Source organism: Novosphingobium sp. LASN5T, from assembly GCF_003856955.1.
Classification (GTDB): Bacteria; Pseudomonadota; Alphaproteobacteria; order Sphingomonadales; family Sphingomonadaceae; genus Novosphingobium.
In genome coordinates this window covers 57,672-113,717 of the sequence record NZ_RQSI01000004.1, presented here as the reverse complement: position 1 = coordinate 113,717, position 56,046 = coordinate 57,672, and the positions used below count along the sequence as shown (strand labels likewise).

At 67.2% G+C, this 56,046-nt stretch carries 53 protein-coding genes (2 of these 53 running past the window's edge); 18 read left to right on the top strand and 35 right to left on the bottom strand.

The window, feature by feature from the left end; translation table 11 throughout:
- A protein-coding gene (locus tag EH199_RS04895) for a YggS family pyridoxal phosphate-dependent enzyme (RefSeq protein ID WP_124808151.1) crosses the window boundary here: on the top strand, window positions 1-187 show its end. Its footprint begins 473 nt before the window's first position; 187 of the gene's 660 nt are visible here — the last part of the coding sequence; its start codon lies off the left edge, out of view; its stop codon occupies window positions 185-187.
- A 37-nt stretch (window positions 188-224) separates the two neighbouring features.
- Here the strand turns inward: EH199_RS04895 and EH199_RS04890 are convergent, their stop codons facing one another.
- The 4 genes from EH199_RS04890 to secB all read right to left on the bottom strand — a co-directional run bounded on the left by EH199_RS04890 (window position 225) and on the right by secB (window position 4,308).
- Window positions 225-941, bottom strand: a complete 717-nt coding sequence (locus tag EH199_RS04890) for a DUF4136 domain-containing protein (protein ID WP_124808150.1) — start codon at window positions 939-941, stop codon at window positions 225-227.
- A 190-nt stretch (window positions 942-1,131) separates the two neighbouring features.
- On the bottom strand, window positions 1,132-2,148 hold the full coding sequence (trpS, locus tag EH199_RS04885) for a tryptophan--tRNA ligase (RefSeq protein ID WP_124808149.1): 1,017 nt from the start codon (window positions 2,146-2,148) through the stop codon (window positions 1,132-1,134).
- A 10-nt stretch (window positions 2,149-2,158) separates the two neighbouring features.
- On the bottom strand, window positions 2,159-3,730 hold the full coding sequence (gene murJ / locus EH199_RS04880) for a murein biosynthesis integral membrane protein MurJ (protein ID WP_124808148.1): 1,572 nt from the start codon (window positions 3,728-3,730) through the stop codon (window positions 2,159-2,161).
- 53 nt (window positions 3,731-3,783) lie between these two features.
- Window positions 3,784-4,308, bottom strand: a complete 525-nt coding sequence (gene secB, locus EH199_RS04875; protein ID WP_124808147.1) for a protein-export chaperone SecB — start codon at window positions 4,306-4,308, stop codon at window positions 3,784-3,786.
- A 270-nt stretch (window positions 4,309-4,578) separates the two neighbouring features.
- Here secB and EH199_RS04870 point away from each other — a divergent pair, with 270 nt between their 5' ends.
- The 3 genes from EH199_RS04870 to EH199_RS04860 are packed head-to-tail and all read left to right on the top strand — an operon-like array spanning window position 4,579 to window position 7,034.
- Window positions 4,579-5,259 (top strand): Tim44/TimA family putative adaptor protein, encoded by a 681-nt coding sequence (locus tag EH199_RS04870; RefSeq protein WP_148092131.1) that lies wholly within the window; start codon window positions 4,579-4,581, stop codon window positions 5,257-5,259.
- Window positions 5,260-5,265: 6 nt separating this feature from the next.
- The gene (locus tag EH199_RS04865) at window positions 5,266-6,444 is read left to right on the top strand and encodes a murein transglycosylase A (protein ID WP_190287134.1); all 1,179 of its coding nucleotides are present in this window, start codon (window positions 5,266-5,268) and stop codon (window positions 6,442-6,444) included.
- On the top strand, window positions 6,441-7,034 hold the full coding sequence (locus tag EH199_RS04860) for a Smr/MutS family protein (RefSeq protein WP_124808145.1): 594 nt from the start codon (window positions 6,441-6,443) through the stop codon (window positions 7,032-7,034). The genes EH199_RS04865 and EH199_RS04860 overlap by 4 nt, the downstream gene beginning before the upstream one ends.
- A gap of 25 nt (window positions 7,035-7,059) precedes the next feature.
- Here the strand turns inward: EH199_RS04860 and dapE are convergent, their stop codons facing one another.
- The 8 genes from dapE to rpmH form a co-directional block, all read right to left on the bottom strand.
- Window positions 7,060-8,184 (bottom strand): succinyl-diaminopimelate desuccinylase, encoded by a 1,125-nt coding sequence (dapE, locus tag EH199_RS04855; protein WP_124808144.1) that lies wholly within the window; start codon window positions 8,182-8,184, stop codon window positions 7,060-7,062.
- A gap of 54 nt (window positions 8,185-8,238) precedes the next feature.
- The gene (locus tag EH199_RS04850) at window positions 8,239-8,919 is read right to left on the bottom strand and encodes a glutathione S-transferase family protein (protein WP_124808143.1); all 681 of its coding nucleotides are present in this window, start codon (window positions 8,917-8,919) and stop codon (window positions 8,239-8,241) included.
- A 206-nt stretch (window positions 8,920-9,125) separates the two neighbouring features.
- Window positions 9,126-9,710 carry an outer membrane protein gene (locus EH199_RS04845; RefSeq protein ID WP_124808142.1) on the bottom strand — a complete coding sequence of 195 codons (585 nt, stop codon included), beginning with the start codon at window positions 9,708-9,710 and terminating at the stop codon, window positions 9,126-9,128.
- Between the two features lie 269 nt (window positions 9,711-9,979).
- Entirely contained in the window at window positions 9,980-10,663 is a 684-nt protein-coding gene (gene yihA / locus EH199_RS04840; RefSeq protein ID WP_124808141.1) for a ribosome biogenesis GTP-binding protein YihA/YsxC, read from the bottom strand.
- Entirely contained in the window at window positions 10,660-12,441 is a 1,782-nt protein-coding gene (yidC, locus tag EH199_RS04835) for a membrane protein insertase YidC (RefSeq protein WP_124808140.1), read from the bottom strand. The genes yihA and yidC overlap by 4 nt, the downstream gene beginning before the upstream one ends.
- 77 nt (window positions 12,442-12,518) lie before the next feature.
- Window positions 12,519-12,731, bottom strand: a complete 213-nt coding sequence (gene yidD, locus EH199_RS04830) for a membrane protein insertion efficiency factor YidD (RefSeq protein ID WP_124808139.1) — start codon at window positions 12,729-12,731, stop codon at window positions 12,519-12,521.
- Window positions 12,728-13,183, bottom strand: coding sequence for a ribonuclease P protein component (gene rnpA / locus EH199_RS04825; protein WP_370449661.1), 456 nt, complete (start codon window positions 13,181-13,183; stop codon window positions 12,728-12,730). Before rnpA ends, yidD begins: the two co-directional genes overlap by 4 nt.
- Before the next feature lie 38 nt (window positions 13,184-13,221).
- Window positions 13,222-13,356: a 50S ribosomal protein L34 gene (gene rpmH / locus EH199_RS04820; protein ID WP_018075531.1), complete on the bottom strand. Its 135-nt coding sequence runs from the start codon at window positions 13,354-13,356 to the stop codon at window positions 13,222-13,224.
- Window positions 13,357-13,561: 205 nt separating this feature from the next.
- On the opposite strand from rpmH, the gene EH199_RS04815 reads away from it, so the two are divergent.
- Window positions 13,562-14,911, top strand: a complete 1,350-nt coding sequence (locus EH199_RS04815; protein ID WP_124808138.1) for a sensor histidine kinase — start codon at window positions 13,562-13,564, stop codon at window positions 14,909-14,911.
- 40 nt (window positions 14,912-14,951) lie between these two features.
- On the opposite strand, the gene EH199_RS04810 is transcribed toward EH199_RS04815, so the two are convergent.
- The 3 genes from EH199_RS04810 to EH199_RS04800 all read right to left on the bottom strand — a co-directional run bounded on the left by EH199_RS04810 (window position 14,952) and on the right by EH199_RS04800 (window position 19,031).
- Complete coding sequence (locus tag EH199_RS04810; protein WP_124808137.1) at window positions 14,952-17,264, bottom strand: CDC48 family AAA ATPase; 2,313 nt, start codon at window positions 17,262-17,264, stop codon at window positions 14,952-14,954.
- Window positions 17,265-17,664: 400 nt separating this feature from the next.
- The gene (locus tag EH199_RS04805; RefSeq protein ID WP_124808136.1) at window positions 17,665-18,180 is read right to left on the bottom strand and encodes a COG3650 family protein; all 516 of its coding nucleotides are present in this window, start codon (window positions 18,178-18,180) and stop codon (window positions 17,665-17,667) included.
- Window positions 18,181-18,251: 71 nt separating this feature from the next.
- Window positions 18,252-19,031 (bottom strand): universal stress protein, encoded by a 780-nt coding sequence (locus EH199_RS04800; RefSeq protein ID WP_124808135.1) that lies wholly within the window; start codon window positions 19,029-19,031, stop codon window positions 18,252-18,254.
- Window positions 19,032-19,215: 184 nt separating this feature from the next.
- On the opposite strand from EH199_RS04800, the gene EH199_RS04795 reads away from it, so the two are divergent.
- The gene (locus EH199_RS04795) at window positions 19,216-19,863 is read left to right on the top strand and encodes an HAD-IA family hydrolase (RefSeq protein WP_124808134.1); all 648 of its coding nucleotides are present in this window, start codon (window positions 19,216-19,218) and stop codon (window positions 19,861-19,863) included.
- 6 nt (window positions 19,864-19,869) lie between these two features.
- Here the strand turns inward: EH199_RS04795 and EH199_RS04790 are convergent, their stop codons facing one another.
- The gene (locus EH199_RS04790; RefSeq protein ID WP_124808133.1) at window positions 19,870-20,742 is read right to left on the bottom strand and encodes a LysR family transcriptional regulator; all 873 of its coding nucleotides are present in this window, start codon (window positions 20,740-20,742) and stop codon (window positions 19,870-19,872) included.
- Window positions 20,743-20,833: 91 nt separating this feature from the next.
- On the opposite strand from EH199_RS04790, the gene EH199_RS04785 reads away from it, so the two are divergent.
- The 4 genes from EH199_RS04785 to EH199_RS04770 are packed head-to-tail and all read left to right on the top strand — an operon-like array spanning window position 20,834 to window position 23,437.
- Window positions 20,834-21,544: a CoA transferase subunit A gene (locus tag EH199_RS04785; protein ID WP_124808132.1), complete on the top strand. Its 711-nt coding sequence runs from the start codon at window positions 20,834-20,836 to the stop codon at window positions 21,542-21,544.
- A complete protein-coding gene (locus EH199_RS04780) occupies window positions 21,544-22,179 on the top strand; it encodes a CoA transferase subunit B (protein WP_124808131.1) in 636 nt (211 codons plus the stop codon). Before EH199_RS04785 ends, EH199_RS04780 begins: the two co-directional genes overlap by 1 nt.
- Window positions 22,180-22,191: 12 nt before the next feature.
- On the top strand, window positions 22,192-22,746 hold the full coding sequence (locus EH199_RS04775) for a glutathione peroxidase (RefSeq protein ID WP_124808130.1): 555 nt from the start codon (window positions 22,192-22,194) through the stop codon (window positions 22,744-22,746).
- Window positions 22,747-22,753: 7 nt separating this feature from the next.
- The gene (locus tag EH199_RS04770) at window positions 22,754-23,437 is read left to right on the top strand and encodes a glutathione S-transferase (RefSeq protein ID WP_124808129.1); all 684 of its coding nucleotides are present in this window, start codon (window positions 22,754-22,756) and stop codon (window positions 23,435-23,437) included.
- Window positions 23,438-23,440: 3 nt separating this feature from the next.
- On the opposite strand, the gene EH199_RS04765 is transcribed toward EH199_RS04770, so the two are convergent.
- Window positions 23,441-23,857 (bottom strand): DUF983 domain-containing protein, encoded by a 417-nt coding sequence (locus EH199_RS04765; protein ID WP_124808128.1) that lies wholly within the window; start codon window positions 23,855-23,857, stop codon window positions 23,441-23,443.
- A 194-nt stretch (window positions 23,858-24,051) separates the two neighbouring features.
- On the opposite strand from EH199_RS04765, the gene EH199_RS04760 reads away from it, so the two are divergent.
- On the top strand, window positions 24,052-24,732 hold the full coding sequence (locus EH199_RS04760) for a ferritin-like domain-containing protein (protein WP_124808127.1): 681 nt from the start codon (window positions 24,052-24,054) through the stop codon (window positions 24,730-24,732).
- Window positions 24,733-24,741: 9 nt separating this feature from the next.
- Here the strand turns inward: EH199_RS04760 and EH199_RS04755 are convergent, their stop codons facing one another.
- Genes EH199_RS04755 through EH199_RS04745 form a run of 3 tightly spaced genes read right to left on the bottom strand, consistent with a single transcriptional unit; the run spans window position 24,742 to window position 27,912 of the window.
- Window positions 24,742-26,307 carry an MDR family MFS transporter gene (locus EH199_RS04755; RefSeq protein WP_124808126.1) on the bottom strand — a complete coding sequence of 522 codons (1,566 nt, stop codon included), beginning with the start codon at window positions 26,305-26,307 and terminating at the stop codon, window positions 24,742-24,744.
- Window positions 26,307-27,404, bottom strand: a complete 1,098-nt coding sequence (locus EH199_RS04750; protein WP_124808125.1) for an HlyD family secretion protein — start codon at window positions 27,402-27,404, stop codon at window positions 26,307-26,309. Before EH199_RS04750 ends, EH199_RS04755 begins: the two co-directional genes overlap by 1 nt.
- Complete coding sequence (locus tag EH199_RS04745; protein WP_168196061.1) at window positions 27,397-27,912, bottom strand: MarR family winged helix-turn-helix transcriptional regulator; 516 nt, start codon at window positions 27,910-27,912, stop codon at window positions 27,397-27,399. The genes EH199_RS04750 and EH199_RS04745 overlap by 8 nt, the downstream gene beginning before the upstream one ends.
- Window positions 27,913-27,967: 55 nt before the next feature.
- Between EH199_RS04745 and EH199_RS04740 the strand changes: the two genes are divergently transcribed.
- Window positions 27,968-28,579 (top strand): lysophospholipid acyltransferase family protein, encoded by a 612-nt coding sequence (locus tag EH199_RS04740; RefSeq protein WP_124808124.1) that lies wholly within the window; start codon window positions 27,968-27,970, stop codon window positions 28,577-28,579.
- A 9-nt stretch (window positions 28,580-28,588) separates the two neighbouring features.
- On the opposite strand, the gene EH199_RS04735 is transcribed toward EH199_RS04740, so the two are convergent.
- Window positions 28,589-30,367, bottom strand: a complete 1,779-nt coding sequence (locus EH199_RS04735) for a bifunctional UDP-sugar hydrolase/5'-nucleotidase (RefSeq protein WP_124808123.1) — start codon at window positions 30,365-30,367, stop codon at window positions 28,589-28,591.
- A gap of 169 nt (window positions 30,368-30,536) precedes the next feature.
- On the opposite strand from EH199_RS04735, the gene EH199_RS04730 reads away from it, so the two are divergent.
- On the top strand, window positions 30,537-31,172 hold the full coding sequence (locus EH199_RS04730; RefSeq protein ID WP_124808122.1) for a TetR/AcrR family transcriptional regulator: 636 nt from the start codon (window positions 30,537-30,539) through the stop codon (window positions 31,170-31,172).
- A 3-nt stretch (window positions 31,173-31,175) separates the two neighbouring features.
- Here EH199_RS04730 and EH199_RS04725 read toward each other — a convergent pair whose 3' ends face one another.
- From EH199_RS04725 to gluQRS, 5 genes are all read right to left on the bottom strand, one after another.
- Window positions 31,176-31,523, bottom strand: coding sequence for a DMT family protein (locus tag EH199_RS04725; RefSeq protein WP_124808121.1), 348 nt, complete (start codon window positions 31,521-31,523; stop codon window positions 31,176-31,178).
- Between the two features lie 6 nt (window positions 31,524-31,529).
- The gene (locus EH199_RS04720; RefSeq protein ID WP_124808120.1) at window positions 31,530-32,399 is read right to left on the bottom strand and encodes a 3-hydroxyacyl-CoA dehydrogenase family protein; all 870 of its coding nucleotides are present in this window, start codon (window positions 32,397-32,399) and stop codon (window positions 31,530-31,532) included.
- 342 nt (window positions 32,400-32,741) lie between these two features.
- A complete protein-coding gene (locus EH199_RS04710) occupies window positions 32,742-33,305 on the bottom strand; it encodes a cob(I)yrinic acid a,c-diamide adenosyltransferase (protein ID WP_124808119.1) in 564 nt (187 codons plus the stop codon).
- A 36-nt stretch (window positions 33,306-33,341) separates the two neighbouring features.
- Window positions 33,342-33,572, bottom strand: coding sequence for an HIG1 domain-containing protein (locus EH199_RS04705; RefSeq protein ID WP_124808118.1), 231 nt, complete (start codon window positions 33,570-33,572; stop codon window positions 33,342-33,344).
- Window positions 33,569-34,429 carry a tRNA glutamyl-Q(34) synthetase GluQRS gene (gene gluQRS / locus EH199_RS04700; protein WP_124808117.1) on the bottom strand — a complete coding sequence of 287 codons (861 nt, stop codon included), beginning with the start codon at window positions 34,427-34,429 and terminating at the stop codon, window positions 33,569-33,571. Before gluQRS ends, EH199_RS04705 begins: the two co-directional genes overlap by 4 nt.
- A gap of 470 nt (window positions 34,430-34,899) precedes the next feature.
- On the opposite strand from gluQRS, the gene guaA reads away from it, so the two are divergent.
- Window positions 34,900-36,459: a glutamine-hydrolyzing GMP synthase gene (gene guaA / locus EH199_RS04695; protein ID WP_124808116.1), complete on the top strand. Its 1,560-nt coding sequence runs from the start codon at window positions 34,900-34,902 to the stop codon at window positions 36,457-36,459.
- Between the two features lie 7 nt (window positions 36,460-36,466).
- Window positions 36,467-36,892 (top strand): GNAT family acetyltransferase, encoded by a 426-nt coding sequence (locus EH199_RS04690; RefSeq protein ID WP_124808115.1) that lies wholly within the window; start codon window positions 36,467-36,469, stop codon window positions 36,890-36,892.
- A 4-nt stretch (window positions 36,893-36,896) separates the two neighbouring features.
- On the opposite strand, the gene EH199_RS04685 is transcribed toward EH199_RS04690, so the two are convergent.
- On the bottom strand, window positions 36,897-37,733 hold the full coding sequence (locus EH199_RS04685; RefSeq protein ID WP_124808114.1) for a class III extradiol ring-cleavage dioxygenase: 837 nt from the start codon (window positions 37,731-37,733) through the stop codon (window positions 36,897-36,899).
- 284 nt (window positions 37,734-38,017) lie between these two features.
- On the opposite strand from EH199_RS04685, the gene EH199_RS04680 reads away from it, so the two are divergent.
- Window positions 38,018-41,446 carry a glycosyltransferase gene (locus EH199_RS04680; RefSeq protein WP_124808113.1) on the top strand — a complete coding sequence of 1,143 codons (3,429 nt, stop codon included), beginning with the start codon at window positions 38,018-38,020 and terminating at the stop codon, window positions 41,444-41,446.
- Here EH199_RS04680 and EH199_RS04675 read toward each other — a convergent pair.
- Entirely contained in the window at window positions 41,402-42,715 is a 1,314-nt protein-coding gene (locus EH199_RS04675; protein WP_124808112.1) for an ATP-binding protein, read from the bottom strand. The genes EH199_RS04680 and EH199_RS04675 overlap by 45 nt on opposite strands.
- A gap of 39 nt (window positions 42,716-42,754) precedes the next feature.
- On the bottom strand, window positions 42,755-43,447 hold the full coding sequence (locus EH199_RS04670; protein WP_124808111.1) for a response regulator transcription factor: 693 nt from the start codon (window positions 43,445-43,447) through the stop codon (window positions 42,755-42,757).
- An 82-nt stretch (window positions 43,448-43,529) separates the two neighbouring features.
- On the opposite strand from EH199_RS04670, the gene EH199_RS04665 reads away from it, so the two are divergent.
- Window positions 43,530-44,255: an AcvB/VirJ family lysyl-phosphatidylglycerol hydrolase gene (locus EH199_RS04665; protein WP_124808110.1), complete on the top strand. Its 726-nt coding sequence runs from the start codon at window positions 43,530-43,532 to the stop codon at window positions 44,253-44,255.
- A gap of 23 nt (window positions 44,256-44,278) precedes the next feature.
- Here EH199_RS04665 and EH199_RS04660 read toward each other — a convergent pair whose 3' ends face one another.
- Together EH199_RS04660 and EH199_RS04655 are read right to left on the bottom strand one after the other, a co-directional pair.
- On the bottom strand, window positions 44,279-45,088 hold the full coding sequence (locus tag EH199_RS04660; RefSeq protein WP_124808109.1) for a hypothetical protein: 810 nt from the start codon (window positions 45,086-45,088) through the stop codon (window positions 44,279-44,281).
- Window positions 45,085-45,801, bottom strand: coding sequence for an RNA polymerase sigma factor (locus EH199_RS04655; RefSeq protein WP_124808108.1), 717 nt, complete (start codon window positions 45,799-45,801; stop codon window positions 45,085-45,087). The genes EH199_RS04660 and EH199_RS04655 overlap by 4 nt, the downstream gene beginning before the upstream one ends.
- A 280-nt stretch (window positions 45,802-46,081) precedes the next feature.
- Here EH199_RS04655 and EH199_RS04650 point away from each other — a divergent pair, with 280 nt between their 5' ends.
- Entirely contained in the window at window positions 46,082-49,225 is a 3,144-nt protein-coding gene (locus EH199_RS04650; protein ID WP_124808107.1) for an autotransporter outer membrane beta-barrel domain-containing protein, read from the top strand.
- A gap of 75 nt (window positions 49,226-49,300) precedes the next feature.
- On the opposite strand, the gene EH199_RS04645 is transcribed toward EH199_RS04650, so the two are convergent.
- The 4 genes from EH199_RS04645 to EH199_RS04630 form a co-directional block, all read right to left on the bottom strand.
- Complete coding sequence (locus tag EH199_RS04645; RefSeq protein ID WP_124808106.1) at window positions 49,301-50,407, bottom strand: NADH:flavin oxidoreductase/NADH oxidase; 1,107 nt, start codon at window positions 50,405-50,407, stop codon at window positions 49,301-49,303.
- Window positions 50,408-50,553: 146 nt separating this feature from the next.
- Window positions 50,554-51,435, bottom strand: a complete 882-nt coding sequence (locus EH199_RS04640; protein WP_124808105.1) for a transglutaminase family protein — start codon at window positions 51,433-51,435, stop codon at window positions 50,554-50,556.
- Window positions 51,436-51,445: 10 nt separating this feature from the next.
- Complete coding sequence (locus EH199_RS04635; RefSeq protein ID WP_124808104.1) at window positions 51,446-53,935, bottom strand: circularly permuted type 2 ATP-grasp protein; 2,490 nt, start codon at window positions 53,933-53,935, stop codon at window positions 51,446-51,448.
- On the bottom strand, window positions 53,935-56,046 hold the 3' portion of the coding sequence (locus tag EH199_RS04630) for a DUF2126 domain-containing protein (RefSeq protein ID WP_124808103.1). It continues 1,305 nt past the right edge of the window; 2,112 of the gene's 3,417 nt are visible here — the last part of the coding sequence; the start codon falls outside the window, past its right edge — the gene reads right to left on this strand; the stop codon is at window positions 53,935-53,937. Before EH199_RS04630 ends, EH199_RS04635 begins: the two co-directional genes overlap by 1 nt.

Here is a 56,046-nt window from a genome sequence, read left to right as displayed (position 1 = left end):
GGCGGGGCTGATGTGCGTGCCGCCGGCGGGGATCGAACCCGCGCCGTTCTTCGCGCTGCTCGACAAGCTGGCGGAAGACAACGGCCTTCCCGGCCGCTCGATGGGCATGAGCGACGATTTCGAGACCGCGATCATGCTGGGCGCGACGCACGTGCGCATCGGCAGCGCGCTGTTCGGCGCGCGATAGGGCGGCCCTCCCCGCGTGGGCGGGAAGGGCCGGCCGGTTACTTGACCTGCTTGACCGTCTTCTTCTCGGGCGCGACCGAGATGCGCAGCGTTTCGCCGTTGTGGCCGGGGAAATCGGTGAACATCGCTTCGACCAGGTTCGGCACCAGATAGGGCAGACGGTTCGATTGCGAGGCTGCCTCGGCCTTGCCCTCGAACAGGCGCTTGCCATCGGCGCGGCTGTCGATCTTGAGGTCGATCCCGCTGGTATAGACGGTCACCACATCGACAGAGTTGTAGCCGCCGCCCCAGAAGAACGGATCGTACCAGCCGTAACCCCAGCCGCGACGACCATAGAAACCGCCGCCACCGTAAAAGCCGCCACGGCCCCAGAAGCCCGGGCCATAGCCGCCGTACCACGGCCCCCAGAACGGATCCGGGCCGACGCCGGTGGTGCGCACGCGATCGCGCCCCTGGTCGACGCCATAGTCGAAGTGGACGATCAGGTCGGCATTGTCGGGGCTGGCGGCAGGCACGTAGCCCACCTTCTGCAACTGCGCCGCGACCAGCGAGGCGTATTGCGAAAACTCCAGACCGCCTTGGTTGCGCGGGTTTTCGGCAACGATCGCGAACGTCTGTCCGGCCGGGGCGGGCAACTGGCTCTGGAAACGGGAGACCTTGGCGTCAAAGGTCGATGCGCAGCCTCCCAGACTGGCGAGAAGCAGCGGCACGGCAACCAAGGCAAGTCCGCGATTCCGCTTGGTATTCTTGTTCATTCAACGCGACTCCTGTGAGCGGCCCGGCTGCCCCCGTTCAGGCGGACGCACCTGTCTTAGCACGACATCCCGATAGCCGGGAGGTGCTGAATGCGCGTTGAATGGCGCCGAAACATTTCGTGACCGGCGGGAAACTTATGGTCCGAACCGGGGGCTGTTCCACCACGGGACAGCCCCCGGTTCGCACCCGTCAGCGTACCAGCCCCAGCGCCGCGTAAGCCGCGTCCAGCGTCGGCACCGCCAGCGCCCGCGCCTTTTCCGCGCCCTTGCGCAGGATGGCGTCGAGCGCCGCGCGATCCTCGCGCAGTTCGCGGTAGCGGGCCGCCATCGGCGCCAGCTTCTCGACCAGCAGTTCGCCCAGCGCCGGCTTGAACGCGCCGAAGCCCTGCCCCGCGAAATCGCGCAGGACATCGGCGGCAGTGACGCCGGCCATCGTCGCGTAGATGCCCACGAGGTTCGCCGCCTCGGCGCGCCCGGCCAGCCCTTCGACCTCGCCGGGCAGCGGTTCCGGGTCGGTCCGGGCCTTCTTCACCTTCTGCATGATCGCGTCGGCGTCATCGGTCAGGTTGATGCGGCTCATGTCCGAAGGATCGGACTTGGACATCTTGGCCGAACCATCGCGCAGGCTCATGATCCGCGCCGCTTCGGGCGGGATGATCGGTTCGGGCAGGGTGAACACCGGCGCTTCTTCCGATGCGAAGTCGTTGTTGAACTTCTGCGCCACGTCGCGCGCCAGTTCGAGGTGCTGCTTCTGGTCTTCGCCCACGGGGACGTGAGTCGCCTGGTAGAGCAGCACGTCCGCCGCCTGCAGCACCGGATAGGTGAACAGCGCCACCGACGCGCCTTCGCGGTTCTTGCCGGCCTTGTCCTTCCACTGCGTCATGCGGTTCAGCCAGCCCATGCGCGCGGTGCCGTTCAGCAGCCATTGCAGTTCGGCATGCTGGGGCACCTGCGCCTGGTTGAACAGGATCGACCGGTCCGGATCGATCCCGCAGGAAACCAGCGCGGCCACCATCTCGCGCGTGTTGGAAGCGAGTTCCGCCGGGGTGTGCGGCATGGAAATGGCGTGGAGGTCGGCCAGGAAATAGAGGCAGGTCGCGCCCTTGGCGGTCCATTCGTCCTGCATCCGCACCCAGTTCCGGATCGCACCCAGGTAATTGCCGAGGTGAAGATTGCCCGTGGGCTGGATACCGGAAACGATACGCATGGAACGTGCCTTATGTGGTGCGCCTGCGCCGCAGGAGAAGCCGCAGGTCGTCCTTCGAGAATGCCCCGAGCAGGACGGTGGCGAGCCCATAGACGACGCCGCCCGCCGAAACCAGTGCGGCCAGCGCCAGGCAGCGCACCATCCACGTCCCGTGGACGTAGGGCGTCAGCGCATCCTGCGTCAGCCACAGCACCACGCCCATCGCCAGCGCCGCCAGCGCCAGCCGGGGCGCCCGCCGCCGCAGGCGCGCGTCGGCGGCGAAATGCCCGCGCGCGACCAGCGTGCGATAGAGCAGCCAGACGTTCACGGTGGACGCCAGCGCCGTCGCCAGCGGCGGCCCGATGTGCTTGAGCGGCACGATCAGCAGCAGGTTGCCAACCAGGTTCACCACCATCGACAGCGTGGCATAGCGCACCGGCGTCTTCGTATCCTGCCGGGCATAGAAGCCGGGCGTCAGCACCTTGACCAGGATGTAGCTCGGCAGGCCGATCGAGAAGGCCGCCAGCGCCTGCGCGGTGAAGTGCGTGTCCTCTGCCGTATAGCGGCCATAGCCGAACAGCGCGGCCGCGATCGGCTCGCCGCTGACCACCAGCGCGACCGTAGCCGGCAGCGTCAGCAGCAGCGCCAGCTCCATGCCCCGGTTCTGCGTTTCCATCGCCTCCGCCTCCACGCCCGCGCCAAGCTGGCGCGAAATGGTGGGCAGCAGCACGGTGCCGAGGCCGATGCCGATCAGACCCAGCGGCAACTGGTTCAGCCGGTCCGCCATGTAGATATAAGTGACGGACCCGTGGGCAAGCAGCGAGGCGGCCAGCGCGGTCGAGATGACGAGGTTGATCTGCACCGCGCCCGCCCCGGCGGCGGCTGGCCAGATCAGCGCCATCAGCCGCTTCACGTCCGGGTTCAGGCGCGGCAGGCGCAATCGCAGGCTGACGCCGTTCTGGCGGCAGGCCCACGCGAGCCACAGCAGCTGGAGCAGGCCCGAAACCGAAACCGCGATCGCCTGGTTGCGCGCGGTCACCAGCGGATCGTGCGAATGGAACAGCAGCAGCGCGGCGATCAGCGTCAGGTTCAGCAGGATCGGCGCGGCGGCGTTGACCCAGAACTTGTGCAGCGAATTGAGAATGCCGCCGAACAAAGACACCAGGCTTATCAGCATCAGGTAGGGGATCGTGATCCGCGAAAGCTGCACCGCGAAGGCGAACTGATCGGGACTGACCCCGTTGAACCTGCCCGAAAGCAGGAACGTGACCGGCCAGGCGAACACTTCGAGCAGCACGGTCATCGCCAGCAGCACGGGCAGCAGCACCGCCAGCGCCTGTTCGGCGAAATGCAGCCCGTCCGGCAGCCCCCGCCCTTCCGGATCGCCAACCTTCTGGTTGAACATCGGGATGAACGCCGAGGCGAAGGCGCCTTCCGCGAACAGCGCGCGGAACATGTTGGGCAGGCGGAACGCGACCAGAAACGCGTCCGACGCGAAGCTGGCGCCGATATAGCGCGCGAACAGGCTGTCGCGCACCAGCCCGAGCACGCGGCTGGCGAGCGTGAGCCCGCCGATGGTGCCGGTGGCCTTGAGGAGGTTCATGGCCTTGTCATGGCCGCTTCAGGGCTCCGCCCGACCGACCGGCACGCGCCGGATCAGGCGTTGCCGACCGGATCGCCCGCGCCGGCTTCCTCGGCCTGGCGCTGCGAAAGCTGCTGGAGATAGAGCCCGTTGAAGTCGATCGGCTCCAGCATCAGCGGCGGATAGCCGGCATCGCGCACGGCGTCGGCGATGATGCGGCGGGCGAAGGGGAACAGGATGCGCGGGCCTTCCGCGTACAGGAACGGATGCGCCTGATCGTCGGGCACGTTGCGCATGCCGATCAGGCCGCCATAGGACAGTTCCACCAGGAACGCGGTGCCCTGCGCGCCCTTGGACGTCACGTTGATCTTCAGTTCGATCTCATGGACGTCCTGCGCGATGCTGCGCGCGCCGATGTTGAATTCGATCTGGATATCCGGCGCGTCCGTCCACTGGTAGCTTTCCGGCGCGTTCGGATTTTCGACCGAGAGATCCTTCACGTATTGCGAGATCAGGCCGATCGCCGGCGCAGTATCCTCGCCGTTCGGGGCCGGCTGGCCGAGGTTCAGATCGCTGATGATATTGCCTTCGTCGGCCATGTCCGTGCTTTCCTGCAAGAATTGCGGTTCTTTCCGGCGGGCGCGTAGCATCATGGCGCTGGCGCGGCAATCCGGGCCGGGACAGGGACGTTGCGAACCGCACGAAAGCGGCGTTGCAGGCGTGTGACACCTCTTTCACGAAAACGGCCGCGTGACGGAAACGGCTGGTCGTCCATATGTTGTTCATTTGTAATTCGTACCTATTTGAGGCACGATGAACCGGCGTCGGGGAGATATGGCTCCCGGCGCCCGCTTCTTGGGACAATGAGTGTGGTTGTTGAAATTGTCATTCTGGCGATGATCGCGGCTTTCCTCGGCCTCCGGCTCTATTCGGTGCTGGGTCGCCGTCCGGAACAGAACGAGGAACCGCTGCGCCGCCGTGTGGAACAGCCCGATCCGTCCAGCGCGCCGCGCACCCTGGCGCCCAAGCTGCCGGAAAAGGCGACGGTCGCCCTCCGCCCGCAGACCGCACAACCCGTTGAGTTCACAGGATTCGACCAATCGGCAGAGGCCGGCATTCGGGCCATCATCGGCGCCGACCGCCGGTTCGATGTCGGCCTTTTCCTGGTGGGTGCGCGCGGCGCTTATGGCATGGTGCTGGAAGCGTTCTGGCGCGGCGACAAGGAAGCGCTCGGCCAGTTGTGCGACCGCGATGTCTACGAAGGCTTCGCCGCTGCGATCGATGCGCGCCTCGCCGCAGGCGAAACGCTCGATTCGCGCCTGATCCGAATCGAGGAAGCGAAGATCGTTTCCGCATCGTTCGACGCGCCAGTTGCCCGCATCACGGTCCGCTTCACTGCGGATATCGCGTCGGTTACCCGCAATGCCGATGGCGTGGTGGTGGCCGGCTCGCTTGATGACGCGATCGAAAGCCGCGACCTGTGGACGTTCTCGCGCGATCTGACCTCGCGCGATCCGGACTGGCTGCTCGACGAAACCGACGAGGGGTAATTTCCCATGCTGCGGCGCCGCACGGCGGGCCTGCTTCTGGCACTGGCCCTGCTGAGCGGGTGCGTGCGGCTGATCCCGGGAACCACGCCTCCCCCTGTACCGCCCGTCGGCACCACTGCCGCGTCGTCCACCCTCATCCCTGGCCCCCACCCCGGATCGCTGGGCATGGACGCGGGGAGAGCGTCCGACGCGCTCGCGGCCTTCGTCACCAGTTGCCCGCGCCTTGTGGCCCGGGCCGATACCAGCGGCCTCACCCGCCCGCAGGACTGGTCGGACGCCTGCAACGCCGCCCCCGGCTGGCCCGCCGCCGACGCGCGGCGCTTTTTTGCCACGTTCTTCGAGACCGCGAAGATCGCCGACGGATCGGCGTTCGTCACCGGCTATTACGAACCGGAAATCGCCGGGGTGCGCACGCGTCAGCCGGGATTCGACGTTCCCGTCTATAGCCTGCCGCCGGACCTTGTCCGCGCAAAGCCCGGCGATGCTCCGCCCCTGCCCGACGGGCTGCAGCCCAAGGGCCGCTATGACGAGAGCGGGCGGTTCGTGCCCTATTACAGCCGCGCCGAAATCGAGGACGGCGCGCTCGCCGGCAGGGGACTGGAACTGGCCTGGGCGGCCGACCCGATCGCGTTCTTCTTCCTTCAGATTCAAGGATCGGGGCGGCTGCGCGCGCCCGATGGCTCCGTCATCCGGCTGGGTTATGCCGGACAGAACGGGCTGGACTACACCGGGATCGGATCTCTGATGCGCGATCGCGGCCTGATCGGAACCGGACCGGGCCAGTACCCCGGATCAATGCAGGGCATCGTCCAGTACCTGCGCGATCATCCCGCCGAAGGCCATGCGCTGATGCGCCAGAACGCGAGCTGGATCTTCTTCCGCGAACTCACCGGCCCCGGCCCGGTCGGCGCGCTGTCCGTGCCGATCAGCGGCAGGACCACGCTCGCCGCCGATCCGGCCTTCGTCCCACTGGGCGCGCCGGTGTGGCTCCGCACCGACCGGCCGGAAACCAACGGCCTGTGGGTGGCGCAGGATACTGGCGGCGCGATCCGGGGCGCCAACCGCTTCGACAGCTTCTGGGGTGCCGGCGCGGACGCCGCGACCATCGCCGGCGGGATGAGCGCGCATGGCGAAGCGCTGCTGCTGCTGCCACGCGGCACGCTGGAGCGGCTGGGGCGCCGATGAAACCGCCGCGCGGCCTGTCGCCCGAAGAAGCGGCGCTCTGGCGCAAGGTGGCCGAAACGGTCACGCCGCTGCATCCTGCCCGGCGCGCGCCACTGCCATCGCCGGACGCGGCGGACACGCCCGTTTCCGCGCCGCCCGCACCGGTCCGGAAGGCGAAAGGCCGTGTGCCACCGCCCCGGCCCGTTCCGGCTCCGGCACCGGCAGCCGCTCCCCCGCCGCCGACCCGCAACGGGCTCGATTCGAGCTGGGATCGCAAGCTGGCGCGCGGCACGATCGATCCGGACGTGACGATCGACCTGCACGGCATGGGGCTGGACGCGGCGCATGGCCGTCTCGTCAACGGCGTGGGGCAGGCACTGGCGATGGGCGCGCGCGTGATCCTGCTGGTCGCGGGCAAGCACCGGCCGCGCGACGACCATGGCTTCCACAGCACCGACGGACGCGGCGAACGGCGCGGGGCGATCCGCGCCAAGCTGCTCGACTGGCTGGCGGCCAGCCCCTATGCCGAAAGGATCGCCGCCGTCCGCCCCGCGCAACAGCGCCACGGCGGCAGCGGCGCGGTCTACATCGTCCTGCGCCGCGCGCGGTAAGGCCGTGGCCAGTCAGGTTCGGTAGTCAGGCCAGCGCCGCGCGCACCACGCGATCGTAGATGCGGGTCAGCACGGCCAGGTCTTCCATCGCCACCGCCTCGTCCGTCTTGTGCATCGTCGCGTTGCACAGGCCGAATTCGATCACCGGACAAACCGCGCGCAGGAACCGTGCATCCGATGTTCCCCCGCTGGTGGAAAGCTCGGGCGCAAGGCCGGTTTCCGCCGCGATCGCCTCGCTCAGCAGTGCCGAGAACGCGCCGGGCAGCGTGATGAAGCTTTCGCCCGAGATCACCGCATGAACTTCGACGCGGTGCCGTTCACCGATAGCGTTGACCCGGCCGACCAGTTGCTCGCCCGAATGGAGATCGTTGAACCGGATCGAGAGCCGCGCGGTGGCCTGCGCCGGGATGACGTTGGTCGCCGGGTTGCCCACGGTGATGTCGGTGATTTCCAGGTTCGAAGGCTGGAACCAGTCGCTGCCCTGATCCAGCTCCAGCGCGTCCAGCTCGGCCAGCATCGCCACCAGGCGCGGGCAGGGATTGTCGGCGAGATGGGGATAGGCGACATGGCCTTGCGCCCCGCGCGCCGTCAGCCACAGGTTGACCGATCCGCGCCGCCCGATCTTCACCGTATCGCCCAGCCGGTGGACCGAGGTCGGCTCGCCCACCAGGCACAGATCGGGCTGCGCGCCCACCGCGTTCATGTGTTCGATCAGGGCCACGGTGCCAAAGCGGGCCGGGCCTTCCTCGTCCCCGGTGATGATGAAGCTGATCGTGCCGGCCTCGGCCGGAATGGCGGATACCGCCGCCACCATCGCCGCGATCGAGCCTTTCATGTCCACCGCGCCGCGCCCGTACAGCAGATCGCCGCGCCGTTCCGCCACGAAAGGCGCGCTGCTCCAGCCCTCGCCCGGCGGCACTACGTCGACATGCCCCGCGAAGGCGAAGTGGCGGCTGCCCGGCGGCCCCTCGCGGATCGCGAAGAGGTTTTCCACCGGCCCGTCCGGCGGATCGCCAGCGATGAAGCGGTGCACCGCGAACCCCAGCGGTTCGAGCATCGCCTGAAGTGCATCGAACACCAGCCCGGCGGCCGGCGTGACGCTGGGGCATTCGATCAGGCGTTCGGCGAGAAGGACGGGATCGGTGGTCATCGACGCGGCCTTACGCGATGCCCGCGCGCTTGGCGAGCCGGGAACCATCCGCAATCACGCGGCGGCGGAAGGCCCGTCGAACTGTTCGATCGTCCATTCCTCCTCGCTGGCGGCGGCCACCCAGGCCCGCACCCATTCGTGATCCCAGATCGCCTGCATATAGGCCACGGCGAAGCCGGGCACCGGCACGCCATAGCTGAGGAAGCGCGAGACGACCGGCGCGTAGATGATGTCAGCCGCGCTGAACGTGCCGAACAGGAACGGCCCCCCCTTGCCAAAACGCGCCCGCGCTTCGGCCCACAGGGTAAGGATGCGCACGATGTCCGCCCGCACCTCGTCGGTCACGGCCACGCCCTGCCTCCGCTTGCGGATGTTCATCGGCAGTTGGCGGCGCAGCGGCAAGTAGCTGGAATGCATTTCGGCGACCATCGACCGCGCCATGGCCCGCGCATCATCCGCGCGGGGCCAGAACCGTTCGCGCCCCACCTTGTCGGCCAGGTATTCGATGATGGCCAGACTGTCCCACACCACCGCGCCATCCGGCCCGTCACCGTCCCACAGGATCGGCACCTTGCCCGACGAGGGCGCGAGATCCTCGGCCTTGCGGGCCTCGTCCCAGTCCTCGCCATAGAGCGGTACCGTGATTTCCTCGAACGCCAGGCCCGATTGCTTGCAGGCCAGCCAGCCCCGCAGCGACCAGCTCGAATAGTTCTTGTTCCCGATGATGAGCTTCATGGCCGCCCTTTCGCACCTGCGGAGGGCGTAACCGTTCATGCTGGGCCTGTCGAGCATGAACGGGCGAGCGGCCGACTGGCGCAATTGTGCCTTGCAAACAATCATAAAGCCGGGTCGCCCAGCGGCGCCCCGGCTTTATCACGCCCGCGAACCAGCCTTCGCGGGAAAGGCCCGGAAGCGCCCCGCAAGACACTTCCGGGAGGTGTTCAGAAGCGATAGGCCACGCCGGCCAGGACCTGATGACGATCCCACTTGCCGGTGCCCTGGCTCGCATCGTTGTAGCGGTATTCGAGCCGGGTCGAGAAATGCGGCGTCAGCGAGCGTTCCACGCCGCCACCGACGACCCATGCGTCACGGTCTTCGCCCGCGTTGACATTGGCCAGATAGGTGCGGGCGCGGATGCTGGAATAGCCGCCACGGGCATAGACCAGCGTCTTGTCGTTGACGAGGTAGCCCGCGCGGACGGTCAGATCGATCGAGCGCTTCGGATCGATGGTGACGCCTGGGCCATAGACGTTGTCCTGGATGCCCCAGTTGATGCCCGCCTCGGCGCCGACGACGACCTTCGGGTTGATCTTGTGGTCATAGCCGATGAAGCCGCCCAGCTCGAAGGAATCCTTCTTGCCGTTCACGCCCACGGCGCCGACATCGGTGTTGATCCCGCCGATCTTGTCCTGGTTCCAACCGGCCTGCACGCCCACGAAGGGCCCGTTGAAGGGTTCGGCCGAGGCCGGAGCGGCCAGCCCGATTGCCAGTGCGGAAGCCGCGGCGGAAACAAGAAAAGTCCTCATATTCAATCTCCTGCAAGACGAGGCGCGTAGCTCAGCGTCTCGGCGGCCCATGTAGTGCGGGCGCAGGCGATTGGGATTGGCATTAGGTCGAAGAAGATGTTCGACCTTTCCCGAACTTGACGGGTTTGCGACGAAGCCGGGATTGGCGGTCAACCCGGCGGAGCGCAGGAAAATCGTCTGCGCGTATTTTGCACCTGCCGCACCCGGGCGCGCGGGATCACCGCCGCGCGGCGCCGCCATGCGTCCCCCGAAGGACGCCAGACATGCGTTCAGATTTCGGAATCTTCCAGAACGGCCGCGCGCAGATCCTCGATGCCCAGCTTCAGCTCGGACGAGGTGACCAGCACTTGCGGGTAGGCGGCCGTGCGCTTGCGCGCCGCCGCCTGGGTATCGGCCAGCACTTGCGCCAGGTCGGTGGCCTTGATCTTGTCCGCCTTGGTCAGCACCACGCGATAGCCAACGCCCGCCTCGTCGAGCATCTGCATCATCTCGTCATCGACCGGCTTCACGCCGTGGCGGCTGTCGATCAGCAGCAGCGTGCGCTTCAGCACCACCCGGCCACGCAGGTAATCGCGCACCAGCCGCCGCCATTGCTCCACCACCTTGGGCGGGGCCTTGGCGAAGCCGTAGCCGGGCATGTCGACCAGCCGCAGGCGTGTGGGTTCGCCCACTTCGAAGAAGTTCAGTTCCTGCGTGCGCCCCGGCGTGACCGAGGTGCGCGCGATCGACTTGCGGCCGGTCAGCGCGTTGAGCAGCGAGGACTTGCCGACGTTGGACCGCCCGGCAAAGGCGATCTCCGGCACTTCGGGATCGGGCAGGAACTTGAGCGCCGGGGCGGACTTCAGGAAGTCCACCCGCCCGGCAAACAGCAACCGCGCGCGTTCCAGAAGGTCCGCGCGGGCTGCCTGCTCCTCGGGCGAGAGCGCGGGAGACGAGAGCGCGGGTTCGCTCACCGCGCCTTCGGCTTCTTGTCGCGCGCGGCGGCGCGGTCGATGTCCTGCTGGTCCTTCGACGCCTGCGCCTTCAACTGCGGGTGGCGGCTGTAGAGGTACTTCTGCTGCCCGATGGTGAGCAGGTTGGAGGTGATCCAGTAGATCAGCAGGCCCGCCGCGAACGGCGCCATCACGAACATCATGATCCACGGCATCATGCCCATGACCTGCTGCTGCGCCGGGTCCATCGCCGCCGGCTGGAGCTTGAACTGCAGCCACATGGTGATGCCGAGCAGGATCGCGAGGATGCCAATGCCGAGGAAGCTGGGCGGATCGAACGGCAGCAGGCCGAACAGGTTCAGCACGTGCAGCGGATCGGGCGAGGACAGGTCCTTGATCCACAGCACAAACGGCTGGTGGCGCATTTCGATGGTCAGCACCAGCACCTTGTACAGCGCGAAAAACACCGGAATCTGCAGGAAGATCGGCAGGCAGCCGGCAAGCGGGTTGACGCCTTCCTGCTTGTACAGCGCCATCACTTCCTGCTGCTGCTTCTGCTTGTCGTCCTTGTAGCGTTCCTGGATCGCCTTCATCTTCGGCTGGATCGCGCGCATCGCCGCCATCGAGGCGAACTGGCGCTGCGCCACCGGGAACATCATGCCGCGCACGATCAGCGTAAGCAGGATGATCGCCACGCCAAAGTTGCCAACGGTGCGGAACAGCGCATCGAGCAGCCAGAAGATCGGCTTTTCGAACCAGCGGAACCAGCCCCAGTCGATCGATAGCGACAGGTTGGTGATCCCCGCCTTCTCATAGCGTTCGAGCGTGGCGTTTTCCTTGGCCCCGGCGAACAGGCGTACGGTCTGGCTGGCCTGCTGCCCCGCCGCGACGGTGACCGGGTTATAAAGCAGGTCGGCGCGGAACAGGCCATCGCCCAGCGCGCGGAAATCGCCCTGCGCCTGCGTGCCGCCATCGGGAATCAGCGCGGAGAGCCAGTAGATGTCGGTAAAGCCGATCCAGTTCGGCTTGCCCTTGGGCGTGACCGTGCCCGTGCCGATCACATCCTTGTAGTTGTTGCTGAAATCGACCGAACCATCGAACGCGCCGATCGGCCCGGAATGCACGTTCCAGGTATCGAGGCTGGCGGTGCGGTCGGTCCGGTTGACGAGCGCGAAGGGGCGCACCACCACCGGCGCGCCACCCGCGTTGGCCACCGTCTGCGTGGCCGTGACCATATAGGCATCGTCGATCGCGTAACGGATCGCGAAGGTCTGCCCCGTCGGGTTGGTCCACTTGAGCGTGACCGGGGTCTGCTGCGTCAGCTTCCGGCCATCTGCCTGCCAGACCGTGTTGGCATCAGGGGCCTGCACGCCCTGCCCGACCCAGCCGAATTGCGCGAAGTGCTGCGCCGGCGTGCCGGCGGGCGAGAACAGGCGGACAGAGGCGCTGTCCTTGGCGATGGTCTCGCGATACTTGTTGAGCGTGAGGTCATCCAGCACACCGCCGACAAGGTTGATCGAGCCCTTGACGCCCGGCGCCTCGATCGCGACGCGCTGCGGCGAGGCAAGCGCAAGCTTGAGGTCCTGCTTTTCCAGCGCGACATCGGCGGGGTTGAGCAGGCCACCTTCGCGCGTGGGCTTGGCGGGCCGCGCATCCGCACCGGCCGGCGCCGGGGAAGCGCTGGCGCTGGCGACGGGCTTGGCAGGCTGCGGGAAGAAATACCGCGTGCCGAGATCCCAGCCGAGCAGCAGCAGGGCCGTGAGCGCCACCGCCCAGATCAGATTGCGCTGATTTTCCACTCTGCCTCGCGTTCTTGTCTTTGCTTGCCTTGCAGGAAGATGCCCGGTGGACCATGCGACCGCCGGAACATCGCGTCTCAGGGCACCGGATCGTAGCCGTGGCCGCCCCAAGGGTGGCAGCGCAATAGCCGCTTCGTCGCCAGCCAGCCACCCCTAATCGCGCCGTGCTTCTCGACCGCCTCGATCGCGTATTGCGAGCAGGACGGCATGTAGCGGCAGGAGGGCGGAAGCACCCGCGAAGGGCCAAGCTGCCAGCCCCGCGCGATCAGGATGAGCAGGCGTTTCATCATGGCCGGCGCTCTTTGCCGCCCGTTGCCTTGCCGCCCGTTGCCGCGCCGTCTGCCGCCTTGCCGCCGCGGGAGCGCCGGCGTGGCGGATCGCCCTTGCCGGCGGCGGCCCGTGCCAGCGCCTGCGCCAGTTCCTGCCGAAGCAGCGCGAAATCCCGCTCGACCCCGCCTTCGCGGCCGATCAGCACGTGGTCCGCGCCGGGCACACCAATGGCCGGGAGCGCGTCGCGCAGCAGTTCACGGAACCGGCGCTTCATGCGGTTGCGGACCACCGCGTTGCCGATCTTCTTGGTGACCGTAACGCCGAACCGCATCGTCCCTTCGGGGTGAGAAACGGGGTTCACCAACAGCACGAATCCGGGCCTTGCGACCCGGATTCCGCGATTGGCTGCCAGGAAATCCGCACGCTTCGCCAGCGTGGCGGGCTGCTTGCGCGGAACAGCCGGACCGGGCACGTCAGCCCGGATGCCGTCCGCGCAAGTCCGGTCGGCGATCAGGCCGAAAGGTTCTTGCGGCCGCGGGCGCGGCGCGCGCGCAGCACCTTGCGACCACCGACAGTGGCGGTGCGGGCGCGGAAACCGTGACGGCGGGCACGCACGAGGCGGCTGGGCTGGAAAGTGCGCTTCATCGCTAAACTCTTCTCGCTCGAATCTGCAAAAGGACACCGCCGCCGCAAGCGACGGGCCGGAATCAGAGGGCGGCCGATACGCAAGCATGGCCCGCGCGTCAAGCATTCCCGCGCATCATGGCCGCTGACGGCGCCATCCATGGCCCGCCCCATCAGCCGCATGGCCGCTATTGTAGCGCCATCCGCGTTCCGTTAGGCCCTGTCCATGGGTTCAGCGCCAAATCCCCAAACCGCCCCGATCGGCATCACCTCCCCGCCGGGCGGCGGCAGATGGCGCCGCAATGCGCCGCGCACGTCGGTCTTCGCCTTGTTCGGCGTGGTCGCACTGGCGCTTCTGGGCGCTTTCGTCCTGATCTTCGCGACCGTGGAGGCAGAACGGATCCAGCGCAGCCAGGCCGCGCGCACTTCGACCGTTCTGGTCGCCCTCAATGGCGTCGTGGGTGCCACGCTCAACGGAGAAACGGCCCAGCGCGGCTATTTCATCACGTATGACAAGCGCTACCTCGCCCCCTACTGGCGCGGGCAGAAGGCCTACGAGACGGAGATCGCGCGGGTGCGGTCCAGCCTAGGGGCAGAGGCCACGCAACAACAGACGGAACTGGTCGACGAGATCGAGCGGCTGGGCGACGCGAAGTGGGCCGAAATGGGCGCGACGGTGACGCTGGTGGCCAGAGGCGAGATCGCCGCGGCGCATGCCCGCATTCTCAGCGACGAAGGGCAACTCGCCATGGACGGGCTGCGCGAGGCGGTCGGACGCCTGGAGACGGTGGAGCGCGCGAGGCTGGCGGACGCCAGCCACCGCGCCGCGCGCACCGAAGCGCGGATCGTGCCGCTGCTGTCGCTGCTGTTCGCGGTGATCGTCTGCGCGCTGGCGCTGGGTCTGTGGCAGACGGTGCGCATGAGCCGCGCCGAGGCCGCCGCCGCCAATGCCGAAGCGATCGCGGAGGCGCGTGACCGTGCCGACCTGCTCGCCAAGGAACTGAACCATCGCGTCAAGAACCTGTTCGCGGTGATTCTGGCGGTGGTGAAGATGTCGGCGCGGGGCGATACCGCTGCCGCGCCCGCGGTGGACCGGATCAGCAAGCGCATCCATGCCCTCGTCACCGCGCACGACGTGACACAGGGTGGCGACGGCGCGGAGGCCGATTCGCGGGTCGACCTGGCCGACCTGATCGGCAAGACGATCGCGCCCTACCGTTCCTCTGGCGAACGCTGCGTGCTCGATGGTCCGGCCCTGGCCATCGACGGGCGACACGCCATGCCGCTGGGCCTGGTGCTGCACGAAATGGTGACCAATGCGGTCAAGTACGGCGCATGGGCCCGCGCCGGGGGGCTGCTGGAAGTTCGCTGGCAGGATGTGGACGGCCGCGTGCGGCTGGTCTGGCGCGAGGAAAGCGAGAACGCCCCGCCGCCGCCCGAAGGCGGCAAGCCGGAACGCGAAGGCTTTGGATCGATGCTGATGCGCAGCTCGGCCCGCCAGCTCGGTGGCACCATCGAACGCCGCTTCGAGACGGCCGGCATCGTGATCGAGATCGACTTCCCCAGGGTGGGCTGACAGGAACGGCTTCCCCACCCCGGGGAAGCCGTCCTTCCGGTTACCGGTGCTTGGCCTCGCGCGTGGACTGCACCATGCCGGGCGTGATGAAGCCCAGCGGCCCGGGTTCCATCGCGCGCTTCTTCAGTTCGCCTTTCATCCGGGCGTAGTCTTCCTCCATTTCCGGCGTCACCGTGGCGCGCGAATGTTCGAGCGCATCGGCGAAATCGGCGGCGTTGACCGTTTCCACCCCGCCGCCCGCGCGACGAATGGCGTTCAGGCCGGCGCGGCGCACCACGTCTTCCAGATCGGCGCCGGTGAAGCGCTCGGTCTCCGCCGCGATGCGATCGAGATCGACATCGCCGGCCAGCGGCATCGCCTTGGTGTGGATGCGCAGGATGCGCGCCCGCCCCTCGGCGCTGGGCGTGCCGACATAGACCAGCTCGTCGAAACGGCCGGGGCGCAGCAACGCCGGATCGACCAGGTTGGGCCGGTTGGTGGCGCCGATCAGCACCACCGACTGCAATTCCTCCAGACCGTCCATCTCCGCCAGGATGGTATTGACCACGCGCGCCGTCACCTGCGGTTCACCCACCCCGGTGCCGCGCGCGGGAACCAGGCTGTCGATCTCGTCGATGAACACCACGCAGGGCGCCACCTGCCGCGCGCGGGCAAACAGCTTGGCGATCTGCTGTTCGCTTTCGCCGTACCACTTGCTGAGCAGGTCGGAGGATTTGATGGCGATGAAGTTCGCCTCCGCCTCCTTGGCCACCGCCTTGGCCAGCAGCGTCTTGCCGGTACCCGGCGGGCCATAGAGCAGGAAGCCCTTAGCCGGTCGGATGCCCAGGCGGTGGAACGCTTCGGGCGTCTTCAGCGGCAGTTCCACGCCTTCGCGCAGCTTGTCCTGCGCCTCGTCGAGCCCACCGATGTCGCTCCAGCCGATCGTGGGCGCCTGCACCATGACCTCGCGCATCGCGCTCGGCTGCACGCGCTTGAGCGCCTGGACGAAATCGTCGCGCTCCACGCGCAGCGCGTCGAGCACTTCAGGCGGGATCGTCTGCTGGTCGAAATCGAGCCGGGGCATGATCCGGCGCACCGCCTCGATCGCCGCCTCGCGCGCCAGCGCGGCAAGATCGGCGCCGACAAAGCCGTGCGTGGTCCGCGCCAGTTCGCGCAGATCGACATCCTCCGCCAGCGGCATGCCGCGGGTATGGATGCCCAGGATCTCGCGCCGGCCGCTCTCGTCGGGCACGCCGACCACGATCTCACGGTCGAACCGGCCGGGCCGGCGCAGCGCCTCGTCGATCGCGTCGGGCCGGTTGGTCGCGGCGATGACGACGAGGTTGGACCGCGCCTGCAGCCCGTCCATCAGCGTCAGCAACTGCGCGACCAGCCGCTTCTCCGCCTCGCCATGCACTTCGCTGCGCTTGGGCGCGATCGAATCGATCTCGTCGATGAAGATGATCGAGGGCGCGTTCTGGGTCGCCTCCTCGAACACCTCGCGCAGGTGCTTCTCGCTCTCGCCATAGGCCGAGCCCATGATTTCCGGGCCGTTGATGGTGAAGAAGCTGGCGTCGCTTTCGTTGGCGACGGCGCGGGCAAGCCGGGTCTTGCCGGTGCCCGGCGGGCCATGCAGCAGCACGCCCTTCGGCGGATCGACGCCCAGCCGCGTGAACAGTTCGGGATAGCGCAGCGGCAGTTCCACCATCTCGCGCAGCTGGCGGATGGTATCGCCCATGCCGCCCACGTCATCGTAGTTCACGTCGGCGCGGCTGCTGCGCGGTTCCTCGTATTCGGCGCGCAGTTCGACTTCGGTGTTCTCGTCGATGTGGACCACGCCCTTGGGCACGGTCGACACCACGGTGAGGCGGATCTGCGTGAGCGCGAAGGCCGGCGCGTTGAGCATCTGGCGCAGCTGCGGCGGCATGTCGCCCCGGTTGACCTGCTGCTGCCCCGCCGTGGCGACGAGATCCCCGGTCACCAGCGGCCGACCGGCGAAATTGCGCTTGAGCGCGATGGCCGGCCCCTGCAGCCGCAGATCGCGCTGCGCCGGGGCAAAGACCACGCGCTGCGCCGGACGCGTTTCGATCTTGCGCACTTCGACGTGTTCGCCCGAACCGACATCGGCATTGGCACGCTGCAACCCGTCAAGCCGGATCACTTCCAGCCCCTCGTCTTCGGGGTACGGCAGTATTGCCCGCGCGGCCGTGCTGCGCTTGCCGGTGATCTCGATGACGTCGCCTTCGGTCACGCCGAGCTGGCCCATGACCGCGCGGCTGATCCGCGCGATGCCGTGGCCGCTTTCCTCCTGCCGGGCTCCGGCGACCTGAAGCCGCACGACCCTAGTGTCCTCGCGTGTCGCTATATCCGCCATGGCCCCTTTCCGTCCGAAACATTGCCTGATCCAGAGCTAGGAACCGGGCGATGCTTTTTCAAACGTCGAACGGAAGAAACGGTTGCAGGAAAAGCAACCGAAAGCCAGCGCACGCCCAAAGCGCCACCGCCGGGCGTGTCACGAGGACAAGAAAAAGCCCGACCGTTACCGACCGGGCTGAAAAGTTTTGGGAGAGGATGCCTGAAAGGCAGTTTTCGTATGCCTAGCAGACAAAATTGTGCAAGTGCGAAACAGTCAACTGCAATTGCAAAAATTGCAATATAACTGTTTTCCATAAGCTTTCCTGAGCGCTCTCCGTAACTATGCGTAGCAAACGCGTGTCATTTCGGGAGCAAAAAGACCACCGCCCGCCACGATGCTGCAATGCAACCGCAACCGGTCAGCGCCCGCGCGCGCAACCCCGCTCGATGTCCGGCCCGATCTCGCGCGTCACCGCATAAGGGTACACGCGATCGGACATGCCATCGCTGCATGGCCCGGCGGCGATGCGCAGGGTCAGCGGCTTGCCGTCGAGCGTGCCGGCAAATTCGACGAAATCAGGCCCGGCGCGCCGGGCTACGGTGATTTTCGCGCCGGCCGGGAAATCCGGCGTGGAATACGTCAGGACCGTGCCGTCGATGTCCGCCCCCCAGAACGGTTCGGTGCCGGTGGCGCGCAGCCGGGCGGGCAAGGCCAGCGTATCGGCCGCAACAGTCCCGGCATGGCCCGGACCGGAACGGGGTGACTCGACCGCGACAGAGGGCGATGCCACGATGGCGATGGCCGCATCGGTTGCACCGCCCTGGCCGGTATCGTCTTCGGGCTCTGGCGCGGCATTCCGGCACCCTGTAACCAGCGCGCCGGCCAGCCCCGTCAGCACCAATGCCCTGAAGATGCGCCGCACGGACACGATCATGGTTTCCCGACCACTTGCAGAAAGGCCGGAAACCTAGCCGCAATGCCTCGGGCGCGCCAGTCGGCCGGCGATCAATGCGCCAGAAGCAATGGAATCAGCGACCGGTCGAGCAGGGCGCGCGAAACCCCGCCCAGCAACAGTTCGCGCAACCGGCTGTGCCCGAACACCCCCATCACGATGAGTCCGGCGCCCAGATTGCGCGCCGTCTCCTCGATCGTGGCCGCGATCGTCCCCTTGGGCTCCACCGCGTGAACCTCGGCGGTCACGCCATGCCGCGAAAGGTAGCGCGCCGCATCGGCGGCGGGGAAATCCTCCGATTTCTCCCGCACGGTAACGATGTGGACCTGGCTGGCCAGCCGCAGCAGCGGCAACGACGCACGCAGCGCGTTCGCCGCCTCATGGCCGCCATCCCATGCCACGACAGCCGGACCATCGAACACGAGCATCGGCACGCCCTTGGGCAGGGCCAGAACCGGGCTGCGCACGCCGACGGCGATTTCTTCAAGCGCCGGCTCGTCCAGACTGGCCACTATGACATCGGTAAAGCGCGATGCCGCGGCGACGCCTTCCACGCGGCCATTGTCGACGATTTCCACGTCGAAAGGCACGTCCTGCGGCGCGAGGCGCGCCTCGAGATCGGCCGCGCGCCTTTCATCCGCCTCCCGCACCTCGGCGATGGCGGCGGCGGAAAGGGTCGCACCGCCGAACGGTTCCCACACGGCCATCTGGGCAAACGGCGTGGCGATCTGGAACGTGACGTGCCCGTTCACCACACGGGCAAGGGCCAGCGCTGTTTCGACCCGGTCGTCCAGCGTGGACGACGAATCGACGGGGCAAAGAATGGAGCGCATAGGGATCCTCCTTCAGTGTTGCCTTGTGACTCGCAGCATCGGCCCGCCCGCGCCATGATCCAAGTCAAATCGGATCGATGCGGCGCCGCTTGCCGTGCGGCGCGTGCGCGTCCATGGTCCCGCCGCAAACCCCGAGCAGGGGCCCGGAACAGGGGCCCGGGACAGGGTACATGAGGGAGCAGGCATGGCGTTTCGCGCGGTTATCTTCGATTTTGGCGGCGTCATCACGTCCTCCCCTTTCGAGGCGTTCAACAGGCTGGAGACCGAACGCGGGTTGCCGGCGAACCTGGTCCGCAAAATCAACGCGACCAATCCCGACAGCAACGCCTGGGCGCTGTTCGAGCGCTCGGAGATCGATGCGGCCCGCTTTGACGCGCTGTTTGCCGCCGAAGCGCGTGCGCTGGGGCATGATCTGGAAGGCAGCGCGGTGCTGGCGGTGCTGGCGGGCGCGGTCCGCCCGGCAATGGTCGCCGCGCTCGATCGCATCAAGGCGGCCGGCTATCGCCTGGCCTGCATCACCAACAACGTGCCGGCCGGCCACGGCGCCGGCATGGCGCGCAGCGCCGACGGCAACGACGAGCTGGAACGGATCTTCGCCCGGTTCGAACATGTGATCGAAAGCAGCAAGGCCGGCGTGCGCAAGCCCGATCCGCGCATATACCGGATGATGTGCGAGAAGCTGGGCCTGGAACCGGCGGACTGCATCTACCTCGATGACCTGGGCATAAACTGCAAGCCCGCCGCCGCGCTGGGAATGCACGCGATCAAGGTGACGGGCGAGACGCAGGCGCTGGCCGACCTCTCCGCCGCGCTGGGGCTGGACCTGGGCTGATAAGGCTCAGCCTTCGATCCTCAGGGCGCCCGCGCGGCGATAGAGTTCCAGGATCACCGGGTCCTGTTCGGTCGCGCGGATCGCCGCCTCGAAGCGGATCGTCCGGCGCGGGCGCGGCAGCACTTCCACCAGCGTTCCCGCCGCTATTTCGGCGCGCACCATCGTTTCCGGCAGCACCGCCGCGCCGCCTCCGCCCGCCACGATCTCCATCAGCATCCGCACGTTGTTGCAGGTGTTGATCGAAGAAGTCTGCACGCGCTGTTCCGCCAGCGTGGCCATGGCCACCGCGTGGAGCGGCGAATGCGCGGGGACCGACCATACCGGCAGCGGCCGCGCAAACCCGCCCTGGGCGACCGTCCCCGGACTCGCCAGCCAGACCAGCCCGACCGACCCGATCCCGCAGGTCCGGATGCCGGGATTTTCCACCGGCCCGGCCAGGAAGGCAATGTCGGTGGTGCCGGCCAGCACCTGCTGCAGCATCCGCGCGGTCAGGTCGATCTCGATCTCCAGCGTCACGCCGGGCAGGTCGCGCTCGATCTGCTGAACGAAGCCGGGCAGACAGCTGGCCGCCGCGATCTCCCCCGCGCCGATCCGCACCACGCCGCTGGCCCCGGCAAAGTCGCTGGCCTTGAGCAACGCGCGTTCGAAGCCCGCCCACAGCGGCTCGCAATCGCGCACCAGTTCGCGCCCGCGCGCGGTCAGCACCATGCGCCGGCCTTCGCGCTGGAAGATTGCGATGCCGAGCTGATCCTCCAGCTCGCGCACCCGCGCGCTGATCGCCGGCTGCGTGGTGTTGAGCCGCTCCGCCGCCGCGCGGAACGTGCCCAGCCGCGCGATCCACAACAGGGTTTCCAGATGGTAGATGGCGATGCGTTTCATAGCCATTGTTTATCATAAAGCATAAAAAAGTATCGCTATTTACAATTGATCTTTGCCGTTAGGATCGCGCGCGGAAAAGGGAGAGACCCGGATGTCCAAGAAGCTCTATCCCGATGCGGCAGCGGCGCTCGACGGCCTGTTGCGCGACGGCCTGCTCATCACCTGCGGTGGCTTCGGCCTGTGCGGCGTGCCCGAACGCCTGCTCGACGCGGTGCGCGATTCGGGCGTGAAGGACCTGACCTTCGCCAGCAACAACGCCGGCATCGACAACGAAGGCATCGGCAAGCTGCTGCGCACGCGGCAGGTGAAGAAGATGATCTCGTCCTACGTCGGCGAGAACAAGGAATTCGAGCGCCAGTACCTTTCGGGCGAGCTGGAAGTGGAATTCTGCCCGCAGGGCACGCTGGCCGAGCGGATGCGCGCCGGCGGCGCGGGCATTCCGGGCTTCTACACCAAGACCGGCGTCGGCACGCTGGTGGCCGAAGGCAAGGAAGTGAAGGTCTTCAACGGCGAGGAATATATCCTCGAACAGGGCATCTTCGCCGATCTGGCGCTGGTGAAGGCGTGGAAGGCCGACGAGAGCGGCAACGTGGTGTTCCGCAAGACCGCGCGCAATTTCAACGTGCCCGCCGCCACCGCCGGCAAGGTCTGCGTGGTGGAAGTGGAGGAAGTGGTGCCCACCGGCAGCCTCGATCCCGACGCGATCCACCTGCCGGGCGTTTACGTCCAGCGCATGATCGTGGGCGCGCCCTACGACAAGAAGATCGAATTCCGCACCGTGCGTGCAAGGGAGACCGCGTAATGGCTTGGACCCGCGACGAAATGGCCGCCCGCGCGGCCAAGGAACTGCAGGACGGGTTCTACGTGAACCTGGGCATCGGCATCCCGACGCTGGTGGCGAACCACATTCCGGCCGGCATGGAAGTGACGCTCCAGTCCGAGAACGGGATGCTGGGCATCGGCCCCTTCCCCTATGAGGACGAAGTGGACGCCGACCTGATCAACGCAGGCAAGCAGACGATCAGCGAACTGCCGCAGTCCGCCTATTTCGACAGCGCGCAAAGCTTCGCCATGATCCGGGGCGGGCATATCGACCTGACCGTGCTGGGCGCGATGGAAGTGGCCGAAAACGGCGATATCGCCAACTGGATGGTGCCCGGCAAGATGATCAAGGGCATGGGCGGCGCGATGGATCTCGTCGCCGGCGTGAAGAAGATCATCGTCGTCATGGAACATTGCGCCAAGGACGGCAGCCCCAAGTTCATCCCGGCCTGCACGCTGCCGCTGACCGGCCGCAACGTGGTGGACATGGTCGTGACCGACCTGGCCGTGTTCCAGCGCCCGGACCACGCGTCGCCGTTCCGCCTGATCGAGCTTGCGCCCGGCGTGACGGCGGACGACGTTCGTGCCAAGACGACGGCGCACTATATCGACTAGGGGACGAATACCATGAGCGCCGAACTCGCCGCGATCCCGCTGACCCGCATCGACGGCCAGCCCGATACCCTGGCCAACCATGCCGGCAACGTCCTGCTGGTGGTGAACGTCGCGTCGAAGTGCGGGCTGACCCCGCAGTACGAGGCGCTGGAGGCGCTCTACGAGTCCCGCCGGGATGCGGGTTTCGAGGTGCTGGGATTTCCGGCCAACGATTTCGGCGCGCAGGAGCCCGGCACGCACGAGGAAATCGCCGCGTTCTGTTCGCTGAACTATGGCGTGACCTTCCCGCTTTTTGCCAAGGCGGACGTGACGGGACCGGGCAAGCAGCCGCTCTATGCCGCGCTGACGCAGGCGCAGCCCGCCAAGACCGGCCCGGCCGCCGAATTCCGCGAACGGCTGAAGGGCTATGGCATGACGCCGACCGAGGACCCGGAAGTGCTGTGGAACTTCGAGAAGTTCGTGATCGCGCGCGACGGGAGCGTGGTTGCCCGCTTTGCCCCGGCGGTGACGCCCGACGATCCGGCCCTGACAGCGGTGATCGAGGCGGAACTGGCCAAGCCCGCCTGAGGTTCGCATGTCCTACACGCTGATAACCGCCAACCGGAACTATTCCAGCTGGTCGCTGCGGCCCTGGCTATTGATGAAGGCGCTCGGCATTCCCTTCGCGGAACGGTTCGAGCCCTTCACCAAACCCAGCAATTACGACGAGTTCCGGGCCTTTTCGCCGACGGGCCAGGTGCCGGTATTGATCGACGGCGAACGCACGGTGTGGGATTCGCTGGGCATCGCGCTGTACCTGGCGGACCGCCACCCCGGCGTGTGGCCGGCGGATGAGGTGGCGCGCGCCTTTGCCCAGTGCATCGTCGCGGAAATGCACGGCGGCTTCAGCGCGCTGCGCAACGATTGCACGATGAACGTGGGCGTGCGGGTAAAGCCGCGCCCGATGTCGGCGGCGCTGCTGCGCGACGTGGCGCGGGTGGCCGAGATCTTCACGCAGGGGCTCGACCGCTTCGGCGGCCCGTGGCTGGTGGGCGAGGCTTTCAGTGCGGCGGACGCCTTCTTCGCGCCGGTCGCCTTCCGCGTGCGGACCTATGGCCTTGACGTCGGCCGAGGGCAGGCCTGGGTCGATCAGGTGCTGGCGCATCCCGCCATGCGGGACTGGGAACAGCAGGCGCTGGCCGAAACCTGGCGCGAGGCGGGCCATGAAGCGGAGCTCGCTGCCGCCGGCGAGATCATCGCCGACTACCGCAAGGCCTGAGGTCTATTCGCCGCGTTCCTCGCGCTCGCGCGCGTTGAGCTTTGCCCACAGGCCCTCGGTGCCCGCTTCCACCGCCTTGTTCACGTATTGGGAGGCGGCCAGCCAGCCCTTGAACGGGCGCAACGTGGCGAGGCAGCCGATGGCGAGGACCGGCACCGAGGTCAGCACGTGGACCCACCACGGCGGATCGTAGGCGACCTGCACCCACACGACCAGGAACGTCAACGGAAACGCGGTGATGCACAACGCGAAGAAGGCCGGACCATCGTCCGTGTTGGCGAAGCTGTAATCCAGCCCGCAGCTTTCGCAGCGGTCCGCCAGCTTCAGCCAGCCCTTGAACATGTGCCCCTTGCCGCAGCGGGGGCAACGCCCTTCCCAGCCGGATTTGAGAATCCAGCGAAACTTGTCGTTTTCGGCCATCGTCCGTGCTTCCTGCCTCGTTTATCTTATTGTTTATCTTGTTCGGCGCGACATCCGCGTCGCGCGGTCGGCACGGTTGGACCATGCTTCGGCCACATCGCATATAGAGCCCTTCAAGAGCGACGTAAGCCCCTGGGACAATCTGTCCTATCGGCAACTGGTGGAACCGGCTGCTCCGTGCGACATTGGTCTGCATGATCCCCGCCATCACCCACGCCATCACCCACGCTTTTCGTGCGCGCTTCCTCGACGTGCTGGCCTCGATCTACCTCTACAACGAACATCGCGGCTACACCGCGCTCGACCGGGTGCTGGAAGCGGTGCGCGTGCAATGCCCGGACGATCCGGGATTCATTGACGCGATAGAGAAACACCGCGCGGACGAACGCAAACACTACATCATGTTCCGGCGCTGGTTCGATTTGCAGGGCCGCATGCCGCTGGCGGTCGGTCGGTCGTGCGGCCACATCGACCGGTTCATCGAACGCGTGTTCGGCTGCCCGATCGACGCGCTCGACACCGCCATGATTGCGGCCGACCGGCGCGCCTTCGCGCAGCTCTGCCGGGTGATCATGCTGACCGAACAGCGCGGGATGCGCCAGGTGGAGGTGCTGCTGCGCAACCGCCAGGTCCTTTCCGACCGCGCAATGACGCGGATCTTTCGCGTGGTCGAAAAGGACGAACCGGACCACTGGATACCCTATCGCGACTGGCTGGCGCGCCATGGCGGCACGGCCACGCGCTGGCGCGAGCGCTGGACGGACTATGCGATCCACAAGTCGCTGATGCTGGTCAAGCTGCCGCTGTTGTTCGTGCGGCGGAGCACGCCCCGGCTGACGCGCTGGCCCGATGCCGACGAACGGTCCGGCGCGTAACGCCGTGGCTCAATGCCCCATGTCGGCGTCGGGCGGCGGCGCGCCGGGGGCCGGCTTACCCGCGCGCAGGAAGAACAGCACCGGGATCGCCGCCCAGCACGCGATGGCCATCATCAGGAAATCGTTGAGATAGCTGATCATCGCCGCCTGCTGGTTGACCAGCCCGTCGGCCACGCCCAGCGCGGCATCGCCGACCGGCCCGAACGTATCCAGGCGGTTGATGTCGAACGGCACGCTCATCGCGGTCAGCCGCGCGCCCAGCTCCGCGTGGTTGATCTGGATGTTGCGCGCCAGCAGCACCGTGCAGACCGCGATCCCGATTGACGATCCGATGTTGCGGAACAGGTTGGTCATCCCCGCGGCATCCGCGCGCAACTGCGGCGGCAGCGTGGCGAAAGCAATCAGGTTCATCGGAATGAACGTGAAGCTGAGGCCCAGCCCCTGCAACATCCCCGTCAGGAAGATCGGCCGCATCGGCATGTTCGGCGTCCATCCCGCCATCAGCCACAGCGACCAGCCCGCCAGGAACAGCCCGATGGCCAGCGAAATGCGCGGATCGAACCGGTTGATGAAGCGGCCAAACAGGGTGATCGACAGCAGCATGCCCAGGCCGCGCGGCGCCAGCAGCCAGCCCGCGTCGATCGCGGGAAAGCCGTAGATGCCCTGCAACAGGCCCGGCAACAGCGCCAGCACCGCCATCATCACCATGCCGACCAGGAAGTAGAGCCCCAGACTGGCGACGTAGTTTCCATCGCGGAACAGCGCGGTCGGGAACAGCGGATGGTCCGCTGTCACCAGGTGGACGATCGCCATCCAGAAGGCCACCGCAGCGATCACGGCATAGGCCACGATCTCGCCCGATCCGAACCAGTCCTTCTGCGCGCCGCGATCCAGCATCAGTTGCAGCGTCGAGACTGCCAGCGCGATCAGGACCCAGCCGAACACGTCGAAACGCCGTTCCCGGCGCGGCGTCTGCGGCAGCAGAGCCAGCAGCGCGATCACCGCGCAGATGCCGATCGGCACGTTGATGAAGAACACCCAGCGCCAGCTCACGTTCTCGGTGATGTAGCCCCCCAGCACCGGACCGGCGATCGGCCCCAGCATCACGCCTTGGGTGAAGATGCCCATCATGCGCGGCCGTTCCGCCGGCGTGCTGGTATCGAGCATGATCGTTTGCGCCAGCGGCGACAGGAACGCGCCGCCCAGCCCTTGCAGCACCCGGAAGAACACGATCTGTTCCAGGCTCTGCGCCAGCCCGCACAGTATCGAAGCCGCCGTGAACATCACCACCGAGGAAATGAACACCCGGCGGATGCCGATCGTGTCGACCAGCCATCCGGCCAGCGGCAGCGTGACGGCGGAGGCCAGCACGTAGCTGGTCAGTACCCAGCTGATCGTTTCCTGCGTCGCCGAAAGCGAGGCCTGCATGTGCGGCAGCGCGACGTTGGCGATCGTGGTGTCGAGCATCTGCATGACCATCGCGGCCATGACCGCGAACAGCAGCGGCCCGCGATGCTTGACTACCAGCGGTGGCAGCTCCTCCCGCCGGGGTCCGGACGGCGCCGCCGCTGCCATCAGCGTTTGCCGACGTTGACCGACACCACCGCGCTCAATCCGGCGATGAGCGGCCGGGGCGATCTTTCATCGATGGCGATGCGCACCGGCACGCGCTGGATCACCTTGACCCAGTTGCCGGTGGCGTTCTGCGCGGGCAGGACCGAGAACTCCGATCCGGTGCCCGCGCCGATGCTGTCGACATGGCCCTTCAGCCGCAGCTTGGGATAGGCATCCAGCCGGATTTCCGCCGGCTGCCCCGGCCGCATGCGGTCGAGGTCGGTTTCCTTGAAATTGGCCTCCACCCGCGCGCCGTCGGCCCGCACCAGGCTGAGCATCGGCACACCGGGGAACACCATCTGCCCGATCTGCAAGCGCGAAACCTGCGTGATCCGGCCATCGGCAGGCGCGCGGACCACCGTGCGCCGCAGATCGAGCGCGGCCTTGGCGTGCGATGCCTGGGCGGCGGCGATCGCCGGGTTCACGCCCGGCACCTGCGCGCCATCCGCCAGTTGCGCGCGCGCCTTAGCCACTTCGGCCTCGATCGCGACCAGCTTGTCCCGCGCGGTGGCAACCGCGTGCTCCGCCGCGTCCATGTTGGCGCGCGTGTTGAAGCCCCGGTCCATCAGCGCCCTGGCGCGATTGTAGTTCGCCTGCGCCAGCGCAAGGTCATCGCGCGCCGCGCCCAGATCGGCGGCGTTGGCGCCGACGTCCGCCTGCAGCGCGGTAACGTGCGCCTGTGCCGTGGCGATCTGCGCATCGGCCTGCCGGATCGCGACCTCGTAGGGCGAGGTATCGATGGTGAAAAGGACATCGCCCGCCTTCACGTCCTGGTTGTCGCGGACCCGGACCGAGGTAATGAGTCCGGTCACCTCCCCGGCGATCGAAACGACGTCCTGTTTGACGTAGGCATTGTCGGTTTCGAGCGAACCGGCGTTGCCGAACCAGTACCACAGGCCACCGGCGACGATCAGCGCCGGCACCACGGTCAACAGCACGATCCGCACCCGCTTGAGCCGGGTCCGCGCGGTATGGCGGGCGGCGGAAGCCATTGCTTCCTGCCGCGATTCTACGTCGCTTTCGCCGGGCTTGCCCGGAAAGGGATCGGCTTCAGCCATGGCTCACCCTTGCAGCCGGGGCGCTATCCTCCGCAAGGTTGGCCCGAACACGTTCGAGCAAGCGCACCAGCATGTCCTGTTCATCCTGCGAAAAGCCCGTCAGCGCTTCGGCGAACACGCCTTGCGCGAACAGGGCCAGGTCATCGAGCAACGGCGCGGCTGCATCGGTCAGGAACAAGCGCCAGGCGCGGCGGTCTGCCGGATCGGGCCGGCGCTCCACCAGCCCCGCCTTTTCCAGCCGGTCGATCATCCGTCCGGCCGTGATCGCCTCCACCTCCAGCCACTGCGCCAGGGCGCCCTGGTTGATTCCGGGCGTGCGCTTCAGCGCGGCGAGCACGCGCCATTGCGGCCCCGTTACGCCCAGATCACGGCTGACAACGTCGAAACGCTTGCGGAAGAGACGCCCGACATCGGTGGAGAGGAAGGCAATGTTATTTTGCACGCCATGCCGATAATAGCCATGCTCATTATCGTCAAGCAGCGGACCGTCCCTGCGCGTCGACCGCATCTTTCTTCGACACGCCCCCTTTCCCGCGATAGAAAACCGCATCGGGGGAGAGGACATGCCAGACAACAGGGTGCGGGACCGGCGGCCGGGCCGCCTTTCACGGATCGTGCGGCGCGTGCTGCTGTGGTTCTATCGCCGCCAGGGCTGGAAGGCCGTGGGCACTCCGCCCGCCAGCCGGCGTTGCGTGATCATCGCGGCGCCGCACACGTCTAACTGGGATTTCGTCTATTTTCTGGGCCTTGTCGACGCCCTGGGCATCCGGGCGCATTTCATGGGCAAACGCAGCCTGTTCCGCTGGCCGCTGGGCGGCTTCATGCGCGACATGGGCGGCGTGGCCATCGACCGGTCATCCCGCAACAACATGGTCCAGGCGATGATCGACGAATTCGCCGTACGTGACGAATTCATGCTGACGATCGCCCCCGAGGGCACGCGCGGCGCGGTGCGGCAATGGCGCACGGGCTTCTATCACATCGCGCTGGGCGCGGGTGTTCCGCTGGTGTGCGGCCTGATGGACTATGGCACCAAGACCGGCGGGCTGGGTCCGGAGATCTGGCCCACCGGCGATTACCGCGCCGACATGGAGAAGGTGGCGGCCTTCTACCGCAGCGTCACGCCGCGCCACCCCGCAAAGGGGCTGACCGATTTCGGCAACCTGGACGACTGACGCCGCCGGTCAGCGCCCGACCGGCGCCGCGCGGACTTCCGCCGGCACCGTGCGCAAGGGCACCGCTTTCACCCAGCTCTCCAGCGCCTCCATGTCCGTGGGACCGGTCACCGCATCGGGCTTGCCGACGAAGCCCGAGAAGGTGTCGCCACCCAACGCCAGGAAGCCGTTCACGGTAACGCGATAGCGGGCCTTCAGGTCCAGCGGCTTGCCGTTGAACGTCATCGCCACGATGCGATCGCCGATCGGCCGGCTGCGGTCGAAGCGGAAGCTAAACCCGGCCGAGGGCGAGAGCACCTGCTCCGGGCCGTTGCTGTCGAAGCCCTGTTCCAGCGTCGCCTTGATCTCCGCGCCGGTCATCGTCTCGGTAACCACCTCGTTGCCGAACGGCTGCGTCTGATAGAGATCGCCGAACGTGACCATGCCATCGGCCGCCGGGACGATCGGCGCGCGCAGGCCGAACGGGTTCATGAAGGCGATCTGCGCACCGGCGGATCGCGTGGCGGCGAGCTGGGCGTCGGCGATCAGGTTGCCCAGCGTGCCACCGAACGCGCTTTCGGCGCCGTCGCCGCGCGTCGCCGGGCCGGAGAGCTTGCCGATCGGGCGCGTGGTGAAAGCCTTGGACGCATCGACGTAGCGCTTCACGTATTCGAGAATGTCGGCCCGCGGCTGGAACTGCGGATAGAGCGTGGTATTTTCGCGCAAGCCGGTGGCCGAGGTATAGGGGATCGACTGCACGATGACGTTGTGCGCCTTCTTCGACACGACCTGGTGCCGCACCGGATCGATCTCCAGCGTAATGTCGGTCACTTCCTTGCCATAGACGCCCGCGCTGGTGAGCAGGATCGGTTTGGCCGGGTTGATCTTGCCGTAATCGCACACGTATTCCCAATGGGTGTGCCCGGAAACGACGAGGTCGACGCGGGTGTCCAGCCGGTCGAGGATCGGCTTGATATCGCCCACCAGATCATTGCAGCCATTGGGATCGGGCGTGCCCTTGGTCTTGCCGCCTTCGTGGATCAGCACAACGATGGCGTCCGCCCCCTGCGCCTTGAGCTGCGGAACCGCCGCGTTGATCGTGTCCGCCTCGTCGGCGAACGTGTAACCCCTGATGCCTTCAGGGCTGACCAGATCGACCGTGCCCTTCAACGTCAGGCCGATCACGCCGATCGTCACCTTGCGGCTGCCTTCGCCGAAGCTCTTGATGCCCGTGGCGGGAAACAGCGTCTTGCCGCTGGCATCCTTCGTGCTTGCCGCGAGATAGCGGAATGTGGCGCCGGTGAATGGTTCGAGCTGGCAGGGCTGCTTGGCCGTGAACTTCTCGCAGCCCCCGTCCTGCATCCGCCGCAGTTCGCGGGTGCCGCGATCGAATTCGTGGTTGCCCACCGCGTTGAAATCGACGCCGATGCGGTTCATCACGCCGATCGTCGGCTCGTCGAGATAGAGCGAGGAGGCTAGTTGCGAGGCCGAGATCATGTCGCCGGCCGAAACCGTCAGATGGTTCGGATATTTCGAGCGGATCGATTCCAGAGCCGAGGCGAACCACGCCGCGCCGCCAGCGGGAACCTGCATCGTTCCGCCCTTGCCGTCTGGCGCCAGCACGGACTGGCGCGGCGGTTCGAGGCTGCCGTGGAAATCGTTGAACGCGATGATGCCCACTTCGACCGGGCCGGCTTCGGTCACGGCGGGGCTGCCCGCGCCCGGACCGGTCGAAGCGATCGGACCGGCACAGGCGGAAAGCAATACGGAAACGGTCAGTGCGACCGCACCGCGCAGAACATACGTCATGGGACCCGAACCTGATTGTCTCTGTTGAAACGATGCAGCGCCTTAGCCGATCGCGATGACGCGATGAAGGCATTCCGCAATGCGGAGCGATTCGTTTTTGCGCGCAATTGAAACCGGTGGGGCGCGTCCCTAGAATCGGATAAAGACACGCCGGGAGGAATCCAAAGCGATGGCCAGTGCCTCAGGAAACGCCGACGACCAGCGCGAACGCCTTGTCACCCTTGCCCGCGCCATCATCGAGGAGCGCGGCGGATCGGGGCTGACCATGCACGAACTGGCCGCGCGCGCCGGAATATCCCCCGCCGTGCTGGGCCGCTACTTCGATGGCAAGGACGCGCTGATGGAGGCGGTGGCCGAATTCTGGTTCCGCCCCAAGGTCGCCATCATGGAAGAGGTGCTTGCCAGCGATCTTCCGCCCCGACGCAAGATGTACGAATTCTTCGCGCGGCGCTTCATCTCGATGCGCAAGGGGTATGATGCCGATCCCACCGCCTTCCGCATGTATGTGGAGATCGGCGAGGAACACTTCGAGCAAGTGCGCAGCTATGTCGATCTGGCCGATCACTATCTGGGCGTGATCATCGGAGAGGCGATGGGCGAAGGCTTTTTCCCCGGACTGGGCGTGGACGAAACCATCAGCCTGGTGAACCAGATGGTCGCGCCCTATTGCTCGATCCCCACCATGATCATGCTGATGGAGCGGCTGAGCGAGGAAAAGCTCGCGCGGATCATCGATGCGGTGTTCGATGGCCTTTCCGCGCAGGACCGGGGCGCCAAAGGGCTGACCGGGCTGCGCGCCGCCTGACGGCTACTTCCCGACGAACAGGAAGCCAACCGCCCCCATCAGGCAGGCGAAGGCGGCGAAATGGCGCCAGTGCAGCGGTTCGCCCAGCACGAACACCATGAACAGGCCGAACACCACCAGCGCGATCGCTTCCTGCACCACCTTGAGCTGCCCCGCGCTCCAGCCATGGGCATAGCCGATGCGGTTGGCCGGCACGGCAAGCGAATATTCGACCAGCGCCAGACCCCACGAAATCGCGATCACCATCACCACCGGCCGCGCTTCCGCCACCTGCGGCCCGCCGCGCAGATGCCAGTACCACGCCGTCGTCATGAACAGGTTGGACAGCGACAGCAGCAGGATCGTCTGCATCGGGGGTCAGCGCGTCGGCACGGGCTCGGCACCCGCATAGTCGTAGAACCCGCGCCCGGTCTTGCGGCCGAGCCAGCCGGCTTCGACGTATTTCACCAGCAGCGGGGCGGGGCGGTACTTGGGATCGCCGGTCGAATGGAACAGCACGCGGCAGATTTCCAGGCAGGTATCGAGGCCAATGAAATCCGCCAGTTGCAGCGGCCCCATCGGGTGATTCAGCCCCAGCCGGCAACCCTTGTCGATATCCGCGACCGAGGCAGTGCCCGCGCCCAGCACGAACGCCGCCTCGTTCAGCATCGGCACCAGGATGCGGTTGACGACGAAGCCCGCCTCGTCCTCCGACTGCACCACCTGCTTGCCCAGCGTTTCGGCGAAGGCGCGCATCCGCGTCACCGTATCGGCGGACGTCGCCAGCCCCGGAATCACCTCGATCAACTGCATGACCGGCACCGGGTTGAAGAAGTGCAGACCAACGAAGCGCGCCGGATCAGGCGACGCGGCGGCCATGCGCGTGATCGGGATCGAGCTGGTGTTGCTCGCCATGATAGCGTTCGCGGCGAGCACCTTGCCGGCGCTTTCGAAAATGCGGCGCTTGATCTCCTCGCGCTCGGTCGCGGCCTCAATGATCAGTTCCGCATCGGCCATGGGGGCATAATCCGCCACCGGCGTGATCAGGGCGACGGCGGCGTCCGCGGCGGCGGCGGTGATCTTTTCCTTTTCCACCAGCCGGGCCAACGCCTTGGCGATACGGTCCTTCGCCTTTTCGGCGAGCGCGAGGTCCACGTCCGACAACAGCACCGGAATGCCGGCCTGCGCGACCACCTGGGTAATGCCGGAGCCCATCTGCCCCGCACCGATCACCGCGACTTTTTGCATGGCTGCCTTCTCCATAGCCGATAGGAAGCGCCCTAGGGACAGGACCCGCTACTGGCGCGGTCGAGGCGTCCAAATGGCGAACATATCGGGCCGGAAGGCGCGCGGCTAAGACTGGACGTCTTTGCAAGCGCCTTTCGGTTCGAGATGGAAGCCATTTGGACGTCCCGCAGGGATTTGACCAAAATGGCCTGTTGCGGCGTCGAGACGGCTTGAAATATCGACATATTCCTGCGCCCTCTCTCCTTGCACAAGGCCATTTTGCTTCAAACCTCGACCGCGCCAGTAACGGGTCCTGTCCCTAGCTTCGCACCCGCAGCATGGCAACGCCCATGGACACCGTGCCTAGGGGCGGTTCGCGCCCGGCACCCACAGCGGATCGGCACCGGCGTTGAGCGCGCGGGCCAGCACGAACAGATAGTCCGACAGGCGGTTGAGATAGGCCAGCGCGGCCGGGTTGACCGGCTCTTCCGCCCCCAGCGCCACCCCGGCCCGCTCCGCGCGCCGCGCAATCGCGCGCGCCAGATGGACCCGTGCCGCCGCTTCGCTTCCGCCGGGCAGAATGAAGCTGGTCAGCGGCGGCAGGCTCTCGTTCAGCACGTCGATCGCCTGTTCCAGCCACGCCACCTGCGCCGGAACGATGCGCAGCACCATCTCGGACGGGGTGAAATCCTCGCCCGGAGTCGCCAGATCGGCGCCGAGATCGAACAGGTCGTTCTGGATGCGATGCAGGTCGCGCGCGGTTGCCTCCGGCGCGGCCACGGTGGCAAGGCCGATGGCGCTGTTCGCCTCGTCCACTTCGCCGATCGCGATCATGCGCGGATCGTGCTTCGCGCGGCGCGACCCATCGACCAGCCCCGTGGTGCCGTCATCGCCCGTGCGGGTGTAGATCTTGTTGAGTTTCACCATCGCTGCAAGTCCGGTGCCGGCGGCTTCGTGACGGGATCAGCGCGAAGCGGCGAGCAGGATCACCACGACCAGAACCGCCAGCCCCTGATACTTGATGCGGTTGAACATCATCTTGTTCTGCAGGAGCTGCATTTCGGTCGCGCCTTGCTGGTCGCCGCGCTCCAGATCCTCGCGCGTGGACTTCAGGAAGGCGATGATGCCGCGCACCAGCGAGATGACCGCCATGGCCATCAGCACGATCAGCAGCGGGATCAGGACATACTTCATGGCGCTTGGTTTACGTATTCGGAGAGTGAAATACCAGTGTCAAAAAGGGCAGCGCGCAGATCGGCGGCCAGCGCTATGCCATCTTCCCCCGATAACCGGCGGTCCGAGAGCGAAGGCGCGTCCCGCCGCTTGGCCAGCTTGCGGCCATCCGCTTCCACCAGCACGGGGTGATGGTGCCACACCGGCACCGGCAGGCCAAGCAAGGCCTGTAACAGCCGGTGAACGTGAGTCGCCGCGAACAGGTCCGCCCCGCGCGTGACCACGGTGATCCCGTCGGCCGCATCGTCCACCGTCGCGGCAAGATGGTAGCTTGCCGGCGCATCCTTGCGCCACAGCACCACATCGCCGAACGCGCCGGGCCGCGCCTGCTGCGTGCCACGCCGCTCGTCGCGCCAGGTGAGTTCCCCAGCGGCGATCACGGCGCGCTCCATGTCGAGCCGCCAGGCCACATCGGGTCCGGGCGCGACCGGATGCTCGCGGCCTGTTCCCGGCCTGCACGTACCGGGATAGACCGGCCCGTCCGGCCCCTGCCTTGTCGCCATGGCGGCAATTTCGGCGCGCGTGCAGCGGCACGGATAGAGCAGCCCCGCCGCGCGCAGCGTGTCGGCCGCGGCGGCATAGGTGGCGATGCGTTGCGACTGGGGCGGCACGTCGCGCCACTTCAATCCCAGCCAGGCAAGGTCGGCGCGGAACGCTGCCGCCAGTTCCGGCCGGCTGCGCGCGCCGTCGATGTCCTCGATGCGCAGCAGGAATGCGCCCTGATCCCGCGCCGCGCGATCCTGCGCGACGATCGCGGCATAGGCATGCCCCAGGTGGAGCGGGCCGTTGGGGCTGGGGGCGAAGCGGGTGACGGTCACACTCCGCTGGTGTCCGCGTGCGGGCGGTTCCGTCAAGCATTGACGGCAAAGGCCGGCGCTTGCCCCTCAAACGAATCGCGCACAAACAAAACGGCCGCCCCACCGGGGCAGCCGCTTTTGTCGGTAGCGCTGTATTGGCTGTGCCGTCGGCTCAGGCGAGCGTGACGGTGAACATCATTCCGCTGAGGCCAGCGGCAAGGATGATCGGCAGCGCGTAAGTCGCAAAGCTGCGCATGGTATACCTCCTGTTATGGTGTACCTTCGCAGACATCCTCTCGGTTTCGAGGAAGCGCCGGCAGGGTGGGCTGGAGCTTTTTCGAACCGAGGCGCGCAATACGCCAATTGACGTATGCTGCAAGTGCGAAGCAAGCGCCCATGATTGCATGTAACGCAACTGTAATAATCGCGAACAATCGCTTTGAGGGACGCGACGGCTGGACAGAAACCGGCCCTCCCCTTATCGGCCTGCCATGAGCATCGAGCCTTCCGAATCCATCCTCATCGTCGATTTCGGCAGCCAGGTCACGCAGCTGATCGCCCGGCGCGTGCGCGAAGCCGGGGTCTATTCCGAAATCGCGCCGTTCACGCAGGCCGAAGCCGCGTTCCAGCGGATGAAGCCCAAGGGCATCATCCTTTCGGGATCGCCCGCCAGCGTGCCCGCCGATGGCTCTCCCCGCGCGCCGCAGGTGCTGTTCGACAGCGGCTTGCCGATCCTGGGCATCTGCTATGGCCAGCAGGTCATGAGCCACCAGCTCGGCGGCACGGTGGAGCCCGGTGATTCCGGCGAATTCGGCCGCGCCTTCCTGACCGTGACAGAACCCTGCGTGCTGTTCGACGGGCTGTGGCAGACGGGCGAGCGCCATCAGGTGTGGATGAGCCATGGCGACAAGGTGACGCAGTTCGCGCCTGGTTTCCGCATCGTCGCGGTATCGGACGGCGCGCCCTTCGCGGTGATCGCCAACGACGAGAAGAAGTACTACGGCACGCAATTCCACCCCGAAGTGGTCCACACGCCCGATGGCGGCAAGCTGATCGCCAATTTCGTGCGCCACGTCTGCGGCTGCGCCGGCGACTGGACCATGGCGGAATTCCGCAAGACCAAGATCGCCGAAATCCGCGAACAGGTGGGCGATGCCCGGGTGATCTGCGGCCTTTCCGGCGGCGTCGATTCGGCGGTGGCCGCCGTGCTGATCCACGAGGCGATCGGCGATCAGCTTACCTGCGTGTTCGTCGACCACGGCCTGATGCGGCTGGGCGAGGCCGAACAGGTCGTGAGCCTGTTCCGCAACGCCTATCACATCCCGCTGGTCCACGTGGATGCCTCCACGCTGTTCCTCAAGGGGCTCGAAGGCGTGACCGACCCCGAGGCCAAGCGCAAGTTCATCGGCAAGACCTTCATCGACGTGTTCGAGGCCGAGGCGAAGAAAGTCGGTGGCGCCGATTTCCTGGCGCAGGGCACGCTCTATCCCGACGTGATCGAAAGCGTCAGCTTCACCGGCGGTCCTTCGGTGACGATCAAGAGCCACCACAACGTGGGCGGCCTGCCCGAACGCATGAACATGCAGCTGGTCGAACCCTTGCGGGAGCTGTTCAAGGACGAAGTCCGCGCGCTGGGCCGCGAACTGGGCCTGCCCGAGATCTTCGTGGGCCGCCATCCTTTCCCCGGCCCGGGCCTGGCCATCCGCATCCCCGGCGAAGTGACGCGCGACCGTTGCGACATCCTGCGCAAGGCCGATGCGATCTACCTCGAGGAAATCCGCAACGCCGGCCTCTATGACGCGATCTGGCAGGCCTTCGCGGTGCTTCTGCCGGTCAAGACTGTGGGCGTCATGGGCGATTTCCGCACCTACGACAGCGTCTGCGGGCTGCGCGCGGTGACCTCCACCGACGGCATGACGGCGGACATCTACCCGTTTGATGCCGCCTTCCTCAGCCGCGTGGCGACGCGCATCGTCAACGAGGTGAAGGGCATCAACCGCGTGGTCTACGACTACACCAGCAAGCCGCCCGGCACGATCGAGTGGGAGTGATCGGCTTGTGCCGATAACGCTACGCGAAGCCACGGCCGAGGATCGCGATCCGGTGATCGCGCTGTGGCGCGCCGCCGGCCTGACGCGGCCGTGGAACGATCCCGAGGCGGATTACCGACTGGCGCTGGAAAACGCGGCGTCGACGGTGCTGGTGGCCGAGGACGGCGGGGATACGCTCGCCGGTGCGGTCATGGTCGGGTTCGACGGGCACCGGGGCTGGGTCTATTATCTGGGCGTCGCGCCCGGTCGGCAGCAGCAGGGCATCGGCCGAAGCCTCATGACGGCCGCCGAAGTCTGGCTGCAGGCGCGCGATTGCCCCAAGATCATGTTCATGGTCCGCACCGACAACCTGCCCACCCGCGCCTTCTATGCCGCGCTGGGGTACGAGGATCAGGCGGTGGTGACGATGGGCCGGCGGCTCGACGGGCGCTGACCGCTCACGCCGCCAGCCGGTCGAACCCGCTGGCGCTGCGGTCCTGCCCGAAGCGATAGGCCGACGCGGTGATGCCACCGCGCAGATCGTTCTGCGAATAGACGCAGATGGCCGGATCGCTGCCCGCCGCACCGACGGCGACCATCAGCGGGATCAGGTGATCCTCGCGCGGGTGGGCGATCCGCGCGGAAGGCGCGGCATCCCACTGCTCCAGCGCCCGCGCGCGATCCTCCGGCGCCAGGTCGATCAGGGCATGGCGCAGCCAGGCGTCGAACTGCGCGGAAGGCGCCGACGCGCGTGCATCGAACATGCGAAGGTTGTGATAGGACAAGCCCGAGCCGATGATCAGCACGCCCTCCGCGCGCAGCGGGGCGAGCGCGCGCCCCAGCGCCAGATGCGCGGCCGGGTCATAACCTTCCTTCATCGACAGGCTTACGACCGGCACTTGCGCATCGGGATAGATCGGCTGGAGCATCGAGAACGTGCCATGATCGAACCCGCGCGTCGGATCGGCGTTCATCGCGATGCCGGCCTGCGCCGCCAGCTCCCGCACGCGCTCCGCCAGCGCGGGCGATCCGGGCGCGGGATAGCGGATGTGGTAGGTGTGCTCGGGAAAGCCGAAATAGTCATAGACCATCCCCGGCTGCGCGGCGCTGGAAACGGTGAAATCCGCTTCTTCCCAATGCCCGGAAATCGCCAGGACGGCCTTGGGCGGTTCGGGCAACTGCCCGGGCAGGGCCTTGAGCGAGGCTTCGAGCCAATCGAAATCGCGCCGGAACGGGCCTTCCAGCCATGGCCAGGGGCCGCCGCCGTGGGACAGGAAATAGACGGGCTGCAACATGATCTCACCTTCTGCTGGCGCCCGGTTTAAGCGCACGGACGCCGGCGGGACAGTGCTCAAATGCCATTGATGATGTTCGGAAATCCGGAACAGGCCCTCCATGGCCAAAACGTAATGTTTTGCTCACGCCACCGTTGCGTGCGCCAGCCTAGAAAACAGTCCGGCGGCAAGGCAGTTGTCGATGGATCGCAACGTGACGGTCCCCTGTTCCGATACATTCTCCAACTGCCTTGCCGTCACCGGCCGCGCGCCAGATGGCGCGAGGCCAGAACCGGGGAATGCTGGTGTCACGTCCAATCTTTTTCGATCCGACTGGCCGCCGCCGCCGCTGGACGCGCCGCGGCGCCTTCGCGATTCTGGCGCTCCTGCTGGCCGTCTGCGCCATTTTCGCGACGACCGTGGCGACCGTCAGCGCCCCTTCCCCCCTGCCGTTCGGGACCGAACGCACCGCACCGCTGCCCCTGAAGGCACAGGTCAGCCGTCTCTCCCACCGGATCGAGCGCCTGTTCGGCCACAATCCCGCGCCCGCGCGCAAGCCCGGCGCGCCGCTGACCGTTGGTTTCTACACGTCGTGGACCGATGACAGCGCCGATACGCTGGCGCACCACGCCGGCGAGCTGGACTGGGTGGCGCCCACGCTGATGTCGATCGACCAGGCCGGCAATCTCCATGCCAACGACGATGCCCGGATGCGCCGCGTCCTCGCCGCCGCGATTCACCGCCCCCTGGTCGTTCCGGTACTGCAGAACGCCAGCAACGGCACGTGGGACGGCGCGGGCACTGCCCGCGCGCTGGCCAACCCGGCCCGCCGCGCCGCGCTGGTGCAGGGCGTCGACCAATTCCTCGACAAGACCGGCGACGGCGGGGTGATGGTCGATTTCGAGAACATGCCGGAAGGCAGCCTGGGGCTGCTCCGCCAGTTCGTGGCCGATTTGCACGCGCGGCTTGCGCCGAAACACCGGGTGGTATCGGTGACCATGCCGGTCGACGATCCGGCCTGGTCCACGCGCGCCTTCGCGCAAGTGGCCGACAAGGTCGTGCTCATGGCCTATGACGAGCACTGGCAGGGTGGAGAACCCGGCCCGATCGCCTCGAACGGCTGGTTCACGGCGCACCTCGCCGATTCGCTGAAAGGCGTGGCCGCCAGCAAGATCATCGTCGCGCTGGGCAACTATGCCTACGACTGGCACGAAGGCCATGCCGACAGCCTCACGGTGGAGGAAGCCTGGCTTTCCGCACACGACAGCGGGGCAACGCCCACCTGGGACAAGGCAAGCGGAAACCCCGGTTTCGCCTATACCGACAACGGCGTGCGCCATGACGTGTGGCTGCTCGATGCCGCCGCCAGCTGGAACCAGATGCAGGTGCTTTCGCGCATGGGCATCAATTCGGTCGCGCTGTGGCGGCTGGGCTCGGAAGATCCGGGATTCTGGAACACGCTCAAGAGCTGGAACGCCGGCGCCCGGGCCGGGCGTGCGGCCGGCGCGCGGCCCGACCTTGGCCACATCAGCGAATCGACCAATGCCGATGTCGAGGACAATGGCGAAATCCTGCGCATCGACGCGACGCCGACGCCCGGCCAGCGCGCCGTTTCGTTCGATCCGCGCTCGAACCTGATCACTGGCGAACAGTATGTGACGCTGCCCACACCCTATGTCGTGCGCCGCACCGGCGACCGGCCCAAGCTGGTGGCGCTGACCTTCGACGACGGCCCCGATCCGGTCTGGACGCCGCAAATCCTCTCCGTGCTGGAACAGTACCATGTCCCCGGCACGTTCTTCGTGATCGGCGAAAACGGCGTGGGCAACCGGGGGCTGCTGCGCCGCCTTGTTGCCGAAGGCAACGAGATCGGCAACCACAGCTACACCCATCCGAACATGGCGGACGAGAGCGATACCGGCATCAAGCTGGAGCTAAACGCCACGCAGCGCCTGATCGAAGCCTATACCGGCCGTTCCACCCGCCTGTTCCGCGCGCCCTATTTCGGCGATGCCGAACCGACCACGACCGACGAACTGGGGCCGGCGCTGGTAGCGCAGCAACAGGGCTATACCATCGTCGGCCTCCACGCCGATCCGGGCGACTGGGTCAAGGGCCGCAGCGCCGACGAGATCGTGCAGCGCACGCTCGATGCCGTGCGCAACGGCAACGGCGATCGTTCCGCCAACGTAATCCTGCTGCACGATGGCGGCGGCAACCGGGCGGAAACGGTGAAGGCGCTGCCGCGCATCATCGCCACGCTGCAGGCCGAAGGCTACCGCTTCGTGCCGGTATCGACGCTGGCCGGCCTGACCCGCGACGACGTGATGCCGCAGGTTTCCGGGCTGGATCTGCTGGCCGTGCGCGCCGACGTGGCGATCTTTTCGAGCCTGGCGGCGGCGATCGACGGTCTGGACTGGATCTTCTTCTTCGCCATCGCGCTCGGCATGGCGCGGGCGATCAGCATGACCGCGCTGGCCCTGTTCCCCGAACGCCGCCTGGGCCTGTCGCGCGATTCCACCTATCGCCCGCTGGTGAGCGTGATCATCCCCGCCTACAACGAGGAGCGAGTGATCGAGGCGTCGGTCCACCGCATTCTCGCCAGCGACTATCCGCACATGGAAGTGATCGTGGCGGACGACGGATCGAAGGACCGCACCAGCCCGATCGTGTCGGCCGCATTCGGCAACGAACCGCGCGTACGGCTGATGACCATGGCCAACGGCGGCAAGGCCTCGGCGCTCAACCGGGCGCTGGCACAGGCCAGTGGCGAGATCATCGTCGCGCTCGACGCCGATACGCAGTTCGAGCCGCAGACGATCAGCAAACTGGTGCGCTGGTTCGAACTCGATCACATCGGCGCGGTCGCCGGCAATGCCAAGGTCGGCAACCGGGTGAACATCGTCACGCGCTGGCAGGCCGTGGAATACGTCACCGCGCAGAACATCGAACGCCGCGCGCTGACCCGGTTCGACGCGATCATGGTGGTGCCCGGCGCGGTCGGCGCCTGGCGGCGCAGCGCGCTGGAGGACGTCGGCGGCTATCCCGAAGACACGCTGGCCGAGGACCAGGACCTGACCATCGCCATCCAGCGCAAGGGCTGGAAGATCGCCTACGACGAGGACGCGGTGGCGTGGACCGAAGCGCCCGAAACGCTGCGCGCGCTGGGCAAGCAGCGTTTCCGCTGGGCGTTTGGCACGCTCCAGTGCCTGTGGAAGCACCGCGCCATCCTGCGCGAGCGGCACCCCAGCGGCCTTGCCTTCGTGGGCATGCCGCAGGCCTGGCTGTTCCAGATCCTGTTCGCGCTGATTTCGCCGCTGATCGATCTGGCGCTCGGCATCTCGATCGTGGGAACGATCGTGCGCGTGATGCAGCACGGCTGGGATCAGACGCAGACCGACGTATTGCGCATGGGCATCTACTGGATCGGCTTTACCACTGTGGACCTGCTGTGCGGCTGGATCGCCTATCGCCTCGACGTGCGCGAAAAGCGGTTCCCGGCGCTGCTGCTGCTGACGCAACGCTTCGTCTATCGCCAGTTGATGTATGGCGTGGTGATCCGCGCGGTGGGCGCGGCGACGGCGGGGCTGGGGATCGGCTGGGGCAAGCTGGAACGGACTGGCCGCGTAAGCGTCGCCCCGTCGGCCACCGCTGCCGCTCCGGCCCCGGCCGCTCCGCCCGAAGCGCCTTCAGCGCGGGAGCCGCAGGGTAGCCACGAGCCCGCGCTCACCTGACAGCACCAGTTCGCCGCCATGGAGCCGCGCGACGGCGGCGACCATGGCGAGCCCCAGCCCGCCCCCGGTGCGCGTGCGTGCGTTGTCGAGCCGCACGAACCGTTCGACCACGCGCGCCCGGTCCTGCTCGGGAATGCCGGGTCCATCGTCGCTGACGATGATCTCGCCCCAGCCTTCGGCCGCGCGCGTGGCCACGGTGATGGTGGAGCCGCCATATTTCAGCGCGTTGTCGATCAGATTGGCCAGCGCGCGGGACAGGAATTCGCGATCGGCCGGCACGGTGACGCTGCGCGCATCGGCACACAGCGTCACGCCCGATTGTTCCGCCAGCGGTTCGTAGAGTTCGACCAGATCCTCGGCCACGGCGGCCAGATCCAGCGGCACGCGCCGATCCTGGATGGCGCCGCCTTCCAGCCGGCTGATCTCCAGCGCGTTTTCCAGCATCGACCGCAGCGCATCGGCATCCGCCCGCGCCGCCTGCAGCGCGTCCGCCGCGCCGGGTTCGTCAACGCGCGCCAGAGCCGTGTCGATCGCCGCCGAGAGCCGGGTGACGGGGGAGCGCAGGTCGTGCGCCAACGCTCCGGAAATGGCGCTTAGCTGCGAAACCAGTTCGTCGATCCGTTCGGCCATCAGGTTCATCTGCAGGCGCAGGTGATCGAAGCCGTCCCCCGTATCCCGCGTCGACAGGCGCGCGCCGAAATTGCCGGAAGCCAGTTCCGCCGCGGTGTCGGCGATCTCATGCGTGCGCTGGCTGATCACGAAACCGAGCAGCAGCGCGCTCACGGTGGCAAGGGCTACGGCGATGACGACGGTAAGGCCGATTGCGGCCGCGAAGGCCAGCGTGAAGCGCCGCTCGACCGCGCCGAGCACGCCGACGACCAGCGTATCGCCGCCAGGCAGGCTGCTGGCGATCGCCATCCCCTCCGTTTCGGGCAGGCTGGGGCCGCGATGGATGTGCACGATGTGCGGCTGCGCCGACACCGAAATCGAGGGCACGCGCGACAGGTTGTTGAGGATCGTCGGCCCGTGCCCCGAAAGCGCGATGAACACCGTGGGGTCCGCCGCGCTGCCGCGCTTGGCGTTGATGAAATTGGCCAGTTCGTCGCGGCCGCCGTCGTAATAGGCGGTCAGCAGATCGTCGCGCAGATCGGTCACCTGCCGCACGCGATCGCTGCGCACCACCTCGAGCATCTCGGTGCGCAGGAAGAAGATCGCCGCCATGCTGGACAGGAGTTGCAGCACGAACACGGCGGCAACCAGCCGCATCATGGTTGGAGAAGGGCGCCGCCGGGCCGACATCGGGTCCGCTCAGTCCAGCGCCAGCCGGTATCCCGCACCGCGCACCGTGTGGAACAGCGGCTGATCCTCCCCGTCGTCGATCTTGCGTCGAAGCCGGCTGATATGCACGTCGATGACGTTGGTGCCGGGATCGAAGTGATAGTCCCACACCGCCTCCAGCAGCATGGTTCGCGTCACCACCTCGCCCTGGTGCAGCAGCATGTACTCCAGCAAGCGGAATTCGCGCGGCTGCAGCGCGATCTTGCGCGTTCCCCGGCGCACCTGCCGGGTGAGCCGATCCAGTTCGAGATCGCTGCACCGCAATGTCGTTTCCTGCGCCGGCTTCTGCGCCGTTCCGCCACCACGCCGGATCAGCGCCTGCACGCGTGCCAGCAGTTCGGCGAAGGAAAACGGTTTGCCGAGGTAGTCGTCCGCGCCCGCCGTCAGCCCCGCGATCCGGTCGTCGGTGCTGCCAAGCGCCGACAGGATGATCACCGGCGTCCGCACTTCGGCCGCACGCAGCGCCTTTAGCACGGAAAGGCCATCCATCCCCGGCAGCATCCGGTCCAGCACCACCACGTCAAACTGGCTGTCGGTGGCCAGGAAAAGACCATCGCGCCCGGTTGTGGCGCGATCGACCGTGAAACCTTCCTCATCCAGTCCCCGCGCGATGTAATCGCCGATCTGGGGATCATCTTCGACCAGCAGGATACGTCCAGCCACAAACCCGTTCCATGACAGTTGATGACAGCGTGTTAATGCTTTCCCCACGCGCGGGATAGAGGGCAGCGGGTATCTGAAGCAAATGGCCGATAGCTCTTTGGGTCGCAAATTGCTGGGCTGGGCAGCCGTCCTCCCCATCGTCGCCGTGGCGGCGGTCGGGGCGGGCGGTTGCTTCCTGCGCGATCCGACGCGCTTTCAACCCGCCGCGCGATCCGTTACCGGCCGCCCGGTCGCCGTCTATTTCGCCGGGACAGCCGGGCTGCTGCCGATGGGCGACGAGCCCGACATAGCAACGGCCCTGCGACGCCAGGGCGTGCCCGTGCTGAGGGTGGACACCCCCTCCCTGTTCGTGGGCGACAAGGACCGGGCCTATGTCGATCAACTGGTGGATGACAGCATTCGCAAGGCGCTGTCCGCCAGCGGCGCCGAACACGTCGCGCTGATCGGCTTCACGTTCGGCGCGGACATTCTCGACACCGGACTGGGCGCGGTTCCGCCCGATCTGCGGCATCGCATTTCGTCCGTGGTGCTGATCCGCCCCGATCCCACGGTCCATTTCCACGCAGGGCCGGCGTGGCTGCGGCTGCACGACGTGCCCGATAGCGATCCGCATCGCACCCTGCGCCTGCTGCGTGGACTCAGCGTCACCTGCATTCAGGCGGATAGCGACAACCTGTGCGCCTCGCCGGGGCTGGAAGGCATGCGGCGCGTGTCGTTAGCCGGCCCCCGCCCGGCATTCTGGCAGAAGCGCGATCTCACCGCGGCCGCCATGCATGCGGTCCTGTTTCCGGCAGGGGTGATGCAATGAGGGGCCGCTTCGCCCCGCGGCGATCAGAACGGATGGCCGCCGCCAGCACCGCCGGGCAGACGGCCGCCGGGGCCTCGTCCGGGCGGGGGCGCGGAATTTTCCTGCGCCGGAGCGCCGGGCACGGCAGCGGAGCCACCTCCCGGCGGAGAGAGAGCGCCGACATAGCCGTAAGCCTGCGGCGCGGGCGGCCCCATCAATCCGCGCGACGGTATCTGCGGACCGGTCTTTTCGTCGTCGTCATCGCGAGGGCCGATGAGTTCGCCCTTCGGCGCCGCGGCCGCCGACGCCAGAACCTCGGGCGTCATTTCCACCGGAACAGCGGGCGATGCCTCGACTGGAATCGCCTCCTCCTCCGGCATGGCTGTCTGCGCGGTCACGGGGCGCGAAGGGGTGGCCGCGGCCGCCAGTTTCGTCCGGGGCGCTGCGAGGGCGGGCGGCTTTCCGTCAGCCGTGTCCGGCACGGCCGGCGCGAATGCCATCGGAGCGCCGCCTCCGCTCGCCGGAATACCCTGCGGATCGGCACCCATCCCTATCATCGCCACGGCCGCTATTCCGGCAGCCAGCGCTCCGATGCCGCCGCCAGCCGCCAGCCGCCGCCAGACAGGGTGGCGTGGCCGCTGGGACGGAACCGACGCCGCCACCTGCGCCGCCACCGGCCGCGCCGTCACGCCAGTGGCTGCCGCCTGTGGCGCGACAGCCTGAGGCAGCAGCGGCACTTCCCGCACGATCCGCGCGATCAGGTCAGCGGGAACAGCCGGCGCAGATAGCTGGTCCAGCGCGCGGTCCAGCGCCGCCTCGCGCGCGGCGGGTGCGATCGGGATCACCCGCCTCATGCCCGCAGTTCCATGCCATAGGCCACGACCGGTTCGCGTGCGCGCAGATCGGCAACGCCCACGTCGCGCGCTTCCAGCAGTTCGCGCAAGTGACGCCGAGCCCTGAACAGAAGCGATTCCATGGCCTTTATGTTAAGTTCCAGAACTTCGGCGGCAAGCGCGTTTGTGAAGCCCTCGTAATAGCACAGCACAAGCGCGGCCCGATACCGTTCGGGCAGGTCCGCCAGGGCCCCTGCAACCGCCGCCCGCGCCTGATCCGCCTCGATCGTGGCGTCGGCCAGCGGCATGGGATCGGCGCGTTCGGGCAGATCGGGCGTGATCACCACGCGAAAACGGCGCTTCCGGTCGAAGCACAGGTTCATCGCGACGCGATGGAGCCAGCCCACCAGCCCCGCCCCGCTCGATTGCCACCGCGGGGCCTGCTGCCACAGACGCGCGAAACATTCCTGCACCACGTCTTCGGCTTCGTGGCCATCGCCCAGCATACGCATCGCCACGCGGTAAAGCGCGGGGGTATGCCGTTCGACCAGCACGGAAAACGCGGCGATCACGCCACGTCCCACTTCACCCATCAACGACAGGTCATCGAACGCCGACCACAGCATGGGAGCGTCGGGCGCAAGCGAGGCATGGTCGGTCGCGAATGCCCCGTCCGCTCCGGAATCGCCTAGGAAAGTCACACCGACTGTCGCCTCCACGCGCCGTTCCGTCATCGGGAACCCACGGCCCGGCTCTTGCTGGCGGTCCAACCCTGAACGGCGAATTTACCGACGTTGCGCAACGAAATATTTCATCGCCCCCGGCGCGAAGGGTTTGAGAGGCTGGGCCGTTTTAGTCACCGGAACCACCGTGGCCCCTTACCCTCGAAGTTCGATGTCGCGTTGTTTCCGCCCTGTCGAGAACACCGCCGGCATCAGTCGAGCTTGCGGGTCGCACCACAAAACCGGGCCTGCGATTCGATCGCAGGCCCCATTTCACGGATCACGTCCCCCCATGCATCGTCACCGCACGCCCCGTTTCTTCGCTGCCGTTTCGCTCGGTTCGCTGACCTTCGCGCTCGGCGCACAGGTTGCCCTGGCCGACACCACGGTCGGCGGCAACAGCACCACCCCCGTTCTCACCTCGACAGGCGGCAATGTAACAGTCGCCAGCGGCGGCACGATCACGCTGGTCAACGGCAGCGCCGTGACGGTCGATTCCTCCAACACCGCTACCGTCGCTTCAGGTGGCACGATCGCCATGGGCGCGGGCAACGGCGCGACCGGGATCACCGTCAACCCCGGCACCACCACCACGATATCGAACGCCGGGGCGATCAACGTCACCGAGAATTACACCGCCCCCTTCATCACCAACAACGGCGTCAACATCGCCGATGGCCCCATCGCGGCCGCATCGAACCGGTACGGCATCCACGTGCTATCGGGCGGCACGGTGACCGGATCGGTCACCAACTCCGGCACGATCTCCGTCGAGGGACTCAATTCCGCCGGCATCGCGCTCGATTCGACGCTCAACGGCAATCTCGGCAATACCGGCACGATCTCGGTAAAGGGCGATAACAGCGCCGGCATCCGCACGTCCGCGGTAACCGGCAATGTCACCGTGGGCGGAACCGTCACGGCGATCGGCCAGGGCGCGCAGGCGCTGGTCACCAGCGGCGATATCGGCGGCACGCTGAAGATCAACGGCACCCTGGGGCAAGCCACCACCTACACCGCCGACGACGGCACCTCGCAGGTTCTTTCGCGCACCGCGCTGCAAAGCGGGGCAGCCGCGGTGGAAGTGGACGGAAACGTCGCGGGCGGGGTCCTGATCGCGGCTCCCAATTCCAGCACGTCGACCGAGACCACCGGTTCGATCCAGTCCTATGGTAGCAGCCCCGGGCTCCAGATCGGCGGCGCGAACAACATCGCGATCGGCACCGTGGTCAGCAACGATGGCACCTATTCGGTGGCGGTGGACGGCAGCGTGACCGCCAATGCCTATTACAGCTCGACCAACGCCTATGGCATCGTGATCGGGGGCAAGGGCGGCAACGTGAACCTGGCCGGCGGCATCGGCATCAACGGCAACGTCACCGCGACGACCAACGATGCCAACGCCACCGCCATTCTCATCAACCAGGGCTCCACGGTTCCCACGCTTTACGTCAGCGGCACGGTCAAGGCCGCCAGCACATCGCTGGGCATCAGCGCCTATGCGGTCCGCGACCTGTCGGGCACGCTGACGACGGTGAACAACACCGGCTTCATCACCTCCAACCAGGGCAGCCAGTCCGGGGCGATCGATCTTTCCGCCAACACCAGCGGCGTCACCGTCAAGCAGTACCTCAACGCGACCGATGCGGCCTCGCAAAAGACCGACAAGGCCGCGGCGGGCTACAACGTCGATACCGCCACGGTCTATGCGGCGATCACCGGCAACATCTACACCGGCAGCGGCAACGACACGCTGGATGTCGAAACCGGCAAGATCACCGGCAACACGTTCCTTGGCGCCGGCAACGACACCGTGATCATGGCCGACGATTCGAAGTATATCGGCAACATCGATTTCGGCACGGGCACCGCCACGATGACGATGGGCGGCAATTCGCGCTTCACCGGCACGCTGATCTTCAACGACCAGCCGGCCACGCTGACGCTCAACGACAGCTCGATCTGGCGGGGCACCGTCACGGGCGGTTCGCAGGCAACGGTCAACGTCAACTCGGGCCTGTTCGCCGCCAACGCGACCGGCAACATCGCGGTCAACTCGCTCAACGTGGGCGCGAACGGCACGCTGGGCGTCTATGTCGATGGCACCACCGGCACGAGTTCAACCTTCGTCACCAATACGGCGACGTTCGCCAGCGGATCTAAGATCACCGCCTCGCTCACGTCCATCGCCAAGGCGGAAGGCACGTATACGGTGCTGACGTCCAACGGCCTTACGGGCGCTTCGAACCTGAGCGCCAGCAATCTGGCCCTGCCGGTCCTCTACGCCGGCACCCTGGCCACGCAGGGCAACAACCTGCAACTCACCATCGCCCGCAAGACCGCCGCGCAACTGGGGCTGACCGCCGCGCAAGGCGCCATCTACAACCCGATCATCGCGCAGGCCCAGGCGCTGACGGCCGCCGGCGGCACCCCTTCCGCTCTCGAAACCGACCTGCTGCAGGTGGCCGACACGCCCACGCTGCAAGCGCAGTTCAACCAGCTGATGCCCGATTATGCCGGGGGCGTGTTCGATTTCGTGACACGCGGCTCCCGTCTTGCCGCGCAGCACGTGCAGGACGATTCCTCGCTGTTCACGATCAGCAACGTGGGCGGCTGGTTCGAGCCGATCTATTTCCACGGCGGCAAGCAGACGACCGGCACCGCCGGCTTCTCCGACCATGGCTTCGGCCTTTCCGGCGGGCTTGAACGCGTGACGGGCATCGGCAACGTCGGCCTTTCGCTTACCTGGATCAGCGGCAAGGTGAACACCAGCAGCTACCAGTCGGTGAAGACCAGCAACCTCGAGGTCGGCGCCTTCTGGCGCATGGCCAAGGGGCCGTTCTACGCCTTCGCCCGGGTGGGGGGGAGCCGCCTTTCGGCAACCTCCGCGCGCACCTTCACGGGGGCCGTCAGCGGCACCAGCTTCAATTATACCGCGGCTGGCAAGTGGAAGGGCTGGATGATCACCGGATCGGGCGGCGCGTCCTATGGCTTCGATGTGGGCGGCAACTTCCAGCTGCGCCCCAAGGCGATCGTCGAATACTATCGCCTGCACGAAAACGCCTATGACGAAACCGGCAGCGCGCCGATCATCCTGGAGGTGGCCGGGCGCAACAGCAGCGCGCTGACCGGCACGACCACGCTGGTCGCGAGCTGGAGCAGCGGCCCCAGCTCCTATGAAGGCCGCCCGTTCACCGTCGAAGTCGAAGGCGGCCGGCGCAACCAGCTTTCGGGCCATCTCGGCACCACGCTCGCCAACTTCACCGACGGCAACCAGTTCGCGCTGACGCCGGACAGCCTGAAGTCGGCCTGGCTGGGCAAGGTCAGCATCCTGCAGGGCGGCCTGGACTACACCTGGCGCCTGACCGGGGGGGCTGAACGGGCGCAGGGCGTGGTCGACTATTCGATCCGCGCTTCGCTCAGCATCGCGCTCTGACGCGGGCGTAGAGCCATCGGGCAGGGGTCTGGGGCCACGTGCTCCAGGCCCCTCCCCTTTTGCGTCGGCAGCGCTTCAGCCCGCCGCGAAGAGATGGCGATACTGGTGCGGCTGGCAGCGAAGATACTGGTCCGCCGCATGGACCGAGGCGCCAAGATGGGCCGCCGCGTGCCAGGGCCAGCGCGGGTCGTAGAGGATGGTGCGCGCCAGCGCGACGAGGTCCGCATCGCCCGAAGCGACGATCTGTTCAGCCTGCTCGAACCCGGTGATGAGCCCGACCGCGATCACGGGAATGGAGACGGCCTGCTTCACCGCGCGCGCCAGCGGCACCTGATATCCGGGAGCCACGGGAATCGCCTGACGCGGATCAAGGCCGCCGCTGGAGACGTGGATCGCGGCCGCGCCCCGGCGCTCCAGTTCGCGCGCGAAGGCGACGGTCTGCTCCGCATCCCAGCCGCCGTCCACCCAGTCGGTTCCGGATACGCGGACCGTCACCGGGCGCTCCGCCGGGAAGGCGGCGCGCACGGCATCGAACACTTCCAGCGGGAACCGCATCCGGTTCTCCAGGCTGCCGCCATAGGCATCATCCCGCCGGTTCGAAAGCGGCGACAGGAACTGGTGCAGCAGATAGCCGTGCGCACCGTGAATCTGCACGGCATCGATACCGATCCGCGCCGCGCGCCGCGCCGCTTCGGCAAAGGCATCGCGGATGCGGTCCATCCCGGCGCGGTCGAGCGCCAGCGGCGGGTTCTCTCCGGCGGCGAACGGAACGGCGGAAGGCGCCTCGGTCTGCCAGCCGTTGTCCGCGTCCGGCGCGATCTGGCCCTTGCCCAGCCACGGCTTGTCGGTCGAAGCCTTGCGCCCGGCATGCCCCAGCTGGATGGCGATGGGCATCGGCGAATGGCGGCGCAGGCTTTCCACCACACGGGCCATCGCCGCCTCGGTCCGGTCATCCCACAGGCCGACGTCGGCATAGCTGATCCGCCCTTCCGGCAGCACGGCCGTCGCCTCGATCGTCAGCACGCCCGCGCCCGATTGGGCAAGATTGCCGAGGTGCATGAGGTGCCAGTCGGTCATCTCGCCATCGACGGCAGAATACTGGCACATCGGCGCGATCACGATGCGGTTGGAAAGCGAAAGCCCGCCGATATCAAGCGGTTCGAACAACGTGGGGTGCGCCATGCGCCTGTCTCCTGTTCCGGGCAGCATGGCCCGATCGCGCGAAGATAGGAAGCTGCTCCGGGATTGCACCCGCTGCCTGCGCGCAATTCCGCTTGCCGGCGCAAAAGGTTTACTCTCCCGCGGGATCGGCCCCGCGCCCACCCCGTTCAATCGACCGGAACAACGTCCACGGCAACAGTCATGTTCTGGCTTCCGCCGCCCAGAAACACGCCGTCGATCGGGGCGACGTCGGCATAGTCGCGCCCCATCGCGGTGAAGATGTGATCGGTGCCCGCGAAGATTGCGTTGGTGGGATCGAAGCCGACCCAGCCCAATTCGTCCCCGCACCACAGGTTGACCCAGGCGTGCATGGCGTCGGCGCCAACCAGCCTCGGTTTGCCCGGCGGCGGCAGCGTGCGGAGATAACCGCTGACATAGGCCGCGGGAATGCCGTGCGCGCGCGCCGCCACGATCATGATGTGGGCGAAGTCCTGGCAGACGCCACGGCGCAGGCGGAACGCCACGTCGGGCGGCGTATCCGCTACCGTGGCGCTGCCATCGTACTTGAACTCGCCATGGATCGCTTCCATCAGCGCCCGCCCGGCGGCCAGCGTGGGCGTTCCGGGGGTGAAGAACCGGGTCGCCCAGCCCGCGATCTCGGGCGAAATCTGCGCCACCGTGGAACCGTAGAGATAACCGGCGGGGCTGGTGGACGACAGATCGCGCCGCACCAGCGTTCGTTCGCGCACTTGCGCCACGGTGGGGCTGACCGCCATGTCGAGCGAAAAGCACGGCGGCGCCACTTCCACGCGGAACCGGGCCTCGATCGACAGCTTCTTCAGCGGCGCATCGATCGACAGGCGCGCGCGGTTGACCACCCACGGCCCGCTTTCCTGCTGGATCGCGGACGGCGCCGGATCGATGTTCAGCGTATAATCGCGCAGGATCTGTCCCGGCCACGACGCCGGCTTCAGGCGCAGGTTGAAGCGCGCCAGACGCACGCCGCCCGCGTATTGCACGGTGGTGAGATGCCGGACATCGTAGATCATCGCCGGACCATCATACCAGCAGATTGCTGCGCACCACGGGTTCGGACCGTTCGAACTGCAGGAAGTATCGCGCGGAAATCGCTTCGGACAGAGTCAGCAGGCGCCGTTCCGTCTCGCCCAGCAGGCGGTCATCGACGGCATCGATCGTCAGGCTGAGGAACGGCGCGAGCGCGGCGCGCGTTTCGCGCAAGGGCGCTTCGGGCAGGTTGTCCTCGCCAAGCGCCGGCAAGGCGGTGACATGCGCGGCCAGCGTCTGCAACTGGAACACCAGCGACCGCGGATTTTCCGCATCGAGCAGCAACAGGTCCAGCACCGGATCGCGCAACGGCACGCTGAGATAGCGCGACCGGTAGGTGATCTGGCTGTCGCACAGGTCCAGCAGCGCGCCCAGCGCATCGGCTTCCGGCAGCACGCCCAGCTGGCGCGTCATCCGGCAGACCGCGAGCGCGCGTTCCAGCCGCCGGCCGATGTCGAGGAAGCGCCAGGCCGGCCCGCGCACCATGTCCTCCGCGCCCAGTCCGGCCAGCGCGCCGAACCGTTCCACCAGTTCCCGCGCCACGCGCAACAGGGCGCCGGGGCGGTGCGAATCCAGCTTGGGCATCGGCCGGCTGGCGATGCGCCAGAAATCGGGCGCGAACCGGTCGCGCAACGACAGGCCGACGCTGCGGATATTCCCCAGCAGCGTGCTGACGCTGCCCGGCAGCCCGCCATCGCCCAGCGCGATGCGGCAGGCCTCGTGCGCGGACAGCTTCTGGTCCTTCGCCCGGATCGCGCCCCACAGGAACAGCAGCTCCACGAGCTTTTCGCGCACGGCGGGGTTGATGCCCCCGCCCGCATCGACCTCGATCGAACTGCCCAGGATCGAGCGGACGATCCGCACCGTCATTTCCGCGCGCTCGCAATAGCGGCCGAACCAGAACAGGTTGTCGGCCGCCTGGCTGGCGAGGATGCCGCCGCCGCGCCGGATCGCCGGGGCATCGCCCAGGGTGGTCGATCCGTAATCCGGCACCGCCGCCGTATCGACCACGCAGACGTCGGCCGAGAGATCACCTTCGCCCATCAGCGAGGTGAGCAACCCGCCGGAGGACGCGAGCCGCGCGAATCCGCCGGGCATGACGGTCCATTCGCCATCCGGCCCGCGCGCCACGAACGCGCGCAGCGTGAACGGGCGCGGCTCGAACCGATCCCCCACCAGCGCGGGCGTGGTGGAAAGATGGACGATTTCCTGCCCGCAGTAGTCCATCGGACGCCGCTGCATCGCATCGAACAGCAGGTCGCGCGCGGAAGGGGAAAGGCTGGCCCCGGCTACGCCGCACCCGTCCTCCAGCCCCTCGACCGGCTGGCCGAACGCCGGCGTGATGACGAACTCGTCGAACCGCGCGCGCACGATGTCCGCTTCCACCGGCTGCCCGCACCACCATGTCGCGATGTTCGGCAGCAGCGGCTCCTCGCCCAGCAGGGTGCGGCACAGGCGCGGCATGAACGCGGCGAAGGCCGGTGCCTCCAGCAGTTCGACGCCCGGCCAGTTGGCCATCTCCAGCCCGCCCGAAGCCCAGGCATCGAACATGTCCGGCACGCCGATGGTCGAGCGCGCATCGAAGCTCAGCGGATCGAGCGCATTGGTGTCGATCCAGCGCCAGACCGCGTCGATCCGCTTCGGCCCGGCGATCGTGCGGATATAGAGCCGATCGTCGATCACCGCCAGATCGCGCCCTTCCACCAGCGGAAAGCCCAGATAACGCGCGAGATGGGCCTGTTCGGGATAGCTCTGGTTGAACCGGCCGGGCGTGAGCAGCGCGATGCGCGGGCTTTCGCGCTGGCAATCGCGGGCAATTCCCGCGCGCAGATCGCCGAAGAAGCGCGCGACGCGCCGGGCGTTGATCTCCGACAGCAGCGTGCCGGTGCCGCGCGACAGGGCCAGGCGGTTCTCCAGCGCATAGCCGATGCCGTTGGCCAGCCGCAGCCGGTCTCCCAGCACGCGCCACTGCCCGCGCGGCCCCCGCGCCAGATCGACCGCATAGACATGCAGGTAATGATCGGCGCGCGGCTTCAGCCCCACCATGTTGCGCGCGAAATAGCGGCTGCCCGCGATCACGGCGGCGGGCAGGAAACCATCGTCCACCAGCCGCTGCGGGCCATAGATATCCGCCACAAGCTGTTCGAGCAGCCGCGCGCGCTGGATCAGCCCGCGTTCCACCTCCGCCCATTCCTGCGCGCCGATCAGCAGCGGCATCGGCGTCAGCGGCCATTCGCGCTCCTCGTCATCGCCGGCGATGCGGAAGCTCATGCCCATGTCCTGGATCTGGCGCGCGACCAGTTCCTGCACCGAAAGGCCCGATTCCGCCGCCAGCGTGGACAGGCCGTTGGCCATGGCCACCCACTTTTCGGCGACATCGCCCGAGGCATGGCGAAACAGGTCGCCCGCGTCGACGTCGACCGGGTAGTCCTGCAACCGGTTCGTGGCCGGGGCGGGCGGCGCTGCGTTCTCGACCAACGCCATCAGATCAGATGCGCGGGACGCCTGAGATCGAGCGACATCGGAAACTCCCCTGCTGCTTCCTCGGCCGGAATGGCCTGGCTGCCCGGCGAATGGCCGTGATCCTGGAAGCGCGCCTTGCGCCGGGCTTCCGCTTCATAACCGTTGACGGGCACGGTATCATAGTTCCGCCCGCCCGGATGCGCCACATGATAGACGCATCCCCCCAGCGAACGGCCGTTCCACGTATCGAGGATGTCGAACGTCAGCGGCGCGTGGGCCGGCATCATTGGGTGCAGGCAGTTGGCGGGGAACCACGCCTTGTAGCGCACCCCGGCCACGGCCTCGCCCGGAACGCCGGTCGGCTGCAGGGGCAGCCGCCGCCCGTTGCAGGCGATCACGTGGCGGCCCGGCACCAGCCCGCTGGCGCGGATCTGCAACCGTTCGGTCGAACTGTCGACATAGCGCACCGTGCCGCCGATCGCGCCGGTTTCGCCCAGCACGTTCCACGGCTCCAGCGCGTGCGCCACTTCAAGCTGCACGCCGCCGCCCTCGACCGCGCCGTGCACCGGGAAGCGGAACTGGCGCTGTGCCTCGAACCACACCGGATCGAAATCGTACCCCGCAGCGCGCAGATCGGCCAGCACGTCGAGGAAATCGGCCCAGACGTAATGCGGCAGCATGAAGCGGTCGTGCAACTGCGTGCCCCAGCGCACCAGCGGTCCGTCCTGCGGCTGCTTCCAGAACCAGGCGGTCAGCGCCCGCAGCAGCAATTGCTGCGCCAGGCTCATCCTGGCGTCGGGCGGCATCTCGAACCCGCGGAACTCGACCAGGCCGAGCCGACCAGTCGGGCCATCGGGCGAAAACAGCTTGTCGATGCAGATTTCGGTGCGGTGGGTATTGCCCGTCACGTCGACCAGCAGGTTGCGGAACAGGCGGTCCACCACCCAGGCGGGCGGTGGTGGCTGGTCCGGCCCGTGATTCGGATTGGGAACCTGCGCCAGCGCGATCTCCAGTTCGTATAACGCATCGTGCCGCGCTTCGTCGATGCGCGGGGCCTGGCAGGTCGGGCCGATGAACATGCCCGAAAACAGGTAGCTGAGCGCGGGATGGCGCTGCCAGTAAAGCACGAAGCTCTTGAGCAGGTCCGGCCGGCGGATGAACGGCGAATCGAGCAGGGTCGGCCCGCCCAGCACGATGTGGTTGCCGCCGCCGGTGCCGACGGAGCGGCCATCGACCATGAACTTGTCCGCCGTCAGCCCCACCTCGCGCGCGCATTCGTACAGCGTTTCGGTGATGTCCACCGCTTCGCGCCACGATTTCGCCGGCTGGATGTTCACTTCGATTACGCCGGGATCGGGGGTAATCTTCAGCACCGTCAGGCGCGGATCGGGCGGCGGGGGATAGCCCTCGATCCGCACTGGCACGCGCGTTTCCTCGGCAACCTGCTCCACCGCCGCGATCAGGTCGAGATAATCGTCCAGCGATTCCACGGGCGGCAGGAACACGGACAGATAGCCGTCCTTCGGCTCCACCGTCAGCGCGGTGCGGACCGCGCCTTCGATCGCGACCTGCTCGATCCGGCGCTGCGCCGTGCCCGCCGGGCCTTCGACCGCGATGCTGGCCTGTTCGGCGGCGGCTTCCGCCGGGGTCGCCGCGTCGCGCACCTGATGCCCGCGCTCCGCCACTTGCGCGCGGAAATCGGCCAGCGGCTCGCGCGGCTCGGCGGTGTCGCGCGGGTGGATATAGGGATAGTCGGACGGCGGCACGAAAGGCAGCGATCCCAGCGGCAGGCGATAGCCCAGCGCGCTGTCACCCGGCACCGCATAGAGCGCGCCGCGCCGCACTTTCCAGCGCTCGCTCTGCCAGCGCGTCACCCGCGATGGCGCGGCGTGCCAGCGCTGCACTGGCAGGACATAGCCCACGGGCCTGGTCAGTCCGCGCTGGAACGTGCGCATGAAGCGCTGCCGGGCTTCCGGATCGTCCAGCTGCGGATCGGTGGGGCTGGTGTTGGCGGGAAGCTCCGCCTCTTTCACGATCCATTCCACCGCGTCTTCATAGACCGGCTGGACGAACTCCTCCTCCACCCCCAGATTGCGCGCGGCCGTGGTCAGGAACACGTGGGCCATCGCGGC

Excerpts from the sequence above, each read along its gene's own strand:
- EH199_RS04890 (WP_124808150.1), bottom strand. The coding sequence starts at position 941 with ATGAACAAGAATACCAAGCGGAATCGCGGACTTGCCTTGGTTGCCGTG.
- trpS (WP_124808149.1), bottom strand. The coding sequence starts at position 2,148 with ATGCGTATCGTTTCCGGTATCCAGCCCACGGGCAATCTTCACCTCGGC.
- murJ (WP_124808148.1), bottom strand. The coding sequence starts at position 3,730 with ATGAACCTCCTCAAGGCCACCGGCACCATCGGCGGGCTCACGCTCGCC.
- secB (WP_124808147.1), bottom strand. The coding sequence starts at position 4,308 with ATGGCCGACGAAGGCAATATCATCAGCGATCTGAACCTCGGCCAGCCG.
- EH199_RS04865 (WP_190287134.1), top strand. The coding sequence starts at position 5,266 with ATGCTGCGGCGCCGCACGGCGGGCCTGCTTCTGGCACTGGCCCTGCTG.
- EH199_RS04860 (WP_124808145.1), top strand. The coding sequence starts at position 6,441 with ATGAAACCGCCGCGCGGCCTGTCGCCCGAAGAAGCGGCGCTCTGGCGC.
- dapE (WP_124808144.1), bottom strand. The coding sequence starts at position 8,184 with ATGACCACCGATCCCGTCCTTCTCGCCGAACGCCTGATCGAATGCCCC.
- EH199_RS04850 (WP_124808143.1), bottom strand. The coding sequence starts at position 8,919 with ATGAAGCTCATCATCGGGAACAAGAACTATTCGAGCTGGTCGCTGCGG.
- EH199_RS04845 (WP_124808142.1), bottom strand. The coding sequence starts at position 9,710 with ATGAGGACTTTTCTTGTTTCCGCCGCGGCTTCCGCACTGGCAATCGGG.
- yidD (WP_124808139.1), bottom strand. The coding sequence starts at position 12,731 with ATGATGAAACGCCTGCTCATCCTGATCGCGCGGGGCTGGCAGCTTGGC.
- rpmH (WP_018075531.1), bottom strand. The coding sequence starts at position 13,356 with ATGAAGCGCACTTTCCAGCCCAGCCGCCTCGTGCGTGCCCGCCGTCAC.
- EH199_RS04815 (WP_124808138.1), top strand. The coding sequence starts at position 13,562 with ATGGGTTCAGCGCCAAATCCCCAAACCGCCCCGATCGGCATCACCTCC.
- EH199_RS04810 (WP_124808137.1), bottom strand. The coding sequence starts at position 17,264 with ATGGCGGATATAGCGACACGCGAGGACACTAGGGTCGTGCGGCTTCAG.
- EH199_RS04805 (WP_124808136.1), bottom strand. The coding sequence starts at position 18,180 with ATGATCGTGTCCGTGCGGCGCATCTTCAGGGCATTGGTGCTGACGGGG.
- EH199_RS04800 (WP_124808135.1), bottom strand. The coding sequence starts at position 19,031 with ATGCGCTCCATTCTTTGCCCCGTCGATTCGTCGTCCACGCTGGACGAC.
- EH199_RS04795 (WP_124808134.1), top strand. The coding sequence starts at position 19,216 with ATGGCGTTTCGCGCGGTTATCTTCGATTTTGGCGGCGTCATCACGTCC.
- EH199_RS04790 (WP_124808133.1), bottom strand. The coding sequence starts at position 20,742 with ATGAAACGCATCGCCATCTACCATCTGGAAACCCTGTTGTGGATCGCG.
- EH199_RS04785 (WP_124808132.1), top strand. The coding sequence starts at position 20,834 with ATGTCCAAGAAGCTCTATCCCGATGCGGCAGCGGCGCTCGACGGCCTG.
- EH199_RS04780 (WP_124808131.1), top strand. The coding sequence starts at position 21,544 with ATGGCTTGGACCCGCGACGAAATGGCCGCCCGCGCGGCCAAGGAACTG.
- EH199_RS04775 (WP_124808130.1), top strand. The coding sequence starts at position 22,192 with ATGAGCGCCGAACTCGCCGCGATCCCGCTGACCCGCATCGACGGCCAG.
- EH199_RS04770 (WP_124808129.1), top strand. The coding sequence starts at position 22,754 with ATGTCCTACACGCTGATAACCGCCAACCGGAACTATTCCAGCTGGTCG.
- EH199_RS04765 (WP_124808128.1), bottom strand. The coding sequence starts at position 23,857 with ATGGCCGAAAACGACAAGTTTCGCTGGATTCTCAAATCCGGCTGGGAA.
- EH199_RS04760 (WP_124808127.1), top strand. The coding sequence starts at position 24,052 with ATGATCCCCGCCATCACCCACGCCATCACCCACGCTTTTCGTGCGCGC.
- EH199_RS04755 (WP_124808126.1), bottom strand. The coding sequence starts at position 26,307 with ATGGCAGCGGCGGCGCCGTCCGGACCCCGGCGGGAGGAGCTGCCACCG.
- EH199_RS04750 (WP_124808125.1), bottom strand. The coding sequence starts at position 27,404 with ATGGCTGAAGCCGATCCCTTTCCGGGCAAGCCCGGCGAAAGCGACGTA.
- EH199_RS04745 (WP_168196061.1), bottom strand. The coding sequence starts at position 27,912 with ATGCGGTCGACGCGCAGGGACGGTCCGCTGCTTGACGATAATGAGCAT.
- EH199_RS04740 (WP_124808124.1), top strand. The coding sequence starts at position 27,968 with ATGCCAGACAACAGGGTGCGGGACCGGCGGCCGGGCCGCCTTTCACGG.
- EH199_RS04735 (WP_124808123.1), bottom strand. The coding sequence starts at position 30,367 with ATGACGTATGTTCTGCGCGGTGCGGTCGCACTGACCGTTTCCGTATTG.
- EH199_RS04730 (WP_124808122.1), top strand. The coding sequence starts at position 30,537 with ATGGCCAGTGCCTCAGGAAACGCCGACGACCAGCGCGAACGCCTTGTC.
- EH199_RS04725 (WP_124808121.1), bottom strand. The coding sequence starts at position 31,523 with ATGCAGACGATCCTGCTGCTGTCGCTGTCCAACCTGTTCATGACGACG.
- EH199_RS04720 (WP_124808120.1), bottom strand. The coding sequence starts at position 32,399 with ATGCAAAAAGTCGCGGTGATCGGTGCGGGGCAGATGGGCTCCGGCATT.
- EH199_RS04710 (WP_124808119.1), bottom strand. The coding sequence starts at position 33,305 with ATGGTGAAACTCAACAAGATCTACACCCGCACGGGCGATGACGGCACC.
- EH199_RS04705 (WP_124808118.1), bottom strand. The coding sequence starts at position 33,572 with ATGAAGTATGTCCTGATCCCGCTGCTGATCGTGCTGATGGCCATGGCG.
- guaA (WP_124808116.1), top strand. The coding sequence starts at position 34,900 with ATGAGCATCGAGCCTTCCGAATCCATCCTCATCGTCGATTTCGGCAGC.
- EH199_RS04685 (WP_124808114.1), bottom strand. The coding sequence starts at position 37,733 with ATGTTGCAGCCCGTCTATTTCCTGTCCCACGGCGGCGGCCCCTGGCCA.
- EH199_RS04675 (WP_124808112.1), bottom strand. The coding sequence starts at position 42,715 with ATGATGCGGCTGGTTGCCGCCGTGTTCGTGCTGCAACTCCTGTCCAGC.
- EH199_RS04665 (WP_124808110.1), top strand. The coding sequence starts at position 43,530 with ATGGCCGATAGCTCTTTGGGTCGCAAATTGCTGGGCTGGGCAGCCGTC.
- EH199_RS04660 (WP_124808109.1), bottom strand. The coding sequence starts at position 45,088 with ATGAGGCGGGTGATCCCGATCGCACCCGCCGCGCGCGAGGCGGCGCTG.
- EH199_RS04655 (WP_124808108.1), bottom strand. The coding sequence starts at position 45,801 with ATGACGGAACGGCGCGTGGAGGCGACAGTCGGTGTGACTTTCCTAGGC.
- EH199_RS04650 (WP_124808107.1), top strand. The coding sequence starts at position 46,082 with ATGCATCGTCACCGCACGCCCCGTTTCTTCGCTGCCGTTTCGCTCGGT.
- EH199_RS04645 (WP_124808106.1), bottom strand. The coding sequence starts at position 50,407 with ATGGCGCACCCCACGTTGTTCGAACCGCTTGATATCGGCGGGCTTTCG.
- EH199_RS04640 (WP_124808105.1), bottom strand. The coding sequence starts at position 51,435 with ATGATCTACGATGTCCGGCATCTCACCACCGTGCAATACGCGGGCGGC.
- EH199_RS04635 (WP_124808104.1), bottom strand. The coding sequence starts at position 53,935 with ATGGCGTTGGTCGAGAACGCAGCGCCGCCCGCCCCGGCCACGAACCGG.